At 59.1% G+C, this 48,914-nt stretch carries 42 protein-coding genes and 2 pseudogenes; 18 read left to right on the top strand and 26 right to left on the bottom strand.

Going from position 1 to position 48,914, the window contains the following annotated elements:
• Nucleotides 1–197 (bottom strand): glutathione S-transferase N-terminal domain-containing protein (locus ABYA88_RS05885; RefSeq protein ID WP_373186038.1); only part of this gene is annotated, 197 nt, incomplete at its 3' end.
• Between the two features lie 138 nt (nucleotides 198–335).
• Between ABYA88_RS05885 and ABYA88_RS05880 the strand changes: the two genes are divergently transcribed.
• Complete coding sequence (locus ABYA88_RS05880; protein ID WP_373186037.1) at nucleotides 336–758, top strand: hypothetical protein; 423 nt, start codon at nucleotides 336–338, stop codon at nucleotides 756–758.
• Nucleotides 759–829: 71 nt separating this feature from the next.
• Nucleotides 830–2,155, top strand: coding sequence for a Na+/H+ antiporter NhaC family protein (locus ABYA88_RS05875; protein WP_373186036.1), 1,326 nt, complete (start codon nucleotides 830–832; stop codon nucleotides 2,153–2,155).
• A gap of 297 nt (nucleotides 2,156–2,452) precedes the next feature.
• Here ABYA88_RS05875 and ABYA88_RS05870 read toward each other — a convergent pair whose 3' ends face one another.
• From ABYA88_RS05870 to ABYA88_RS05860, 3 genes are all read right to left on the bottom strand, one after another.
• The gene (locus tag ABYA88_RS05870; protein WP_373186035.1) at nucleotides 2,453–3,634 is read right to left on the bottom strand and encodes a GGDEF domain-containing protein; all 1,182 of its coding nucleotides are present in this window, start codon (nucleotides 3,632–3,634) and stop codon (nucleotides 2,453–2,455) included.
• 109 nt (nucleotides 3,635–3,743) lie between these two features.
• The gene (locus tag ABYA88_RS05865) at nucleotides 3,744–6,800 is read right to left on the bottom strand and encodes an efflux RND transporter permease subunit (RefSeq protein ID WP_373186034.1); all 3,057 of its coding nucleotides are present in this window, start codon (nucleotides 6,798–6,800) and stop codon (nucleotides 3,744–3,746) included.
• Nucleotides 6,797–7,861 (bottom strand): efflux RND transporter periplasmic adaptor subunit, encoded by a 1,065-nt coding sequence (locus tag ABYA88_RS05860; protein ID WP_373186033.1) that lies wholly within the window; start codon nucleotides 7,859–7,861, stop codon nucleotides 6,797–6,799. The genes ABYA88_RS05865 and ABYA88_RS05860 overlap by 4 nt, the downstream gene beginning before the upstream one ends.
• Nucleotides 7,862–8,016: 155 nt before the next feature.
• Between ABYA88_RS05860 and ABYA88_RS05855 the strand changes: the two genes are divergently transcribed.
• Nucleotides 8,017–8,658 (top strand): TetR/AcrR family transcriptional regulator, encoded by a 642-nt coding sequence (locus ABYA88_RS05855; protein WP_373186032.1) that lies wholly within the window; start codon nucleotides 8,017–8,019, stop codon nucleotides 8,656–8,658.
• An 8-nt stretch (nucleotides 8,659–8,666) separates the two neighbouring features.
• Here ABYA88_RS05855 and ABYA88_RS05850 read toward each other — a convergent pair whose 3' ends face one another.
• Complete coding sequence (locus ABYA88_RS05850; protein ID WP_373186031.1) at nucleotides 8,667–9,197, bottom strand: lipocalin family protein; 531 nt, start codon at nucleotides 9,195–9,197, stop codon at nucleotides 8,667–8,669.
• Between the two features lie 36 nt (nucleotides 9,198–9,233).
• Here ABYA88_RS05850 and ABYA88_RS05845 point away from each other — a divergent pair.
• A pseudogene (locus tag ABYA88_RS05845) lies at nucleotides 9,234–9,542 on the top strand (alpha/beta fold hydrolase); the annotation flags it as partial.
• A gap of 45 nt (nucleotides 9,543–9,587) precedes the next feature.
• On the opposite strand, the gene ABYA88_RS05840 reads toward ABYA88_RS05845, so the two are convergent.
• Nucleotides 9,588–9,719 carry a putative transporter small subunit gene (locus ABYA88_RS05840; protein WP_373186030.1) on the bottom strand — a complete coding sequence of 44 codons (132 nt, stop codon included), beginning with the start codon at nucleotides 9,717–9,719 and terminating at the stop codon, nucleotides 9,588–9,590.
• Between the two features lie 61 nt (nucleotides 9,720–9,780).
• Nucleotides 9,781–11,433, bottom strand: a complete 1,653-nt coding sequence (locus ABYA88_RS05835; protein WP_373186029.1) for a sodium:solute symporter family protein — start codon at nucleotides 11,431–11,433, stop codon at nucleotides 9,781–9,783.
• Between the two features lie 435 nt (nucleotides 11,434–11,868).
• Here ABYA88_RS05835 and ABYA88_RS05830 point away from each other — a divergent pair, with 435 nt between their 5' ends.
• Nucleotides 11,869–12,663, top strand: coding sequence for an SDR family NAD(P)-dependent oxidoreductase (locus tag ABYA88_RS05830; protein ID WP_373186028.1), 795 nt, complete (start codon nucleotides 11,869–11,871; stop codon nucleotides 12,661–12,663).
• A gap of 5 nt (nucleotides 12,664–12,668) precedes the next feature.
• Here the strand turns inward: ABYA88_RS05830 and corA are convergent, their stop codons facing one another.
• The 7 genes from corA to ABYA88_RS05795 form a co-directional block, all read right to left on the bottom strand.
• The gene (gene corA / locus ABYA88_RS05825; protein WP_373186027.1) at nucleotides 12,669–13,733 is read right to left on the bottom strand and encodes a magnesium/cobalt transporter CorA; all 1,065 of its coding nucleotides are present in this window, start codon (nucleotides 13,731–13,733) and stop codon (nucleotides 12,669–12,671) included.
• Nucleotides 13,734–14,114: 381 nt separating this feature from the next.
• On the bottom strand, nucleotides 14,115–15,563 hold the full coding sequence (gene cysG / locus ABYA88_RS05820) for a siroheme synthase CysG (RefSeq protein WP_373186026.1): 1,449 nt from the start codon (nucleotides 15,561–15,563) through the stop codon (nucleotides 14,115–14,117).
• Nucleotide 15,564: 1 nt separating this feature from the next.
• Nucleotides 15,565–16,848: a serine--tRNA ligase gene (gene serS, locus ABYA88_RS05815; RefSeq protein WP_373186025.1), complete on the bottom strand. Its 1,284-nt coding sequence runs from the start codon at nucleotides 16,846–16,848 to the stop codon at nucleotides 15,565–15,567.
• Nucleotides 16,849–16,887: 39 nt separating this feature from the next.
• The gene (gene crcB / locus ABYA88_RS05810) at nucleotides 16,888–17,259 is read right to left on the bottom strand and encodes a fluoride efflux transporter CrcB (RefSeq protein ID WP_373186024.1); all 372 of its coding nucleotides are present in this window, start codon (nucleotides 17,257–17,259) and stop codon (nucleotides 16,888–16,890) included.
• Between the two features lie 6 nt (nucleotides 17,260–17,265).
• Nucleotides 17,266–18,540: a replication-associated recombination protein A gene (locus tag ABYA88_RS05805; RefSeq protein WP_373186040.1), complete on the bottom strand. Its 1,275-nt coding sequence runs from the start codon at nucleotides 18,538–18,540 to the stop codon at nucleotides 17,266–17,268.
• Between the two features lie 49 nt (nucleotides 18,541–18,589).
• On the bottom strand, nucleotides 18,590–19,228 hold the full coding sequence (lolA, locus tag ABYA88_RS05800) for an outer membrane lipoprotein chaperone LolA (protein WP_373186023.1): 639 nt from the start codon (nucleotides 19,226–19,228) through the stop codon (nucleotides 18,590–18,592).
• Between the two features lie 39 nt (nucleotides 19,229–19,267).
• Complete coding sequence (locus ABYA88_RS05795; RefSeq protein WP_373186022.1) at nucleotides 19,268–21,691, bottom strand: DNA translocase FtsK; 2,424 nt, start codon at nucleotides 21,689–21,691, stop codon at nucleotides 19,268–19,270.
• 215 nt (nucleotides 21,692–21,906) lie between these two features.
• On the opposite strand from ABYA88_RS05795, the gene aat reads away from it, so the two are divergent.
• The 3 genes from aat (at nucleotide 21,907) to infA (ending at nucleotide 23,767) form a co-directional block, all read left to right on the top strand.
• On the top strand, nucleotides 21,907–22,602 hold the full coding sequence (gene aat, locus ABYA88_RS05790; protein ID WP_373186021.1) for a leucyl/phenylalanyl-tRNA--protein transferase: 696 nt from the start codon (nucleotides 21,907–21,909) through the stop codon (nucleotides 22,600–22,602).
• Nucleotides 22,603–22,665: 63 nt separating this feature from the next.
• A complete protein-coding gene (locus ABYA88_RS05785; RefSeq protein ID WP_373186020.1) occupies nucleotides 22,666–23,373 on the top strand; it encodes an arginyltransferase in 708 nt (235 codons plus the stop codon).
• Between the two features lie 175 nt (nucleotides 23,374–23,548).
• Complete coding sequence (gene infA / locus ABYA88_RS05780; protein ID WP_036989719.1) at nucleotides 23,549–23,767, top strand: translation initiation factor IF-1; 219 nt, start codon at nucleotides 23,549–23,551, stop codon at nucleotides 23,765–23,767.
• A gap of 213 nt (nucleotides 23,768–23,980) precedes the next feature.
• Here infA and ABYA88_RS05775 read toward each other — a convergent pair whose 3' ends face one another.
• On the bottom strand, nucleotides 23,981–25,189 hold the full coding sequence (locus ABYA88_RS05775) for an acyl-CoA dehydrogenase (RefSeq protein WP_373186019.1): 1,209 nt from the start codon (nucleotides 25,187–25,189) through the stop codon (nucleotides 23,981–23,983).
• Between the two features lie 188 nt (nucleotides 25,190–25,377).
• On the opposite strand from ABYA88_RS05775, the gene ABYA88_RS05770 reads away from it, so the two are divergent.
• The 7 genes from ABYA88_RS05770 to ABYA88_RS05740 all read left to right on the top strand — a co-directional run bounded on the left by ABYA88_RS05770 (nucleotide 25,378) and on the right by ABYA88_RS05740 (nucleotide 33,409).
• Nucleotides 25,378–26,322 (top strand): LysR family transcriptional regulator, encoded by a 945-nt coding sequence (locus ABYA88_RS05770; protein WP_373186018.1) that lies wholly within the window; start codon nucleotides 25,378–25,380, stop codon nucleotides 26,320–26,322.
• Nucleotides 26,323–26,456: 134 nt separating this feature from the next.
• Entirely contained in the window at nucleotides 26,457–26,858 is a 402-nt protein-coding gene (locus ABYA88_RS05765) for a MerR family DNA-binding transcriptional regulator (RefSeq protein WP_373186017.1), read from the top strand.
• A gap of 30 nt (nucleotides 26,859–26,888) precedes the next feature.
• Nucleotides 26,889–28,052, top strand: a complete 1,164-nt coding sequence (locus ABYA88_RS05760) for an isovaleryl-CoA dehydrogenase (protein WP_373186016.1) — start codon at nucleotides 26,889–26,891, stop codon at nucleotides 28,050–28,052.
• 12 nt (nucleotides 28,053–28,064) lie between these two features.
• Complete coding sequence (locus ABYA88_RS05755) at nucleotides 28,065–29,672, top strand: carboxyl transferase domain-containing protein (RefSeq protein WP_373186015.1); 1,608 nt, start codon at nucleotides 28,065–28,067, stop codon at nucleotides 29,670–29,672.
• Between the two features lie 62 nt (nucleotides 29,673–29,734).
• Entirely contained in the window at nucleotides 29,735–30,529 is a 795-nt protein-coding gene (locus tag ABYA88_RS05750; RefSeq protein ID WP_373186014.1) for a gamma-carboxygeranoyl-CoA hydratase, read from the top strand.
• Nucleotide 30,530: 1 nt separating this feature from the next.
• Complete coding sequence (locus tag ABYA88_RS05745; RefSeq protein ID WP_373186013.1) at nucleotides 30,531–32,510, top strand: acetyl-CoA carboxylase biotin carboxylase subunit; 1,980 nt, start codon at nucleotides 30,531–30,533, stop codon at nucleotides 32,508–32,510.
• Entirely contained in the window at nucleotides 32,507–33,409 is a 903-nt protein-coding gene (locus ABYA88_RS05740) for a hydroxymethylglutaryl-CoA lyase (RefSeq protein ID WP_373186012.1), read from the top strand. Before ABYA88_RS05745 ends, ABYA88_RS05740 begins: the two co-directional genes overlap by 4 nt.
• A 116-nt stretch (nucleotides 33,410–33,525) precedes the next feature.
• On the opposite strand, the gene ABYA88_RS05735 is transcribed toward ABYA88_RS05740, so the two are convergent.
• The 3 genes from ABYA88_RS05735 to ABYA88_RS05725 all read right to left on the bottom strand — a co-directional run bounded on the left by ABYA88_RS05735 (nucleotide 33,526) and on the right by ABYA88_RS05725 (nucleotide 36,702).
• The gene (locus ABYA88_RS05735; RefSeq protein WP_373186039.1) at nucleotides 33,526–34,986 is read right to left on the bottom strand and encodes a PLP-dependent aminotransferase family protein; all 1,461 of its coding nucleotides are present in this window, start codon (nucleotides 34,984–34,986) and stop codon (nucleotides 33,526–33,528) included.
• A gap of 149 nt (nucleotides 34,987–35,135) precedes the next feature.
• Nucleotides 35,136–36,011: a substrate-binding periplasmic protein gene (locus ABYA88_RS05730; RefSeq protein WP_373186011.1), complete on the bottom strand. Its 876-nt coding sequence runs from the start codon at nucleotides 36,009–36,011 to the stop codon at nucleotides 35,136–35,138.
• A 73-nt stretch (nucleotides 36,012–36,084) separates the two neighbouring features.
• Nucleotides 36,085–36,702, bottom strand: a complete 618-nt coding sequence (locus ABYA88_RS05725) for a tRNA-(ms[2]io[6]A)-hydroxylase (protein ID WP_373186010.1) — start codon at nucleotides 36,700–36,702, stop codon at nucleotides 36,085–36,087.
• Between the two features lie 166 nt (nucleotides 36,703–36,868).
• Here ABYA88_RS05725 and ABYA88_RS05720 point away from each other — a divergent pair, with 166 nt between their 5' ends.
• Nucleotides 36,869–37,729, top strand: coding sequence for a universal stress protein (locus ABYA88_RS05720; protein ID WP_373186009.1), 861 nt, complete (start codon nucleotides 36,869–36,871; stop codon nucleotides 37,727–37,729).
• A gap of 69 nt (nucleotides 37,730–37,798) precedes the next feature.
• On the opposite strand, the gene ABYA88_RS05715 is transcribed toward ABYA88_RS05720, so the two are convergent.
• Nucleotides 37,799–38,251, bottom strand: a complete 453-nt coding sequence (locus ABYA88_RS05715) for a DUF1289 domain-containing protein (RefSeq protein WP_373186008.1) — start codon at nucleotides 38,249–38,251, stop codon at nucleotides 37,799–37,801.
• 326 nt (nucleotides 38,252–38,577) lie between these two features.
• Here ABYA88_RS05715 and acnB point away from each other — a divergent pair, with 326 nt between their 5' ends.
• On the top strand, nucleotides 38,578–41,187 hold the full coding sequence (gene acnB, locus ABYA88_RS05710; protein WP_373186007.1) for a bifunctional aconitate hydratase 2/2-methylisocitrate dehydratase: 2,610 nt from the start codon (nucleotides 38,578–38,580) through the stop codon (nucleotides 41,185–41,187).
• Nucleotides 41,188–41,514: 327 nt separating this feature from the next.
• The gene (locus ABYA88_RS05705; protein WP_373186006.1) at nucleotides 41,515–42,396 is read left to right on the top strand and encodes a helix-turn-helix domain-containing protein; all 882 of its coding nucleotides are present in this window, start codon (nucleotides 41,515–41,517) and stop codon (nucleotides 42,394–42,396) included.
• Nucleotides 42,397–42,482: 86 nt separating this feature from the next.
• Here the strand turns inward: ABYA88_RS05705 and ABYA88_RS05700 are convergent, their stop codons facing one another.
• The 7 genes and pseudogenes from ABYA88_RS05700 to ABYA88_RS05670 all read right to left on the bottom strand — a co-directional run.
• Nucleotides 42,483–43,760: a pilus assembly protein TadG-related protein gene (locus ABYA88_RS05700; protein ID WP_373186005.1), complete on the bottom strand. Its 1,278-nt coding sequence runs from the start codon at nucleotides 43,758–43,760 to the stop codon at nucleotides 42,483–42,485.
• 2 nt (nucleotides 43,761–43,762) lie between these two features.
• Nucleotides 43,763–44,215: a TadE/TadG family type IV pilus assembly protein gene (locus ABYA88_RS05695; RefSeq protein ID WP_373186004.1), complete on the bottom strand. Its 453-nt coding sequence runs from the start codon at nucleotides 44,213–44,215 to the stop codon at nucleotides 43,763–43,765.
• A 37-nt stretch (nucleotides 44,216–44,252) separates the two neighbouring features.
• On the bottom strand, nucleotides 44,253–45,200 hold the full coding sequence (locus ABYA88_RS05690; RefSeq protein WP_373186003.1) for a tetratricopeptide repeat protein: 948 nt from the start codon (nucleotides 45,198–45,200) through the stop codon (nucleotides 44,253–44,255).
• Nucleotides 45,201–45,247: 47 nt separating this feature from the next.
• Nucleotides 45,248–46,219 (bottom strand): type II secretion system F family protein, encoded by a 972-nt coding sequence (locus ABYA88_RS05685; protein ID WP_373186002.1) that lies wholly within the window; start codon nucleotides 46,217–46,219, stop codon nucleotides 45,248–45,250.
• A 12-nt stretch (nucleotides 46,220–46,231) separates the two neighbouring features.
• Complete coding sequence (locus tag ABYA88_RS05680) at nucleotides 46,232–47,227, bottom strand: type II secretion system F family protein (protein WP_373186001.1); 996 nt, start codon at nucleotides 47,225–47,227, stop codon at nucleotides 46,232–46,234.
• Nucleotides 47,218–48,585: a CpaF family protein gene (locus tag ABYA88_RS05675; protein WP_373186000.1), complete on the bottom strand. Its 1,368-nt coding sequence runs from the start codon at nucleotides 48,583–48,585 to the stop codon at nucleotides 47,218–47,220. Before ABYA88_RS05675 ends, ABYA88_RS05680 begins: the two co-directional genes overlap by 10 nt.
• 55 nt (nucleotides 48,586–48,640) lie before the next feature.
• A pseudogene (locus tag ABYA88_RS05670) lies at nucleotides 48,641–48,914 on the bottom strand (hypothetical protein); the annotation flags it as partial.

The raw sequence follows: 48,914 nt of genomic DNA, 5'->3' as shown, positions 1-48,914 counted from the left end.
GACTCTGCCACCACCTGTTCGCCATCAGTAATCACTGGCGACTTGCCCAGCGGATGGACTTTCTTCAACTCAGGCGGTGCCAGGCTGGTTTCCGGGTCGCGCTCGTAGCGTTTGACTTCGTATTCCAGGCCCAACTCTTCGAGCAGCCAGAGGATACGTTGTGAGCGGGAGTTGGCCAGGTGGTGGACTGTAATCATGTGTTCATCTTCCTGATAAAGAGCGTGAAGAAAAATCAACTATGCCACGAACATCCGGTGAAAGTCTTTGTAGCAGGATTTCGCGCATCAGCTCACCAGTCATGGGAGAATTGCCGGCGAATCTCAGGAGAAAGCGCTATGACGACATCTCAAAACACCGCAAGCAAACGCATCCCCGGCTGGATCAAAACCCTGTTTCTGGTCCTGCTGCTAAGCGGCATCAGTTTTGCGGCCTGGCAGCAGCTGCCACGCGGCGGGATATCCACCGATCTCTCGGTAATCGGTACCGACAAGCCCACGTTGGTACTCACCCGTGACACCAACTATGTTGGCGGCGGCGAAGTGCTCGATTTTTTGCGCGCAGCCCAGGCCGAACATGGCGAACGGGTATATTTGCGCATAGCCCACCAGGGCCAGGAAGACGGCCGTGCTTTTGCCCAGGATAACGACTCCCGTGACGGTGATCTGGTGCTGCTTGATGCCGAAGGCGAAGTGATTGCCGGCCCGGTACTTCCGCAAACCTATGCCGACGTGGAAGCGCTTCTGGCACAAACCGAATAGCGAGACGGGCAGGCACTGGTCAAGTCGCGTAGAATGCCGCGCCTTGCCTGCACTCACGGAGAATAACTGAAATGACTGAACGCCTGGCCCCACGTGCCATAGCGCTGTTGCCGCTGTTGCTGTTCTTGCTGATCTTTCTAGGCAGCGGCATCTATTACACTGCGATCGGCACCGACTTCGCGTTCTATCAGATCAAGGCACCGGTCGCGATCCTGCCCGCGATCATCCTCGCTGTCTTGCTGGCTCGCGACACGCTGAACCGCACCCTCGAAGCCTTCGTTGCCGGTGTGGGCGACAGTAATATCATCACCATGGCGCTGGTGTTCCTGCTCGCGGGCGCCTTTGCCACCGTGACCGAAGCCATTGGCGGCGTGGCCGCAACGGTGAACATGGGCCTGAGCTTTATTCCGTCCGCATTTGTCCTGCCGGGCCTGTTCCTGATCGCCGCGTTTATCTCAACTGCCATGGGTACCTCCATGGGAACGATTGGCGCACTCGCACCAGTCGCTCTGGGTTTTGCCGAAGCCACTGGCCTATCCATACCCCTGGCGATGGGCGCAATCATCGGTGGCGCGATGGCCGGCGATAACCTATCAATCATCTCCGACACCACCATCGCCGCGACCCGCACCCAGGGCGTGTCCATGCGCGACAAGTTCAAGCTCAACCTGATGATTGCGATGCCCGCCATGGTGCTCACCATGGTGCTGCTGTTTATTCTCGGGGGCACCACCGTAGAGCCCGTTTTGGCCGACTATCAGTTGCTGCTGGTACTGCCTTACGTTGCCGTGCTGGTGCTCGCACTCAGCGGACTGAACGTACTCGCGGTACTCATGACCGGCATCGTGCTTTCCGGGCTGACCGGGCTGTTCATAGCCGAAGACTACAACGTCGCCACCTGGGGCGGGGACATCTACCGCGGATTTGAAGGCATGCTGGAGATCATGGTGCTGTCGATGTTCATCGGTGGTTTGTCAGCCATCATGAAGCGCGAGGGCGGCCTGGATTGGGTGCGCGAGCGCATTCAGCATATTGCCGGGGCCATCGGCAAGACCGGCAAGCGCACTGGCGAAGCAGCCATTGCCACGCTGGTCAGCATCACCAATCTGTTCGTTGCCAACAACACCGTCGCCATCATCATCAGCGGTAGCGTCGCCAGAGAGCTTGCGGAAGACTACGAAGTCGACCGTCGCCGCAGCGCAAGCCTGCTCGACATATTCTCCTGTGTTATCCAGGGCCTGATCCCCTATGGCGCCCAGATCCTGCTGGCCGGCTCCCTGGCATCGATCTCGCCGCTGGCACTGGTCGGCCAGGTTTATTACTGTTGGCTCCTTGCCGCCATGGCCATCGCCGCCATCATATTCGGCTTCCCAAAACCCAAGCCCGAAACAAATTGATCACTGGGGCCGGCCGAGTTCCACCTCGGCCAATACCCCAGAAAGCGCAGAAAGCGCAGAAAATTCGGCGTGGCTCTTACTACGCAGAAATGAACTGGATGGACGCGAACACAGCTCGACGATGGAACCACAATCCAGTCAGAGAAAATTATTATCCAAGTACACGCTTCCGCTGTGCGGTTCATCACGAGAAGTCTTTGTAAGCGAACCCTGATTCCAGCTAGGCGAGACCGTTGTGTTCGGAATAGAGCCTTGTAAGCGCGCAAAAGTGGCGCAAAAGCCAGGCTCCATTCGGAATTAAAACAGCCCTTCCACCCTCGCCATCCTCAGCCCACGGGACCAGCTTTGCACGCGATTACGGCCTTGCTCTTTTGCCTGGTAGAGCGCCTGGTCGGCCCGTTCCACCAGATCGAAGAGGTTATCTTGTTCGTCGTCTCTAAGCTCTGCCACACCGATGGAAACCGTTATCTTGACGCTCGTTTTCCCGGTAACTATTACCTTTTTCTCCAAACCGGTGCGAATCCGCTCTGCAATGCTTTGTGCTTCGGGGAGGCTAGTGTCGGGGAGCAGGACGAGAAACTCTTCACCGCCAAAGCGGCACACCAGATCGGGAACCCTCGAGTGATCATTGAGGTGCTCGGCGAAGGCCACCAGGACCTGATCACCTACCTTGTGTCCATGCTCATCGTTAATGGCTTTAAAACGGTCAAGGTCCATCAGCAGCAGCGTGACAGGCATTCCGCTACGACGGGCCATGCCAAGCGCCTTCAGAGCGCTTTCTTCCAGCGCCCTGCGGTTGAACAGGTCGGTCAACGGATCCCGGCTGGCCTGGTGCTTGAGCTCATTCTGCAGGCTGGCCGTCGTCAACACGACACACATCAGGGAAAACCCATAGATAAATGCGACTCCCTCCAGGTAATTGATCGCCTCCACACTCACAGCCATCTGGAAGTCGGTAGCATTGATATAGGCTTCGTCGGTGAGATACAGACCGAAGCGCCGCAGATACACCACTGCATGCATGCCCCAGATAAGTGCCCACACCCAGACAACGATGCGCTGCAATAGGGACACGCGCCATAGCTCGAAAATCGTCAGCACGCACACGACCACCACCACCGCGCTGTGAAACATGATGCTGAAGCGAAGGGATTCTTGGAGCACAAAAAAAACGATGGCCTGGATCATGAAGAGGCCCAGCATGGCTGGCACAAAGCCGTTCTGATCACGGTTTCGGTAGCAACGAGTTCCCCACCAGAGTACGAAATACGCCTGGGTGATGACCACAGCGCTGATCCACAGAGGAATCGGGGGGCTGGACACCTGCAACAGCAGGCCGACAATGAAAAAACTCAGGCCAGCAGCCCAGTAACGGATGGCGCGAACCTGGCGGTTGAGAATGCTTGCAGCCAGCAAACCCATGACCGACACAATGGAAGTTACTGCCAGAACCACGATCAACGTGTTGATATCAAACATCTGAGTCTTCCTGCAAGCTGCGCTTTTATTCTTTTATTGGCAGACAGGATAGTGCTGTCGAGAAAAAATGGCCACCATACCCGGCAACTCAGGGCACGGTGACCACCGGTCACTCGGGGCGGCGCACCCTGAACCACAACGAATAGAGCGCCGGAAGGAATAGCAGTGTAATCAGCGTCCCGACGAGTGTGCCGCCGATCAGCACGTAAGCCAGCGGGCCCCAGAACGCATCATAGGTAAGCGGTACGAAGGCAAAAACAGCCGCCAGAGCGGTCAGCAGCACCGGTCGCGTGCGCTGCACCGTTGCTTCTACTACCGAGCTGAACTGGTCCATACCCGCAGCCAGGTTGTCGTCTATCTGCTTGGTCAGAATCAGCGTGTTGCGCATCAGAATGCCGGCCAGACCGATCAGACCAAGCAAGGCGACAAAGCCGAATGGCTGATTGCCGATTAGCAGCGCCAGGGTCGCGCCAATCACGCCCAAAGGCGCAGTCGCCAGCACCATGAAGGTGCCGGAGAAGCTGCGCATCTGCAGCATGATCACGATCATCATCAGTGCCAGCATGATCGGCTGGACCTTGCGAATGGATTCCTGGCCCTTGGCCGACTGCTCCACCGAGCCACCGGTCTCCATGTGATAACCGCGCGGCAGTGACTCACGCAGCGGGGCGAGCTGTTCCCACAATGCCACGGTGACATCCGGCGGCTGGGCATCCCTTACATCGGCCTGCACTGTTATGAAGGGCTCGCGATTGTAGTACTTGAGCACTGGCTCCTCGCTGACGAATTCGATCAGTCCCGCCTGCTGCAGCGTGATAGTGCGACCATCTGCAGTGCGCAGTGGCAGGTCGGCAAAATTGTCCAGACCTTCCGGCGCGCCACGCACCATCAGCTGGACGCTACGGGTATTTTCACGCAGCACAGTGACCGGTTGGCCGCCCCACTGCACCTGCAGCTGCTCAGCCAGATCCAGTGGGGTCAATCCAATTGCCAGCAGACGCTCATTATCCAGACGCAGGCGTGCGGCCGGAACTCGGTCCCCCCAATCCAGATTGGCATTGATGATGGCTGGATGTTCGGCCATCAGGTCACGTACCTGGTTGGATACAGACCGCAGCAGATCCGGGTCAGGCCCCATTACCCGGAAGCTGACAGGCCATGCGACGGGCGGGCCAAACACCAGTTGATGCACCCTTACCCGAGCTTCCGGAAACTCGCCAGCGGCGACATGTTCACGCATGTCTTCGATTATCCGGTTACGACCGTCATCGTCCTCAGCGATGGCAATAACCTTGGCAAAGGCCGGGTTAGGCAATTCGGGATTGAGCGAGATAAAGAAACGTGGCGCGCCGGCGCCAACGTATGCCGCCAGCGAGCGCACGTCTTCGTGTTCAACCAGCAGGGCCTCTATACGCTGAGCCACTTCATCGGTAGCGGCGATACTGCTGCCTTCGGGCATGAATACTTCAATCAGCACTTCCGGACGGTCGGAGGATGGGAAAAACTGTTTCTGAACCGGCCCGCTCATACCCATGACTGACAGAATGAAAAGCCCGACTGTGGTCGCCACAATAGTCTTGCGATAGCGTACACAGCCTCCAATCAGGTTTCGAAAGTGCTGATAGCCTCGGGTCTGATAATGCTCGGAATGACTGTGGGACGGCTTGGTACTGGGCTTGAGCAGCATGACGCCAAGAAACGGAGTAAATACGACGGCAACCAGCCAGGATGCCAGCAACGCGAAGGCCAGCACCCAGAAAATGTTCCCGGTATATTCACCGACACCTGAGCGCGCAAAGCCGATCGGTACAAAGCCGATTGCGGTCACCAGTGTGCCGGACAGCATCGGGGCGGCAGTTGCCGTCCAGGCATGGGCTGCGGCCCGGGTTTTCTCCCAGCCCTCCTCCATTTTCACCAGCATCATTTCAATTGCGATGATTGCGTCGTCAACCAGCAGTCCCAACGCAATGATCAACGCGCCCAGGGTGATGCGGTCCAGATTCATGCCCCGGATCAACATCAACAGAAAAGTCAGGCCAAGCGTCAGCGGCACGGCAATACCTACTACCAGTCCCGGGCGCAAACCCAGACTGACGAAGCTGACCAGCATCACCACCAGCACAGCAATCAGGAACTTGACCTGGAACAACTCCACCGCCCGACTGATAGCCTCGCCCTGATTGGTTACCTGTCGCAGTTGCATACCCAGAGGCATCTGCGCGGACAGTTCTTCGTACCGGGCAGCCAGGCGGCCGCCAACCTCCAATCCATCCTCGCCCTTGTTGAGCACCACGCCAAGCATCAGCGCATCTTCACCAAAGGCGCGCACCATATAGCTAGGCGGGTCCTCGTAGCCACGTGTGACACTAGCCACATCGCCCAGACGGATCAGGCGATCACCCAGGCGCAGCGGCACATCTTTGATCGCACTCATATCCGCCAGATCGGCATCAACGCGCCAATACAGACGAGTACCTTCGGTCTCGATCAGGCCGGCCGGCATCAGCCGGTTGTAGGCGTCCAGCGCCTGCCCTATCTGCTGGGCGGTAATGCCCAGCTTTGCCATGCGGTAGGAATCCAGATCGACATACACTCGCTGCTGTTGCTCGCCTATCAGACGTACTTTCTGCACGCCCTCGATCCGGTTGAGGATATCCCTGAGCCGTTCCGCTTCCTGCACCAGATGGCGCTGCGGCAAACCCGGCGCGGTAAGGGCATAGAGCGAAAAATACACATCGGAAAAATCATCATTAACGAATGGCCCCTGCACACCGGGCGGCAGTACGCGCGCTTCGTCCTGCATGCGCTTGCGCACCTGATAAAACACCTCGGGCAGATTTTCCGAGGGTGTGTAATCCTGGAACGTCACCAGCATGTCAACCCGGCCTGGCCTGGCCGTGGTCTGGATCTTCTCGAACCACTCGACTTCCTGAATCCGCTTTTCCAGCGGGTCGGCAACCTGCTCGCGCATCTGTTCGGCGGTCGCGCCAGGCCAGGTAGCCGACACCACCATCGCCCGCACGGAAAACGCGGGATCTTCCGCGCGGCCCAGCGCCATAAAGGAGTAGATGCCTGCCACCGCAATCAGCAACAGGAAGAACAACGTGACCGAGCGCTCACGCACAGCAATCGCAGACAGGTTGAAACGTAGCGGATCCAGACTCATGGCAGTGTCTCGACCTTCTGTCCGGGCTCCAGCAAATGCGCACCTAGCGCGATTATCTGCGTGCCTGCAGCAAGCTCGCTATGCACGTAGGCGAGCTCGGTATCCATGCGCACCAGATCAACCGGCTGCCAGCTTACCTGGTCCTCCTCTATCACCCAGACGCCCATACCCTGGCCGCGGTCGATCAGAGCGCCCACGGGCAAACGCTGCACGGTGGCCATCTCTGCGTTGGAGCTCGTTGGCAGAATCAATGTGGCGCTGCTGCCCAGGGGCCAGGCGGCGGGATCATCTTCAATGCTGTAGCGCGCACGCCAGCTGCGCGACAGCGGATCTGCAGAGCCGGCTACCTCTCGCAGCGTCGCAGGCGCTTGGGCTTCACCTCCGTACAACTCGACCCTTGCCTGCTCGGGCAAGCCGGGACGCTTGCGTTCGGGCACGTATACCTCGATGTCACGCGGCCCATCATATGCGAGCGTAGCGACAGGCATGCCTGCGGTGACCACCTGCCCAACCTCACCACTCACTTCGAGCAGCACGCCATCAGCCGGCGCCCTGAGCTCCCCATATTCATTTGCGCTGCTGGCCTGGGCCAATGCGGCTTCAGCGGCCTTGGCCGACTGCCGCGCGGCGCGAGCCTGGGCGCGGGCATCCTCGTAGGCCTGCACTGGAACCAGGCCCTGCTTGCTCAACGAGGCAAGCCGGTCCCGATTCGCCTCGGCGTTTTCAGCCTGGGCGCGGGCCGCCGCGACGTTGGCTCGGGCTGCGGCCAATTGCTGTCGAATGTCCCTCGGATCGAGGCGCATCAGAACATCGCCGGCTTCCACCCGCTCCCCTGCCTGGGCCAGACGCTCGTTGATCTGACCGGATATCAGAAAGCTCAGAGCGGCATCGCGGCGCGAGTGAACCGTGCCGCTAAGCGTCCAGTGCTGCTCTTGGGCATTCTCGATCTGCGCAGTGCGCACTTTGACGATGGGAGTCACCTGATCGACGTCCTGCTCCGAACCGCAGCCGGCGACCAGGGTCAGGGTCAGAATCGAGAGCAATAACGCGCGCATAGCCATGTAACCTTCCAGGCAAATTTGTGTGCGCGTATAATTACAGAACGGATCCGTTCCGTAAATGCCTGTTCTGCGTTAATCTTGTGATGAATGTCGCTGGCAATTACGAGATTATATCTGCCGCGGTATCACCATGGTCCGTCTGGAGAAGTGATCAGATGAGTAATAAAGAAGCGCAGCCGGTCAGCCCCGGCCGGCCGGTTGACGTGGAGAAGCTTGATCGCATTCTCGACGCAGTGCTCGACAGTTTCGCCGACGGCGACATGCACTTCACTATTGAAGGCATCGCGCGCCGTGCCGGCGTTTCCAAGGGCACCATCTATCGTCGTTTCGACAATGCCGAAGCCCTGCTGCGTGCCGTGCTCGAGCGTCAGCATCTGGAATTGACCGGCATGGGTCCCGAGCCGGTGAACTCGATAGACGATCTGCGCGACCAGCTGATTGCGCTGGGCACCCAGTTGCTGGCTTTTCTCACCAGTGATCAGGGAGTGCGCATCATGCGTACGGTAATCACCCATGGCGCTCGCCACTGCGAGCACGGTGAGCTGATCTTTCGTGATGGCCCCCAGGCATTCGTCGCCCGCGCGGCGTCATGTCTGGAACGAGCCGCGGCACAGGGTCAGGTAGAGGTAGATGACCCGATGCACAGAGCTGAACAATTGATTGGCATGTGGAAAGGCAGCCTGGTCCACGGGCTTCTGATGAATGGCTGCCCCACTCCCGATGCTGACCAGCTTCGTTTCAGGGTCGAGTCGGCGGTCAACCTGCTACTGACCGCGCTGCGGGCGGAGCGCCATTAGAACGCCAATTACTCCGGCGGCTGATGCTCGACCCAGATCAGTTCGTCAGTATTGAACCCAAGCTCGTCGGAGCGCTCCACAAAGCGTTGCTTGAGCTGATCGCTGACCTCGGGCGTTCGGGCTAGCAGCCATAGGTAACCGGTATCTGGCCCCGAGACCCAGGAATAGCTGTAATCTTCCTTATCCAGTCCAAAGATGCCGTAAGCACCGTAGAAGGGCCCGAAGAAAGATACTTTCAGGTACCCGGTGTCTTCATCCTCGACAAAATACGCCTTGCCCTCGGCTTCTTGCCATTCGCCCTCTTCCGCCGAATAGCCGCGATTGATAACCCGGATACCGCCGTCATCGCGCAGGCTGTATTCCGCGGTGACCTGGCTCAGCCCCTCCTCGAACGAATGGTCAAGGCGCGCAATTTCATACCAGGTGCCCAGGTAGCGATCCGCCTCAAAACCGGACACTGGCTCGACATTCTCCGGTAATTTGACGCAACCACCCAGCAGTACGGCGAAAAAAACGGGCATGAGCTTTCGGATATTCATGGGTCACCTATGGTGTCTGTAGTTTTATTCCCATGGAGTCTAGCAATGTTCAGTGTTCTGACCGCCTCGAACATGGTATTTACCCAGCCGGTGGTCCATGAATTCGGAAAATTGCAGGTGCCCACCCTGCTGATCATCGGAGAGAAAGACAACACCGCCATCGGCAAGGCCCAGGCCCCAGAGGAACTGCTGAAGGAGCTCGGCCGTTACGACGTTCTGGGGGAGCAGGCGGCCGAGGCGATTCCGGATGCCACGCTAGTCGAGTTTCCGGACCTGGGCCACTCGCCTCAGATCCAGGCGCCCGAGTGCTTTCATGAAGCGCTGTTCAAGGGCCTGGCAAACGAGTCGCCACCTCCCTTCATCCGCAGAAGCGAGCTGGCCTGCGTCTTTTCAGACCAGTTCGGTTTTCTCGCGCCGCGCTTTTTGAATGTCTTTCCATGTAGCCACGCCGATCACTGCCAGAACAGCCAGTGATACCAGCGGCCAGATCAGTACATATAATCCCAGTATGAATGTTTGCATCTTGCTTTCCTTTAACTGGCCGATGCGTCAAAAACGCACCAGCATATGAACCGAATCCGATTCAGGCCTGGGCAACAGGCTTGGCCGGATCGTAATTGATCACTTTCTGATCGATCTGCGTGAAATCAAATTCGCTGGAACTGAGCAGGCTGATAACCACACAGACTATCGTGCTGACGCCGTACGCCATCAGCGATGCCAGCAGAACGGTATAGTCACGCAGGAAGCCGACGCAGAAGAAGGCCAGCGCGATAGCGGTTATCGCGGCGACAATCATGCCTACACGGCGACCGCCGAAGCCAAACGCCATCAGGCCCAGGACTACACCCCCGCCCACCGCTGCTAGCAGTTCGAACAACACCGCTATCACGCTGACCATGGGCAACAACTCAAAGCGAGCGATGCAGAACATCGCCAGGCCGGCGATCACCGCCGAGGTGAAAGCCGCATTGGTAACCCGGTTCCAGAAGCAACTGGCGATCACCGGAAACACGATGGCGCCCCAGAGTGCGCCGACAAATACCAGCATGATCAGAATGTCCATCGAGAAGCTGGCGAGAACCACACCGATCAGCGTAGCGACAATCATCGTCAGCCTGCCGATAAACAGCATTTTGGTGGGGTCTGGCTTGTTCTTGGCGATATTCTTGCCGTAAACATCGGCCATCACGATCGCCGACATCGCGGATAGATCCGAGTCCGCGGTCGAGGACAGCGAGCCGATTACCAGAATGAAGAACAGCCCGATAAACACCGGAGACAGGTACATCGAGACCATTTGCGGGATCAGATTGTTCATGTCGCCATCAATCGGCTCCATGCCTGTCATCAGCGCCATCAGACCGATCATGCCCAGCCCGATAACGATGGCACCGTAGCCGATCGTTGCGGTAATGAATGTAGGCTTGATGTGGTCTTCACGAACCGCGAACAGTCGCTGCGAGATGGTCTGGTTACCGATCGCGTAAGCCAGCACCGCCACAAAGAAGGGAGCGCCCTGGTTGAGGATCGCGTCCATCGAGAACAGATTGGCCTGTTCGGGCGTAAGCAGGCTCATGCCATCGGACAGCGTGCCCGGCCCACCGAGAGCAAAGAGCACCGCCGGAATAATCAGGATAGCCACCGCCATCATCGCCATCAATTGTGCAAAGTCGGTCAGCACCGATGCGCGAAAGCCCGACCACAAGGTATAGGACAGCACACCGACACCGGCGATGACTACACCGGCCTGGAACGACAGTGGGGACAGTACCGAGACCAGAGCGCCAGACGCGGTGAAGTTGACCATCAGGCTGATGATGCTGCCCAGAATATTCGAGGACGCGAGAATCAGCTGGCTGGAGGAGCCATGCCGGGCATGGATCAGCTCGCCCAATGTGTGGGCGTTAGGTGCAAGTTCACGGAAACGCCGGCCGAAGGGGTAGATGAACAGAATCATCAACGCACCCCACAACCCGTAGTGCAGTGGGCCGGAAATGCCGTAGGTATACCCGGATGTGGCCGCACCGTAGAACGAGGCAGCCCATATCCAGGTGGCGGTCATGCTGGCAGCGCCGAGACCGAAGCCGATCTGGTGGTTGGATACCATGAAGGCGTCGGTATTTTCCTTTTTCTTCTTGATCAGCAAGGTCAGCAGATAGGTGCCGCCGTAAAAGGCGACAAGCAGGAAAAGGACGGTCAGTGTCGAGAACTGATAGAAACTTTCTTCGTTCATTGAATACCCATAGGCTTTGCAGCCCGATCATCCTTCGTGACAGCCAGAATTCCATACGGAGCGGCAGCCACAGGACGTAAGCAAAAACAGAACATCTTTCTAGGTATGTCTGTAGCGAGATAAAGACCGCGGTTGGCGATCTGGTATTGCGAGATTTCGGCACATAAAGCGCCGGGTGAAGCGGCCAGGTCAACGTGCACAGTGATGCGCGAAAAAGCGCAGGAAAGGTCGACCCGATGGCGATCTACCCTACTCGCTAGCACCGGCCCCGTCCACGCCTGATTCCCCGGGGTGCGGCCTGCGCCGGTCCTGGTAATCTGCTGTGCCAATCGTTCGCGTGCATCGTTGCCCGCTTTCTGCGTGAATGCAGCGTCTAGACTGTGCAAAGTACAAACTATCCAACCAAGAAACTGCCCCATTCAAGGAGTGCACGCAATGCTGATTGATCTGTCCGGCAAAACCGCCATTATTACCGGCTCAACCGCAGGTATTGGCCTGGCAATCGCTCACGGCCTAGCCCACGCCGGGGCCAGCGTCGTGGTCAACGGTCGCACTGAAGATCGCGTGCATGGCGCTATAGAAGAGATTCGTGCTGCCTGCCCCGACGCCAACGTAAGAGGGGTGGCGGCCGATCTGGCTACCGCGGCGGGCTGCGAAAAGCTGGTCAATGCCGAGCCCCATGCCGACATCCTGGTGAATAACCTGGGCATCTTTGATGCGCTGGATTTCTTTGAAATCCCTGACGAGGAATGGCAGCGCTTCTTTGAAGTGAATGTGCTGTCTGGCGTGCGGGTTTCCCGAGCCTATGCCCCTGGCATGGTCGACAAAGGCTGGGGCCGCATCGTTTTTCTGTCTTCGGAATCCGGTATCAACATACCGCAGGAAATGATTCACTACGGCTTTACCAAGTCGGCCAATCTGTCCGTTTCCCGCGGCCTGGCCAAACGCCTCGGCGGTACCGGAGTAACAGTCAACGCCGTGCTGCCGGGACCTACCCTCTCCGAAGGCGTGATGGCGATGATCGAGCCGTCAGCAAAGAAAAACGGTATCAGTATCGATGATGCGGCTCGCGAGTTCGTCAAGGCCAAGCGGCCCTCCTCGATCATCCAGCGCGCCACCACAACCGAAGAGGTCGCCAACATGGTGGTTTATGTCTGCTCACAGCAGGCATCTGCCACAACCGGCGCAGCCTTGCGCGTCGAAGGTGGAATTGTCGATACCCTGACCTGACCTGATCAGAGCCAGCCACGCCGGCGGAACAGCAGCAGCAGTCCGCCGGCGACCAGGATCATGATCGCCAGCGCAGCGGGGTAGCCCCATCGCCAGGTGAGTTCCGGCATGTATTCGAAATTCATGCCGTACACCCCGGCTATGAACGTGAGCGGCATGAAGACCGTTGCGATAATGGTCAGCACCTTCATCACTGCATTCATCCGGTTATTGATGCTCGACAGGTACAGATCCAGCATGCTGACCAGCAGCTCGCGGATGGTATCGATGGTGTCAATCACATGGATGCTGTGGTCGTACACATCGCGCATGAATAACCGGGTTTCATCGCTGATCAGTGCATGCCCGTCGCGGGATAACTGGCCCAGAACCTCACGCAGCGGCCAGACGGCCTTGCGTAGCATGAGCATTTCCCGCTTGAAGTGGTGGATTCTCTGCAGGGTTCCCGGCTCCGGCTTGACCATCAGCTCGTCCTCCAGGGCCTCGATTTCGTCGCCCAGTTTCTCCAGCAGCTCGAAATAGTGATCGACCACCGCATCCAGAATCGCGTAAGCCAGATAGTCCGCCTGCATGAAGCGAATGCGCCGTCCACCGCGCAGCCGTCGACGCACGCCATCGAACACATCTCCAGGCAGCTCCTGCAGCGAGAACACATAGTCCTTGCCGAGCACCATGCTTACCTGTTCGGAATAGATCTGCTGGTGATTCTCGTCGAAGCGCAGCATACGCAGCACAATATAAAGATAGCCGTCGTAGGCTTCTATTTTCGGTCGCTGGTCAGTGTTGAGTATGTCCTCGAGCACCAGGGGATGCAGGCCAAACAGTTCACCCATCTCCCTGACAGTTTCCGGTTGGTGCACGCCGTCCATGTCCAGCCACTTGACGCCAGGTAGGCCGAGCAGACTCCTGCACTCGTCCGGCGTAACGTCCGCCTGGCTCTGAAGGTGTTCCTCGTCATACACCATCGCCGAGATGCTGCTCTCGAAACCCGCATGATCACCGATGTGCACCAGAGTACCAGGCGCTGCACCGAGCTTCTTACCGCGTTTGACAACGAGCCTTCGCGACATGATTTTGCCTTCGTATGGGTTAAGCAACAGCCGCACCTGGGTACGCGTCGGCGCGAAGCGGCCCGTTAATGGGACAGCGCATCGCTATTGCTGAATTCGCCCTGGGCCTGCCTGTGGGCAAACGCTGAAAAGTGACTCGGCGGCTTGTGGTGGTCCTCGTTTGTACCGACCATGCCTATAGCAACAGCTGTTTGCTGCGCCAGCAGATAGATGACCCAAAAAAAGACCAAGTATCAGCGTCAGTCTGACTTCTTTGAAATAACTGCCTCTGTCTACCTCAATCCTCTGCACACAATTTCCGTTTCATCCTTCCAGCCGAAGACATTGCTTGCATGCGGCGAGCCTTATCAAGGTGTCATCTCTCCTTCCTGATATTTTGGTCTACGTTGCGTCTTCATTTGTTTCCTGATTTGACGACAGCACGCCCCGGGTATCCTTTTCCACGGCGTCCGGCGCAAACCATTTCAGTTTTCCGTGCAAATTGACCACTTCCCCGACAATCAGCAGGGTTGGCGGGGTTATGCTTGTATTTGCCACCAGGCCCGGCATGGTGGACAGCGTGCCAATCAGTACTTTCTGATTGGCTGTGGTGCCCTGCTGTACCAATGCCATAGGCGTGTCCGCGCCGCGGCCATGATGGATGAGCTGTTGGCAAATCTCCGGCAGACCGACCAGCCCCATGTAGAACACCAGGGTCTGTCCCGGCGCGACCAGCCCCTGCCAAGCCAGATTGCTGGTGCCGTCCTTGAGGTGCCCGGTAACGAAGCGTACCGACTGGGCGTAGTCGCGATGGGTCAGTGGAATACCGGCGTAAGCCGAGCAACCATTGGCAGCGGTAATGCCCGGCACCACCTGAAATGGCACGCCGTGGGCCGCCAGCTCCTCGATCTCCTCCCCGCCCCGCCCGAAGATGAACGGATCGCCACCCTTCAGGCGCAATACGCGTTTGCCTTCGCCGGCCAGGCGCACCAGCAGCTGGTTTATCTGCTCCTGGGGTACCGCGTGCTCCGAGCGTGCCTTGCCCACGTAAATACGTTCGGCATCGCGCCGGCACAGATCGATGATCGCAGTGGGCACTAGCCGGTCATGCAGGACCACGTCAGCCTGCTGCATCAGTCGCAACGCGCGAAAGGTCAGCAGGTCAGGGTCACCGGGGCCGGCACCCACCAGATAGACCTCACCGCGATAGCTCTTGCCCGCCTGATCGGCCAGACGACTGGCCAGCAGGCTCTCTGCGGCGTCGTCCTGACCGGCAAAAATACGCTCGGCAACGTCGCCCTGAAACACATCCTCCCAGAACACACGGCGCTGATTGATCTGTGGGAAGGCTGCTTTCACCTGGCTGCGGAAACGCTTGGCCAGCTGCGCGAGCTTGCCATAGGTATGCGGAAACAGCGTTTCGATACGGGCCCGCGTGAGCCGCGCCAGTACCGGGGCATGGCTGCCGCTGGAGATTGCAATGATCAATGGAGAGCGATCGACGATGGCCGGAAAGATCACGGTGCACAGATCGGGCGCGTCCACGGCGTTGACCGGCAGAAACCGGGCCTGGGCGTCGGCCGATACCTGGGCATTGAGCGGCTCGTCGTCCGTTGCCGCAATGACCAGCTGCGTAGCGTTCATGTCGGTCGGTTGATAACCCCGCTCGATACATTCGCCGCCTCCGCCGAGCACCAGTTCGGCGAGCTGCGGTTCGATTTCCGGAGCTACGACGCGCAACACGGCACCTGCCTCGGTCAACAGGCGCGATTTGCGCAGCGCAATCTCACCGCCACCGACCACGAGTACCAGGCGACCCTGCAGGTTGTGGAAAAGCGGCAGATATTCCATATCAGCCGATCTGCCCGATACCAGGCATGTATGGCTCCAGCACTTCGGGTATGAGAATGCTGCCATCAGCCTGCTGATAGTTCTCGATGATCGCCACCAGGGTGCGACCTACGGCCAACCCGGAGCCATTGAGCGTGTGCACCAGTTCCGGCTTGCCGGTTTCCGGGTTGCGCCAGCGCGCCTGCATGCGTCGCGCCTGGAAATCACCACAGCTGGAGCAGGAGGATATTTCGCGGTACTTGCCCTGGCTGGGAATCCAGACTTCCAGATCAAAAGTACGGGTCGCGCCAAAGCCCATGTCGCCGGTACAGAGTGCAAGTACCCGGTAAGGCAGGTTCAGCAGCTTGAGAATATTCTCGGCGTGGCCGGTCAGCTCTTCCAGCGCGGCGGCGGAATCCTGCGGGCGGACGATCTGCACCATCTCGACCTTGTCGAACTGGTGCTGGCGGATCATCCCACGCGTATCACGCCCGGCGGAACCCGCTTCACTGCGGAAACACGGCGTGTGCGCAGTCATGCGCAGGGGCAGCTTGTCGGCGTCAATGATGCTCTGGCTGACGGTGTTGGTCAGCGTCACTTCCGCAGTGGGTATCAGATACAGGTCGCGCTGGTCCTCCCCGCGCGGAACGCGGAACAGGTCGTCCTCGAACTTGGGTAGCTGGCCGGTGCCCTGCAGCGCGTCGGCCTGCACCAGATACGGCGTGTAAAGCTCCTCATAGCCGTGCTCGTTGACATGCACATCGAGCATGAACTGGGCCAGCGCGCGGTGCAGTCGGGCGATCGGTCCGCGCATCAATGCAAAACGGGCACCGGACAACTTGGCGGCGGTCTCGAAATCCAGATAACCGTATTGCTCGCCCAGGGAGACATGATCACGCGGGTCGAAGTCGAACTCCGGCGGCGTACCCCACTGACGGACCTCGACATTGTCATCCTCGTCCGCGCCCACCGGTACCGATTCCTCGGGCAGATTGGGCATGGTCAGCAGCAAGGCATCGAGCTCGGCCTGGATTGCGTCCAGCTCCTGCTTGGCCTCGCTCAGCTCGGTACCCATGCGCTCGACATCCGCCAGTAGCGGCTGGATGTCTTCGCCCCGGGCCTTGGCCTGACCAATCGACTTGGACCGGCTGTTGCGCTCGGCCTGCAGGGTTTCGGTGCGGGTCTGGACTGTCTTGCGACGCGCCTCAAGCGCTTCCAGCTGAGCTACATCAAGCACGAAGCCGCGGGTAGCAAGACGTTCGGCGACCAGTTGCGGTTGGCTGCGGACCAGTTTCGGATCAAGCATGAGTCATCATCTTATGGTTGCGGGTGGCAGCCCGGCTGGCTAACGGACCAGCGACAGGCCGGCCCAGGTGGCGAATAGACAAACGCTCACGCTGAGCAGAATATATCCGAGAGCCATCAAGCTCTCGCCGTTCTCCATCAGGCGCAAGGCGTCGAGGGAGAACGTGGAAAATGTAGTAAAGGCGCCAAGAAAGCCAATAAACAGCCCCTGGCGCAGCACCGGCGAGAATTCCGGCCGGCTCAGCCACAGGCCATACAGTATACCTATGATCAGGCAACCAATCAGGTTGACGGTAAAAGTCGCCAGTGGAAAAGCCTTGGGCCAGGTGACCATTATCCACTGGGCAATACCGTAGCGGCACAGGGCGCCCAGCGAACCGCCGAGGGCTATTGCAAACAGACTGGCAACCATCAATCCCTATCTCCGTTTGGTCCCGCTGGCAGCATCCAGGCTACGCAGGTGTTCCAGTTTCTGTCCGATCTTCTGTTCCAGCCCGCGGTCAACTGGCTCGTAATAACGCCGGGGCTCAAGCTCCTCGGGAAAATAATCCTCCCCGGCGGCATAGGCTTGCGGCTCATTGTGGGCATAGCGGTAGCCTTCGCTGTAGCCCAGTTCCTTCATCAGCTTGGTCGGCGCATTGCGCAGGTGCAACGGCGGCTCATAGGACGGCTGACTGGCAACGTCCTTCATGGCTGCGTTGAAGGCCTTGTATACGGCGTTGCTTTTTGGCGCACAGGCGATATACACAACGGCCTGCGCCACCGCCAGCTCGCCTTCCGGACTGCCCAGACGCTCCTGCACATCCCAGGCGTTGAGGGCGAGAGTCAAAGCCCGCGGATCTGCATTGCCGATCTCTTCGCTAGCCATGCGTACCACGCGGCGCGCCAGAAACAGCGGATCAGCGCCGCCGTCGATCATCCGTGCGAACCAGTACAGGGAGGCATCTGGATCGGATCCGCGCACCGATTTGTGCAGTGCTGAAATCTGATCGTAGAAGGCCTCCCCCCCCTTGTCGAAACGGCGACGGGTATCGTTGAGCAGATCACCCACCAGCGCGGTATCGATGGTGCCGCCATCGTCAACCAGGTCGGCCGCAATCTCGACCAGATTCAGCAATCGTCTGGCATCGCCATCGGCTGCGCCAATGAGGATGCCCCTGGCCTCATCGCTAACCGACAACGCATGGCGGCCAAGGCCGCGCTCGACATCGCCCAGGGCGCGATCAAGCAGGGTCGACAGGGACGCTTCATCCAGCGACTTGAGCACATATACCCGTGCGCGGGATAACAGCGCGTTGTTGAGCTCGAATGACGGGTTTTCGGTGGTTGCGCCAATGAACAGCAGGGTTCCATCTTCAACGTAGGGCAGAAAGGCATCCTGCTGCGCCTTGTTGAAGCGATGGACCTCGTCGACGAACAGAATTGTCTGCCGTCCGTTCTGCGAAGCCTGCTGGCGGGCCATCTCCACCGCCTGACGGATATCCTTGACCCCGGCAAGCACGGCGGAAATGCTGACAAACTGTGCGTCAGCCAGGGTAGCCAGTAACCGTGCCAGAGTGGTCTTGCCCACGCCTGGCGGTCCCCAGAAGATCATCGAGTGCAGAGCGCCCTGTTCCAGGGCTACCCGCAGTGGCCGTCCAGGTCCGAGAAGGTGGGACTGGCCAGTATATTCGTCGAGTGTCGCCGGCCGCATGCGTGCGGCCAGCGGCTGGTGCGTTCCCCTATCGGGGAAGAGGCCTGCATCACTCACTGATGACATCGACTCCCGATGGAATGTCGAAAGTGAACTGCTCCTGCTGAACGCCTTGGTTGACGGTCACGTCATGGAACAGGATGTTGGTGCGCTGGCCGACTGCGTCGCTCAACTGCATGTCATTGATTTTACCGTCGAGAAAAGACAGTCGCAGACTATCAAACAGCGTGTCATTCACCCGCGGGGTCAGCAGGAACTCGGACACATTGCCGCTCTCGACGACAGTAATGTCGAAGTTTTCCTCCAACGTGCTGACATCCCCCGACAACAGCAGTGCAGGTGTATGTGTCAGGCGCTTGTCCATTTTCTGGATGGTTACCTGCTCCAGATCCGGATCGTACAACCAGATCTGTTCGCCATCGGAGACCAGCAACTGTTCTGCCGGCGGAACGGTGTGCCAGCGGAACATGCCGGGGCGCTTGAGCACCAGACTCCCGCTGGCCTCCTGCAGGTTGGCGCCATTGGAGCTCAGCGTCATCTGGGAGAAGCCTGCAGTCATGGTATTGGCGCGTGACAACAGAGTGTTCAGCCGCTCGGCAGCTGCGCCCTGTTCCTCGGCCAGTGCCGCAAAGGGCAAACCGATCAGGCAGAGCGTCGCCAAGCTGGAGCGAAAAAGGGTTTTGATCATGATCAGGGTTATTCTCCGCTGGAAATAGGTGTGGCCGCGTCAATCGCGTACCGGAGGAGGTGCGATCACCTCGCGCGAGCCGTTGGTGTTCATTGATGTTACCACTCCGGCCAGCTCCATGGTTTCAATCATTCTGGCGGCGCGGTTGTAGCCGACCTTGAGCTTGCGCTGTACAGCCGAGATCGAGGCGCGGCGGCTTTCCGTTACGAAGCGCACAGCCTCATCGTAAAGTGCATCTTCCTCGCTATCACCGCCACCCGCGCCGCCGGATGTGTCGAAGCTGCCAGTGCCGTCATCCGCGCCGTCGAGAATGTCCTGGATGTAATCCGGCTCGCCGCGCTGCTTCCATGCATCGACCAGCCGGTGCACCTCATCATCTGACACAAAGGCGCCGTGGACCCGCACCGGCAGGCTGGTGCCTGGCGGCATATAGAGCATGTCGCCGTGGCCAAGCAGTTGTTCTGCGCCGCCCTGGTCGAGGATCGTGCGCGAATCAATCTTGCTGGAGACCTGGAACGCCATACGGGTCGGGATATTGGCCTTGATCAGGCCGGTAATCACATCCACCGAGGGCCGCTGCGTGGCCAGAATCAGGTGGATACCGGCCGCGCGGGCTTTCTGGGCAATACGCGCGATGAGTTCCTCGACCTTCTTGCCAACAATCATCATCATGTCGGCAAATTCGTCGATCACCACAACAATAACCGGTAATGTCTGCAATTCAGGCGGGATATCTTCCATCGATTCGCGGCGGAACAGCGGATCGGTCAACGGCGTGCCGGCCTTCTGCGCATCCTTGATCTTGCGATTGTAGCCCGCCAGGTTACGCACGCCCATGGCAGCCATCAGCTTATAGCGCCGCTCCATCTCGGCGACACACCAGCGCAGTGCGTTGGCCGCTTCCTTCATATCGGTAACGACCGGCGCAAGCAGGTGCGGAATACCCTCGTAGATCGACAACTCGAGCATCTTCGGGTCGATCATGATCAGCCGGACCTCTTCCGGCGGCGCCTTGAACAGGATGCTCAGCAGCATCGCGTTGACGCCTACCGATTTGCCCGAGCCGGTGGTGCCGGCAACCAGCAGGTGCGGCATCTTCGCCAGGTCAGCCATGACCGGATGACCGCCAATGTCATGGCCCAGCGCCAGGGTAACCGGTGATGTGGCTTCGTCGAATTCGCGAGTCTGCAGCACCTCGGACAGGCGCACGATCTCGCGATCCTCGTTGGGTATCTCGATGCCTACGGTAGTCTTGCCAGGTATGACCTCAACCACCCGCACACTGATCACCGCCAGGGAGCGCGCCAGGTCCTTGGCCAGGTTGGAAATCTTGCTGACCTTGACGCCAGCCGCCGGCTGAATCTCGAACCGGGTAATCACCGGACCTGGCTGGACCTTCTCCACCTCGGCCTCGACACCAAAATCCTTTAGCTTGAGCTCCAGCAACCGGGACATCCCTTCCAGCGACTCGGCGGAAAAACCCTTGGTCTTTTTCAGGGCCGGATCAAGCAGGGAAATTGGCGGCAGCGAGCCCGGCTCAACGGTCTCGCTGAACAGTGTCGACTGCTTTTCCTTTTGCAACCGCTCGCTGGACTGCAACGGCTTGGTATCGGGCGGTACGATCTCCGGCGGCTGACGACCATCGCGGGAAGCCTGATGCTTGGCCAGTGATTCCTGGCGCCGGGCTCTGGAGGCTTCAGCCTCACGTTGTTCTGCGGCGCTGAATACCGGCTCGCTGCGCGCAGCCGGCGCTTTTGCCGGACGGTTTGGCAGTTCGCGCTCGACCGCCGCAGATGCCCGGCGCGCTCGCCAGCCATGCCAGCCTCGTTTTAGCAGGTCAAGCAGGTCTAGGGTGATCTTTCCGGTCAGCTCCATCACGCGGAACCAGGACAGGTTGGTAAAGACCGTCAGGCCAAAAAGGAACAGGGTGAGGAACAGCAGTGTGCTGCCCTGCATATTCAGGATCGGCTGGGCCTGCTGAGCCAGTAATTCCCCGAGAACACCGCCTCCGCCGCCGCCATCAATACTCGGGAAACTCTCCGGCGCGCTGCCGTGCAGTGCAGCCAGCGCGGTGCCAGCGAGCAACGTCAGCACAAAGCCAATCAGCCGCCAGGAAAACAGCCAGCCATTCCAGATAAACGGTAGGTGCCGGCGGCGGAACATCTGCCAGACCTTCACCGCCACGATGATAGGGAACAGGTAGGCGAGATAGCCCAGGGTCAGCAGCAGCACATCGGCGATCCAGGCGCCCATGCTGCCGCCGGCGTTGTTTACCTCGCCGGCGCCACCACTGCGTGTCCAGCCGGGATCGGCGGTGTCGTAGCTCAGCAGCGCCATGCTCAGATACAGGCACAGGGCGATCATCGCTAGCAGCGCGCCCTCGCGAAGGCGCAGTGTCAGCTGTTCACGCCATACGGGCGGGGCCTTGCGGGCTTTGGTATCCTTCAAAACGCTGGCTTCCATCGTTGATCAGCCGAATATTGTACGATGCCCGGCCGGAGAATTCATAACTGGCTAGACGCACGGCAGCCGAGTTTCGGGAACAAGTATAAGCTTTAAGTCTCTGAAGTGATCTGTAGTGGATCACACAATGAAACTATATTCATGAATCACAATAACTTATATCAGCATCTTGATAAACTGTTTAAACATTCAAGTTCTGGCGGAGGTGTCGCTCAATGCCCCAGCTGACATGGCTGCGCCCCGACAGCCTGGCGTTTCCCGACCACGATCGGGCACTGGCCGAGCCAGAGGGCCTGCTCGCGGCGGGCGGAGACCTGTCGCCCGAGCGGCTGATACGCGCCTACAGTGAGGGCATTTTCCCCTGGTACCAGGACGGCCAGCCGCTACTGTGGTGGTCGCCTGACCCGCGCACCGTGCTGCGCCCGGGCAACCTCCATGTATCGCGCAGCATGCAGAAATTCATGCGCAAGGCAAAGCTCGAAATCACCCTGGACCGCAGCTTTGCAGAGGTGATCAGCGCCTGCTCGCAGCCTCGCGATTATACCGACAGCACCTGGATTACCGACGAGATGCAACTGGCCTACTGTCACCTGCATCGCCTGGGCTTCGCCCACTCCGTCGAAGTGTGGGAGGACGGCAATCTGGTCGGCGGGCTTTACGGCGTGGCCATGGGCAAGGTATTTTTCGGCGAGTCGATGTTCAGCCGCCGCAGCAATACCTCCAAGGCAGCGTTCGTCTTCCTCGTCAGGCAGCTTGAACGATGGGGCTACGAACTGATCGATTGCCAGATGCCGACCGAACACCTGTTCAGTCTGGGCGCCGAATCGATCAGACGCGCGGACTTCGTACGACAATTGCGCCAGCTCTGCCCCGCGCCCAACATCGATCTCTGGCGCGGTGATGAGTTGTAGCCTGCCAGGCAGCACTTATACTGGTACGAGTGCCGTATCGAACATTCTGACGAGCAACCGTCCATGACCAACCTCGCTCACCTGAAATTCTATGCAACCCATCCGCATGCCTGCAGCTACCTGGAGGATCAGCGCGCCACCACCCTGTTCCTCGACCCGCAGCAGCCCATTGACGTGGAAACCTACAGTCACCTTTCCGAGCTGGGCTTCCGGCGCAGCGGCGATCACCTGTACCGCCCGCACTGTCAGGCGTGCAGCGCCTGCATCGCCTCGCGAGTACCTGCGGCAGACTTCAACCCGAGCCGCCAGCAGAAACGCATCATCAAGCGTAACGCCGACCTGCAGGTAACTGCGCAGCCACCCAGGGTGACCGATGAAATCTATCAGCTCTATGCGCACTATATCGAATCGCGCCACGCTGACGGCGACATGTGCCCGCCCAGCCGCGAGCAGTTCAGCTCCTTTCTGGTGCGGGACTGGCCATTCAGCTTGTTTTATGAATTTCGGCTTGAAGATGAACTGGTGGCCGTCGCAGTGACGGACCATATGCGCAACGGGCTTTCCGCGGTCTACACCTTCTTCCACCCCGGATATCCGCAGCGCAGTCTGGGACGCTTCGCGATTCTCTGGCAGATCGAGGAGGCCCGTGGCAAGGAGCTCGAAGCGGTTTATCTCGGCTACTGGATCAAAAACTGCCGGAAGATGAGCTACAAGACCGAGTACCGTCCGCTCGAGATGCTGGTGAACCAGCGCTGGGTCCGGATCAATTAGCGCTTGATCCTCTGCAGCATTTTGCCGCCAAAAGTGGTCTATTATCTGCCGATTCGCTAAAAACCGGCGATCCAACTTGGCTGTTGTGCGGTTTTCAGGCACAATTGCTCACCTTTTTTGCGAGCACTGATCAAGTGCGTCGCTGATATTCCGTAATTTGAGAGGCCTTTGCTTAATGGCGAAAGAAGACAGTATTGAAATGGAAGGCACCATTGTTGACACCCTGCCGAACACCATGTTTCGCGTTGAACTGGAAAACGGTCACGTTGTTACTGCCCACATTTCAGGCAAGATGCGCAAGAACTACATCCGCATCCTGACCGGCGACAAGGTACGCGTCGAGTTGACGCCCTACGATCTGACCAAAGGTCGCATCACCTACCGCGCTCGTTAATCCGGGACGCTGTTCCCGGCAGTTAGTTCCGGCCAACCCGGCCAACGCCTATGCCACACGTGATATGCGCACCCGCTAACGCGGGTGGGCGTCGACGCGTGTCTGATAACAACCGTCCCGGCCCGGCAATCATCGCCCTGCTGCGTTAACGATCAATAAAAAAACCGCTCACCAGGAGCGGTTTTTTTGTTTCATGCAGAGTGCAGCAAAAGTTTAACGCTGCATGTACTTGCCCAGCTCGATCTTGCCGATCGCAGCGCGGTGTACTTCGTCCGGACCGTCGGCCAGCCGCAGGGTACGCTGCATCGCATACATGTGAGCCAGCGGAGTATCTTCCGACACACCTGCACCACCGTGCATCTGAATCGCACGATCAATCACCCGCAGCGCAACGTTCGGTGCAGCCACCTTGATCTGGGCAATTTCGCTCTTGGCGATCTTGTTACCCACGGTATCCATCATGTAGGCGGCGTTCAGGGTCAGCAGACGAGCCTGGTTGATCTCGATGCGGGACTCGGCAATCAGGTCAACGTTGCCACCCAGCTGAGCCAGACGCTTGCCGAATGCTTCGCGCTCGACAGAACGGCGGCACATCAGTTCCAGCGCACGCTCGGCAGCGCCGATGGAACGCATGCAGTGGTGAATACGGCCTGGCCCGAGACGGCCCTGAGCGATTTCGAAACCGCGACCTTCACCCAGCAGTACGTTCTCATAGGGAACGCGGACGTTATCGAGCACCACTTCAGCATGGCCGTGCGGCGCATCGTCGTAACCGAATACCGGCAGCGGACGAATCACTTCCAGGCCAGGGGAATCCATCGGCACCAGAATCATCGAGTGCTGCTGATGACGCGGCGCATCGGGATTGGTCAGGCCCATGAAGATCATGATCTTGCAACGCGGATCGCAGGCACCGGAGGTCCACCACTTGCGACCGTTGATAACCCACTCGTCGCCTTCACGACGGGCATTGGCCTGCATGTTGGTGGCGTCGGAGGACGCGACACCGGGCTCGGTCATGCCGAAGCAGGAACGGATCTCGCCAGCCAGCAGCGGCTTGACCCAGCGCTCCTTCTGCTCTTCATTACCGTAGCGTACGATGGTTTCCATGTTGCCGGTGTCCGGCGCGCTGCAGTTGAATGCCTCGGAAGCCAGACCGGAACGGCCCATCAGCTCGGCCAGAGGTGCGTATTCGAGGTTGGTCAGGCCAGCGCCCAATTCTGATTCGGGCAGGAACAGGTTCCACAGGCCGGCCTTGCGGGCCTTGACCTTGAGCTCCTCGACGATAGCGGTGGGCTGCCAGCGATCACCTTCATTCACCTGCTGGTGAAAGATGTGCTCGGCCGGGAATACGTGCTCCTGCATGAATGCGTCAACGCGTTCGCGCAGATCTTTAACCTTGGGGGAGTATCCGAAATCCATAGTTGCGTGCCTTTTCTGGTAACGATGTGTTAGCGACACCAACGATGCTAGATGACGCGAATCGATTTATCTAACCTATTTTCCGCGTGTATTAACATTCATAAGCAATATATACTTCGCTTATGATGCATCGGTGATGTCTCGCCTTGAGTCACTCCGTCCCAAGCCCTACGAAGGATGATGTTGCGATGAACCTCAGTAAAGTCGACTTGAACCTGTTCATTGTGTTCGACGCTATATATACCGAAGCCAATCTGACCCGTGCCGGTCAGATCGTGGGTATCACCCAGCCCGCAGTCAGCAATGCCCTCGCCCGCCTGCGGGAAACCTTCAATGACCCACTGTTCGTGCGTACGGCACAGGGCATGGTGCCCACGCCGATGGCCCAGAACATCATTACGCCGGTCCGTCATGCGTTGCAACTGCTGCGCGTCTCCGTACAGGAAAGCCGCAGTTTCAACCCTGATGAAGCCACCAAGACCTATCGTATAAGCATGACCGACCTTTCAGAAGCGGTGATCCTGCCAAATCTGGCCGCGCGCATCCGGCGCCTGGCGGTCAACATAAATGTCGACAGCTTCCTCACCAAGCGCCGCGAAACCACCAAGGAACTGGCCGCCGGTCGGCTCGATTTCGCCATCGACGCACCGCTGAATACCGACACCCAGGTGCGTCACGTCAAGCTGTTCGAAGACCGTTATGTCTGTGTGATGCGCAAGGATCACCCGCTTGCCAGCAAAAGCAAGATCACCCTGGATGACTACCTGGCGCAATCGCACATCCATATTTCCAGCCGCCGTAACGGGCTTGGGCATGTGGATCTGGCCCTCGGCAAGATCGGCATCCAGCGACGCGTGGTATTACGCTCACAACATTATCAGATGGCGCCGCTGGTACTGGACTCGACCGACATGGTCATGACCGTACCCGAGCGGTTTGCCCGCCGGCACAACCTGCACTACTTTGACTTGCCGATCGATGACGTCCCACCCATCGAAACCCATCTGTTCTGGCACGAAAGCACCGATCAGGATCCAGCCAACCGCTGGATGCGCGAGCAGATCATCGAGCTGTCCCAGCAGCTGGAGCGCAAGATGAACAAGGAACGCGACGCCGCCATCGCCGCGACCTGAGTTTGATACAGGCTCTGGTGCTTGTGCCCCGGGGCCTTTTCATTCCTCTACCTGACCGTCCTCGCAGTAACCTTCCATTGACAGTATCCGTCAACGGCTTTACGTTAACGTAAAGGTCAAAGCGAAGGTTCATCATGTACTCCCCCACCTACTCCATATCCGACCTGGCCCGCGAGCTGGATATCACCACCCGCGCAATCCGTTTCTACGAGGAGCAAGGGCTGCTCAGCCCCGAGCGCCGGGGCCAGGAGCGCATTTATTCGGCCCGTGACAAGGTCAGCCTCAAGCTTATCCTGCGCGGCAAACGCATTGGCTTCTCCCTCGCCGAGTGCGGGGAGCTGATCAGCCTGTATGACCCCATGGGCGGCAATCAGAAGCAGCTCAACACCATGCTCGGCAAGATTGCCGAGCGCCGGGCCCAGCTGGAGCAGCAGATGCTCGATATCCAGCAGATGCAGATCGAACTGGATACCGCCGAAGAACGCTGCCATGCGGCACTGACCCGAACGCTGTCCGGACGCCCGATCGGCGCCTGATCATCTATTACAAGAACAAAAGGTGATTTCATGCACTACACCTCCCTGAATTTTGCCCTCGGCGAAACCATCGACATGCTGCGCGAGCAGGTGCACAACTTCTGCCAGGCTGAACTGGCCCCCCGTGCCGCTGCTATCGACAGCGACAACCAGTTCCCCAACGAGCTGTGGCAGCGCTTTGGTGATCTCGGCCTGCTCGGCGTTACCGTCCCGGAGGAAGACGGTGGCGCGGGGCTTGGCTACCTGGCCCATGTGGTCGCCATCGAAGAGATCAGTCGCGCCTCGGCATCAGTTGGCTTGTCCTACGGCGCGCACTCGAATCTCTGCGTCAATCAGATCAACCGCAACGGCAGTGCCGAGCAGAAAGCACGCTTCCTGCCCAGGCTGATCAGCGGCGAGCATATCGGCGCGTTGGCAATGAGTGAGCCCAATGCAGGTTCCGATGTGGTCAGCATGAAGCTGCGCGCCGAAAAGCGGGGTGATCATTACGTGCTTAATGGCACCAAGATGTGGATCACCAACGGCCCCGACGCCCACGTGTATGTGATCTATGCCAAGACCGAACCGGAAAAGGGCCCGCACGGCATTACCGCATTTCTGGTCGAGCGCGACTGGAAGGGATTCTCGCGCGGGCCGAAGCTCGACAAGTTGGGCATGCGCGGGTCCAACACCTGCGAACTGATATTCGATAATGTGGAAGTGCCAGTCGAGAATATTCTTGGCGGCCTGAATCTGGGCGTGAAGGTCCTGATGAGCGGCCTGGACTATGAGCGTGTTGTCCTGGCCGGCGGCCCGGTGGGCATCATGCAGGCGTGCCTGGATGAGGTGGTGCCCTACATCCATGATCGCAAGCAGTTCGGTCAGAGCATTGGTGAATTCCAGCTGATCCAGGGCAAGGTCGCTGACATGTACACCCAGCTCAATGCCAGTCGTGCCTATCTGTATGCCGTGGCTCAGGCCTGCGATCGCGGCGAAGCGACCCGCAAGGATGCCGCGGGCGTGATCCTCTACACCGCCGAACGCGCCACCCAGATGGCGCTCGATGTGATTCAGATCCTTGGTGGCAACGGCTATATCAACGACTACCCCGCCGGCCGCCTGCTGCGCGATGCCAAACTGTACGAGATCGGTGCAGGTACCAGCGAAATCCGCCGCATGCTGATCGGGCGAGAGCTGTTTAATGAAACGCGATAAAGAAGGCTTGCAATGAGTATTCTGAATTCCCGGATACATTCCGGCTCTCCCGACTTCGCCACCAACAGCGACGCCATGCGTCGACTGGTGGAGGGGCTTCAGCAACTGCTGTCGAGAATCAGCCAGGGCGGTGGCCAGAAGGCGCAGGAGCGGCATCTGTCACGCGGCAAATTGCTGCCCCGTCAGCGCATCGATGCGCTGCTTGATCCAGGATCCGCGTTTCTGGAAATCGGCCAGCTGACAGCCCACGAGGTCTATAGCGAGGATGTTCCGGCGGCCGGTCTGATCGCAGGTATCGGGCGCGTCGAGGGCGTGGAATGCATGATCGTCGCCAACGATGCGACGGTGAAAGGCGGCTCCTATTACCCTCTAACGGTCAAAAAACACCTGCGCGCCCAGACCATTGCCGAGCAGAATCGGCTGCCCTGTATCTATCTGGTCGACTCCGGTGGCGCCAACCTCCCGCGCCAGGACGAGGTCTTTCCGGATCGCGAGCATTTCGGCCGGATCTTCTATAACCAGGCCAACATGAGCGCCAAGGGAATCCCGCAGATCGCTGTGGTCATGGGCTCCTGCACCGCCGGCGGCGCCTATGTGCCGGCCATGGCTGATGAGGCCATCATGGTGCGGGAACAGGCCACCATCTTTCTGGCCGGTCCGCCGCTGGTCAAGGCGGCTACAGGCGAGGTGGTCAGCGCCGAGGATCTGGGCGGCGCCGACGTGCACTGCAAAAGCTCGGGGGTGGCTGACCATTACGCCGAGGATGACGAGCACGCCCTGGCGATCGCTCGACGCTGTATCGCCAACCTGAACTGGCGCAAAGCGGGCGAATTGCAGTGCAAGCCGGCGTTACCGCCCCGCTACCCTGCAACTGATCTGTACGGCATCGTCCCGGCTGATGCCAAGCAGCCCTACGATGTGCGCGAGGTGATTGCCCGGCTGGTGGACGATTCGGTGTTCGATGAGTTCAAGGCGCTGTACGGCAGCTCCCTGGTCTGCGGCTTCGCTCACCTGCATGGCTATCCGGTGGCGATCATCGCCAATAATGGCGTGCTGTTCAGTGAGTCGGCGCAGAAAGGCGCGCATTTTATCGAGCTCGCCTGTCAACGCGGGATACCTCTGGTGTTCCTGCAGAACATCACCGGCTTTATGGTCGGGCAGAAATACGAGGCGGGCGGCATCGCCAAACACGGCGCCAAGCTGGTCACCGCTGTGGCCTGTGCACGCGTGCCAAAGTTCACCGTGATCATCGGTGGCAGTTTCGGTGCCGGCAACTACGGTATGTGCGGCCGAGCCTATGAGCCTCGCCTGCTGTGGATGTGGCCCAACGCGCGTATCTCGGTCATGGGCGGCGAACAGGCTGCCGGCGTGCTGGTGCAGGTCAAGCATGAACAGGCCGAGCGCAGCGGCGACACTTTTACCGCCGAACAGGAACAGGCACTGCGGCAACCCATCCTCGACCAGTATGAACACCAGGGCCATCCCTACTATTCCAGTGCGCGGCTCTGGGACGATGGCGTGATTGACCCGGCCCAGACCCGCGACGTGCTCGGACTGGCGATTTCTGCCGCCCTGAATGCGCCGATCGAACCGACCCGGTTCGGCGTATTTCGGATGTAGCCGGCGCTGCCGGCTGGGCGTTCACTTCATTTTGCGAACAGTTCCATCTCACAGAGAGTCACATGACCGACTTCAACACCCTGCAACTCGAATACAACGACAACGGCTTTGCCACCCTCTGGCTCAACCGTCCCGAGAAAAACAACGCGTTCAACGCCGAGATGATCCGCGAGCTGCTGCTGGCCTTTGACGAGATCGAGACGCGCGCGGATCTGCGTTTTCTGTTGCTGCGCAGTCGCGGCAAGCATTTCTCCGCCGGGGCCGATCTGAGCTGGATGCAGGAGAGCGCAAAGCTCGACTATAACGCCAACCTGAATGACGCCCGCGAACTGGCCCAGGTCATGGCCAGCCTCTATCAGCTCAAGCTACCTACCCTCGCAGTGGTCCAGGGCGCGGCTTTTGGTGGGGCTCTCGGCCTGATCAGTTGCTGTGATATGGCAATTGGCGCCGAAGACAGCCTGTTCAGCCTTTCCGAGGTCCGTATCGGCATCCTGCCGGCGGTAATCAGCCCCTACGTGGTCAAGGCCATTGGCGAGCGCGCCGCGCGTCGTTATGCACTGACCGCCGAGCGTTTCGATGGCAATGAAGCTCAGCGCCTGGGGCTGCTGGCTGCCTGCTACCCGGCCGACGAACTCGATCGGGCGCTGGGCGACTGGACCACAAATCTGCTCCTCAACAGTCCTGCCGCAATGCGTGCCACCAAGGCGCTCATGCATGAAGTTAAACACGGCGAGCTGACACCGGCACTGCGCCGCTACACCGAAGCCTCTATTGCGCGCGTGCGGGTGAGTCCTGAAGGCCAGGAAGGCCTCACCGCCTTTCTCGACAAGCGCAAGCCCTCCTGGCAGGAGCAATGACATGACCCAGGTGCGTACGGTGTCCACATCTCCGATTTCCTGCCTGCTGATCGCCAACCGTGGCGAGATCGCCTGTCGCATCATGCGCACCGCCAGAGCAATGGGCATCCGGACCGTGGCCGTCCACAGCGAGATAGACCGCAATGCGCGGCATGTGCTCGAAGCCGACATGGCGATCAACCTGGGCGGCGCCAAACCGGCAGACAGCTATCTGCGCGCCGATCTGGTTCTGGCTGCAGCCAGGCAGAGCGGTGCCCAGGCAATCCATCCGGGTTATGGCTTCCTGTCCGAGAACGCCGAATTTGCCCGCGCCTGTGAAGAGCAAAATCTGATCTTCATCGGCCCACCCGCGAGCGCTATCGACGCCATGGGGAGCAAATCCGCTGCCAAGGCGTTGATGGAAGCGGCGGGCGTGCCGCTGGTACCGGGCTATCACGGCAACAGCCAGGAACTGGAGACTTTCCGCGCCGAAGCCGACAGTATTGGCTATCCGGTTCTGCTCAAGGCCGTAGCCGGTGGGGGTGGCAAAGGCATGAAGGTGGTCGAGTGCGAAGCCCACCTGGCCGAAGCGCTGGAATCGGCGCAACGGGAAGCCAGAGCCGCCTTCGGCGACAGTCGCATGCTGGTAGAGCGTTACCTGGCGCGGCCGCGGCACATCGAGATCCAGGTGTTTGCTGACCAGCATGGTCAATGCATCCACCTGAACGAGCGCGATTGCTCCATTCAGCGTCGCCACCAGAAAGTGATCGAGGAAGCTCCCGCTCCGGGCCTGTCTGCTTCGTTGCGCCAGGCGATGGGTGACGCTGCAGTGCAGGCCGCTCAGGCGATCGATTATGTTGGCGCCGGCACTGTGGAGTTTCTGCTCGACGAGCAGGAGCGTTTCTATTTTATGGAGATGAATACCCGCCTGCAGGTCGAGCATCCGGTTACCGAGGCCATCACGGGCCAGGATCTGGTGGCATGGCAGCTGCGGGTCGCCCAGGGCCAGCCGCTGCCTCTGCAGCAAGATGAGGTTCCACTGCACGGCCACGCGATTGAAGCACGGTTGTATGCCGAGGACCCCTTGCAGGATTTTCTGCCGGCCAGTGGTACGTTGCAGCTGTATCGCGAGCCACAACTCGGCCGGGGCAGGCGGCTGGATGGCGGAGTCAGCGAGGGCGATGAAGTCTCGCCCTTCTACGACCCGATGCTGGCCAAGGTTGTCGCCTGGGGTGATACCCGGGAAGCAGCGCGGCTAAACCTGCAGGCGATGCTGCGCGAAACCGTAATCGCCGGCGTGCAGACCAATCTGGCCTTCCTCAGCCGGGTCATCGACCATCCGGCCTTCGTCGATGCCGAGCTGGATACCGGGTTCATTCCGCGCCATGCCGCGGTCCTGCTTCCCGAAAAAGCCGAGCTCGGTGACGAATTCTGGCAATTGGCCGGTGTTGCCTGGTTACTCTGCAGCCCCCCTGCAGTGCGCCCGGACGATCCACAGTCACCCTGGGCTACCCTGCCCTGCGGCTGGCGCAGCGTGCTGCCCACCAGCAATCGTCTGCACCTGCAATGCGGTAGCGCGGAGCGTCAGTTGGAGCAACTGGACACGTCAGGCAGCCACTTCGACCCAGTCGCCGGGCAGCTGAGCGTCACCCGCGACGGCGTTCTGCGCCGTTACCCGGTGATCAGTCGCGGTCAATTCCTGTTTCTGCTGTGGCAGGCGAATTGGGAACGCATCGAGAAGGTGGACCCGATCAGCCGTGTGGCCCAGGCGCAGCAACATGCCGGCGGGTTGCAGGCCCCGATGAATGGCAGCATCGTGCGCCTGCTGGTCAATACGGGAGATCAGGTGCAGGCCGGGGCCGCGCTGCTGGTGGTCGAAGCCATGAAAATGGAACACAGTATCCGCGCCCCCCACGCCGGGACTGTCACCGCTATACTCTGTGCCGAGGGTGACCTGGTCAGCGAGGGCGCCCTGCTGGTTGAACTGGAGGAGAATGCATGAAGATGCCGCAATCGGTACGCCTGGTTGATGTAGGCCCGCGCGATGGTCTGCAGAATGAATCACAACCAATCGCCGTCGCCGACAAGGTCCGACTGGTCGACGACCTGAGCGCAGCCGGGCTCAAACATATTGAAGTCGGCAGCTTTGTCTCGCCCAGGTGGGTGCCGCAGATGGCGGGGTCAGCCGAGGTGTTCGCGGCAATCAGGCAACAGCCGGGCGTGAGCTATTCTGCGCTGACACCCAATTTGAAGGGTCTTGAGGCCGCTCTCGAGGCCGGGGCACGTGAAGTCGCCGTGTTTGCCGCGGCGTCCGAGGCGTTCTCCCAGCGCAATATCAATTGCTCGATCGGCGAGAGCATCGATCGGTTTACTCCTGTACTGACCGCCGCGCGGGAAGCCGGGGTCAAAGTGCGTGGCTATATCTCCTGTGTACTGGGTTGCCCCTACCAGGGTGAAGTGCCTGTCGATCAGGTGGTCAGCGTTGCACGCGAACTGCATGCCCTGGGCTGCTACGAGGTTTCTCTCGGCGATACCATCGGCACCGGCACGCCCGGAGCGACCCGCACCTTGATCGAGCGCGTCGCCGAGCACGTACCGCGCGGGCAACTGGCCGGACATTTTCATGACACCTATGGGCAAGCACTGGCGAATATCTATGCAAGCCTGCTGGAGGGTGTAAGCGTGTTCGACAGCTCTGTCGCAGGCCTGGGTGGCTGCCCCTATGCCAAGGGCGCCACCGGCAATGTCGCTACAGAAGATGTGCTCTATATGCTGAACGGACTGGGCATCGAGACCGGCATCGATATCGACCGGCTGGTGGATGCCGGCGCGCGGATCAGTCAGGTGCTTGGCAGGGAGAATGGATCCAGGGTAGCAAAAGCTATTCTGGCGGCCAGGTAGTCGGGATCGGGTTCTGTTTTCGCGCCGGGGCCGGCGCTCCCACTAATATCGTTTCACGCCGCATCGTCCCGACCGGCAGGACCGGCGGGAAGGGTCCAGCGAACACCAAACCCTACTTAAGCTACCGCCTCGCCAACACCCTCTACTACCCTGTTTTTACTCAATAATCCCTTCGCCAGAACTCCCAATGTCATCACTGCTCTTTCGGTTTCCATGTTCCACGGCACACCGCAATTTAGCCGCAAACAATGGGTGAACTGCTCCGAATGGCTGAATACCGCGCCGGGCGCGATACTGATGTTGTGTTCCAGCGCCTGTTCGAACAGGCGCTGGGCATCGATCCCGCCTGGCAGGCTGATCCACAGGATGAAGCCACCAGCGGGCCGCGTGATCTGCGTTCCTTCCGGAAAATACTGCTGCACTGCCAACTGGAAGCTGCTCAGGTTCTTGCGGTACTCCTGTCGCAGGTAGCGCAGATGACGGTCGTAACCGCCATTTTCCAGGTACGCAGCCACTGACATCTGGCTGACGCTACAGGCTGAGAGCGTGGTGAATGTCTGCAGCTTTTCTATCTCGCCCTGGTGCCGCCCGGCAATCACCCAGCCGGTGCGCACACCCGGAGAAATGGTCTTGGAAAAACTCGAGCAGTACATCACGGTATCCGAGCAATCAAACGCCTTGAGCGCCTTGGATCGACCGGGCTCGAACATCAGCTCACCGTAGATATCGTCCTCAATAATTGGCAATCCGCGCTGAGCCATCATCGCCACGAGCTTGCGTTGACGATCCTCCGGCATGGTGGCGCCCATCGGGTTGCCGGCCCGGGCGGTCAATACCAGCGCCTTGATCGGCCATTTTTCCGCGGCCTTCTCCAACGACTCGAGACTCAACCCGGTATCCGGGTCGGTAGGAATCTCGATCACTTTCAGGCCCAGCAGATCACACAGCTGCACCAGACCGTAATAACTTGGCGATTCGGTAGCGATCAGGTCGCCGGGGCTGGTCACGATACGCAAGCAGAGCTGCATTGCCTCGACGCAGCCGTTGGTAACCACGATCTGAGAGGGATCGACAATGGCACCGGCGTCACGCATGCGAATGGCGATCTGTCTGCGCAGCGGCTCGAAGCCGGGGCTGAAAATATAGCTGTAGGCCTTCTGACTGTGAAAGCGGGTCACCTTGCTCATCTGCTGATGCAGTGCGCGCAACGGAAGGTACTGGCTGGAAGGCACTGCCGCACCCAGGGGAATTACCCCTTCACGCCTGGACTGATGCAGGATTTCGCTGATGATTCCGCTGCGAGTGACGGCGTAAGGTTGCTCGACACGTGATATAGGTGGCGTAGAAGCGGTCAGTGCGGGCGTGTTGTGCACGAAGTAGCCCGACTGAGGGCGTGCGCGGATCAGGCCCTGGTCTTCCAGCGTGGCATAGGCATGCAGCACAGTGGCGTGGCTGACGCCCTTTTGCGTGCTGAGCTTGCGCACAGACGGGACCCGCTCGCCAGGCTGGTAAAAACCCTTGCGAATGTCATCGGCCAACTGCCGGGCAATCTGTTGGTATAAAAGGCTGCTCATCACGGTCTCCTGCATGCCTTTCTACCCTAACCCAGCAGCAAATCGGCCAGCGCCATACAGTTAGGCGGAAATTCACCACAACAGCATAGCAGTGCCGACAACTGTGCGGGAGCAGTGCCCGAAGAAACGAACTGTTGCGCTATTCGTTACTGCTATTCATTGATCACCGGGCCCGGGACCGCACCGGAGGTAACCAGTTGCTGCGCCCATACCTCGCGGTACTTCTCCAGCAGCTGTTGCGGGACATCAGTGCGGGACAGGTCCATCATCGCCTGCGCCAGAGCGGCGCGCAGATCCGGCGAGTTGCAGGCCGAATTGTGCGACAAGGTGAGATAAAGCTGCTCGTTCATCAGTGAGCCGTCGAGCATATCGATCTGCTCGACAATGCCCTGCTGCTGAGCCATGGCAAGGCCCTGGTAACGCTCGTAAATGACGTAATCGGCGCGGCCGCGCAGCAGTTTCTGAAAGGATTGCTCGATCGAGGGTACCGGTTCGATTTTCAGGTATTGCTCTGCGAAGCGATCAAAGCCGGTGCCGAAGCTGTTGTTCAGTACTGTAGTGCCAATCTTGCCGCGCAGGTCTTCCCAGCCGCCGTAGGGGAAAATATTGTCGGACCGGACAAAGATCACGCTAGGCACTTCGGCATAGGCCGGATAAATGTAGTCCATGTGTGCGAGCCGCTGACGGGTAAGAAAAGCCCCAGCCAGCATATCCACCCGACCGCTACGGACTTCCTCCTGAGCACGTGACCAGGGGCCGACGTTGAGCATGTCGAGCTGGATGTTGCTCTGTGCCAGTGCCTTTTCCAACAGCTCGGCACCAGCGCCGATCAACCGCTCTTCATTTTCCGGATCAACCCAGAGAATCGGTGGATACTGCGGATTCCCGGTCGCCACTATGCGCTCGCAGACCGGTGCGGCGCTCACCGTGAGAGACGCCATCAGCGTCGTTCCGAGCAAAACGGCCAGCGTTGCAGCTCTGCGCGCATCTCTGGCCGCATCAATTAATCGTGCCGTTACCAGTTCCATTGCCTCTCCTTGAGGTTTGCCCGGCCAAAGTGTATGCCACGTCCAGTATAGCCACATCTCGGGGGTAAATTTCTCAGGCTTCTTCGCCAGAGGTGACGGCACCGCTGTGAAAGCGGAACTCGGGATCGTCTTCGCGCATGGCCTGGGCCTCTACGCAGGCGAAATCGGCTATTCGGCCCTCGATTGGAGCATCGGCATATTGGCGTGCCAGTGCAAGATAATCGCGATAGTGACGGGCTTCGGATTTGAGCAGCGAACGATAGAAATCGCCCAGTTCTTCGTCCAGATAAGGTGCCAGGCAGGCAAAGCGTTCGCAGGAGCGGGCCTCGATGAAAGCACCGATAATCAACGTATCCACAAGGCGTCCGGGTTCGGTCGTGCGCACATGCTGGCGCAGCCGCTGGGCATAATGGCTGGCCGAGAGCCCACGATAGACAATGCCGCGACTCTGCATCAGGGCGGTGACCTGCTCGAAGTGGCGCAGTTCCTCACGGGCCAGACGGGACATCTTCTGCAGCAGGTCCGGTTTATCGACATAGCGGAACATCAGGTTCAACGCCGTCGACGCCGCTTTTTTCTCGCAGTTGGCGTGGTCTATCAGCAGCTCGGCAGGATGCGCCAGGGCCTGATCCACCCACGCTCGCGAGGTGCGCGACGGCAAAAAATCGATGAGTTCTTGGGGCAGTGTCATTGGGCTTCACAATTGCAGTTAATGTAGCGGAATCAGTATATTATCCACGACTCTTGATGTGCGTGCACTCCATGGTTTTGATCCAAATCAACAGCGCCGATAGAAAAACAGGCTACATTGGTAGTAGATAAAAACTACTTTAACCAAAAAAACAGGGAGAAAGGCCATGCAAGCGATCAAACGGATCCTGGTTGTTATCGATCCGACACAAACCGAGCAGTTGGCGCTGAACCGCGCCAAGCTGATCGCGGGTGTTATCGAGTCGGATTTGCACCTGCTCGTATGCGAAAACCGCCAGGATCATAAACCGATGCTGGAGAAGCTCTGCGCCGATCTCAAGGCGGAAGGTATCAACGCCGACTCCAGTCAGGCCTGGCACAGCAACCTCACCGATACCGTCGTACACGTGGCAGCTTCCGAAGGCTGCGGTCTGGTAGTCAAGCAACACCTGCCCGACAGCCCGCTGAAAAAGGCGCTGCTCACCCCGGACGACTGGAAATTGCTGCGCTACTGCCCTGCCCCGATACTGCTAGTCAAGACCACCGATTCCTGGATGAACGGCAGCGTCCTGGCGGCGGTCGATGTCGGTAATCATGACGACCAGCATCACGTACTCCACGACACCATCGTCAGCCACGCTGCCGATATAGTGGATATGATCAACGGCAACCTGCACCTGGTCAGCGCGCACCCTGCTCCGATGATGTCAGCATCGGATCCGGTGTATCAGCTGCGCGAGAACATTGCTGCGCGGTATCGCGACGAATCCGAGCGTTACATCAGCGAGCACCAGCTGGACGACGGCCATGTGCATATTGATGAAGGCCCTGCCGACACCTTGATTCCCAGCGTTGCCAAGCAGATAGGCGCGAAAGTGACCGTTATCGGCACTGTCGGTCGCAAGGGTATTGCCGGCGCTTTGATCGGTAACACTGCAGAGGTCATCCTCGATCAGCTCGAAAGCGACATCCTGGTGCTCAAGCCCCAGGACACCATGGCGCACCTGGAAGATCTGCTGGAGAAGTGATTTGGCAGCCTGAGGCTGGCTGGAAGCCTGAAACGGGAAGAACCCCGTTTCGGCTTCCAGCTCTAGCATCTAACTCCCAGTCTGGCGCTGGTGTCTTTGATAATAGGCTTCGGAAAGACTGAAATAGTCCCTGTCGATTTCTTCGCGTAGCTGTTTAACGGTCCGCTGCGCATATTCCGGCCTGGCGCGCATTCCGCAATCTTCGAACGCTGGCGCATCGGCGCGGCTCAGCAGGCGCCAGATCTGGAATGCCAGGGGCTGGTCTTCTATATATGGCAACTGCCTTGCGGCCATCGCCTGGCGCAACTGCAGTGCAGACACCACTTCCACTCTTGCCATGACTATTTGGCTAAGCAATTGCTCGAGACGGCTCCACACGGCCACCTTCTGGCTGTGCGGGTAGCGGTTCCAGTCGATGATCTCATGGCTGAAGCGTTTGCATCCACGGCATACCAGATCGCCATACACTGTGGAGCAAAGCCCGACGCAAGGCGTTCTGGTGGTATACGGGGTATCTGTCATCGGCGACTCCACTTCGGCATTCCATGGTAAACCACCCGCGCCGGCGACCCCAGCCCCGAACGCAGCTGCTTGCTCCCTCTTCTGATACGAAGGTCATAGAGCCCTCAAGCTTAACTTTGCCGGGCGGTTACTGTAGAATCGGCCCGCCGTTAGGGCTGCGTGACCCGTTACCAGCTTGCCCGCCAGTAGCAACAGGCCTTGCCTGCTCCCCAGCCCTAAGTCCGGCATGCAGGGGAAGCACTGAATAACTCCCTTTTCGCAAGATGCTTATTCAGTGCTTCCCTGGTCCGTGAGGATGACCGTTCCGCCACAAGCAGAACAGACTGATGAGGGTAATAACTGTGCTTGAAGCCTATCGCAAACATGTAGAAGACCGCGCAGCCCAGGGCATCGTGCCCCAGCCGCTGAATGCCGAACAAACCGCAGGTCTGGTTGACCTGCTGAAAAACCCACCGGCTGGCGAAGAAGAGTTTCTGCTCGATCTGCTGACCAACCGCGTACCTCCCGGCGTTGATGAAGCCGCCTACGTCAAGGCCGGCTTCCTGGCTGCCGTGGCCAAGGGCGAAGTCACCTCCCCGTTGCTGACCAAACTGCGCGCCGTCGAGTTACTCGGCACCATGCAGGGCGGTTACAACATCGTCACCCTGGTAGAACTGCTCGACAGCGACGAGCTGGCCGCTGCAGCTGCCAAGGAACTCAAGCACACGCTGCTGATGTTCGATGCTTTCCACGACGTTGCTGACCGCGCCAAGAAGGGCAACGCCCACGCCAAGGAAGTCATGCAGTCCTGGGCCGATGGCGAGTGGTTCACCAACCGCCCTGCAGTGCCCGAGAAGATCAGCCTGAGCGTCTTCAAGGTACCTGGCGAAACCAATACCGACGACCTGTCCCCGGCTCCCGATGCCTGGTCACGTCCCGACATTCCGCTGCACGCCCTGGCGATGCTGAAGATGGCGCGTGACGGTATCGTACCGGACGAGCAAGGTGCCATCGGTCCGCTGAAGATGATCGAAGAAGTTAAAGCCAAGGGCTTCCCGGTTGCCTACGTCGGCGACGTGGTGGGTACCGGTTCTTCGCGTAAATCAGCTACCAACTCGGTACTCTGGTTCTTTGGTGACGACGTTCCCTACGTGCCGAACAAGCGTGCAGGTGGTTTCTGCTTCGGCAACAAGATCGCCCCAATCTTCTATAACACCATGGAAGATGCCGGCGCTCTGCCGATCGAGTTTGATGTCAACGACATGAACACCGGCGACGTGATCGACGTTTACGTGTATGACGGCAAGGTCTGCAAGCACGGTACCGATGAAGTCATCACCACCTTCGAATTGAAGACCCAGGTGCTGCTCGACGAAGTACGCGCTGGCGGTCGTATTCCGCTGATCATTGGTCGCGGCCTGACCGACAAGGCTCGCGCCGAGATGGGCCTGCCTGCTGCCGACCTGTTCCGCCTACCCGATGTACCGGCTGCCAGCACCAAGGGTTTCACCCTGGCGCAGAAGATGGTCGGCAAGGCTTGCAACGTCGAGGGTGTACGCCCCGGCACTTACTGCGAGCCGAAGATGACTACCGTGGGTTCCCAGGACACTACTGGCCCGATGACCCGCGACGAGCTGAAGGATCTGGCTTGCCTGGGCTTTTCCGCCGATCTGGTCATGCAGTCCTTCTGTCACACCGCGGCTTACCCCAAGCCCATCGACGTGACCACGCACCACACGCTGCCTGACTTCATCCACAACCGTGGTGGTGTTGCCCTGCGTCCTGGCGACGGCATCATCCACAGCTGGCTGAACCGCATGCTGCTGCCCGACACCGTCGGTACCGGTGGCGATTCCCACACCCGCTTCCCCATGGGCATTTCCTTCCCGGCCGGTTCCGGTCTGGTTGCCTTTGCCGCTGCCACAGGTGTCATGCCGCTGGACATGCCGGAATCGGTTCTGGTGCGCTTCAAGGGTGAGATGCAGCCCGGTATCACCCTGCGTGATCTGGTCCATGCTATCCCCTACTACGCGATCCAGGAAGGCCACCTGACTGTCGAGAAGAAGGGCAAGAAGAACATCTTCTCCGGCCGTATTCTCGAGATCGAAGGTCTGGATCACCTGACTGCCGAGCAGGCATTCGAGCTGTCCGACGCTTCCGCCGAGCGTTCCGCTGCCGGTTGTACCATCAACCTGAGCGAAGAGTCGGTCGCCGAGTACCTGAAGTCGAACATCGTTCTGCTGCGCTGGATGATTGCCAACGGTTATCAGGATCCGCGTACCCTGGAGCGTCGCGCCCAGGCCATGGAAGCATGGCTGGCTGATCCCAAGTTGATGAAAGCCGATCCGGATGCGGAGTACGCTGCGATCATCGAGATCGATCTGGCCGACGTGAAAGAGCCGGTTCTCTGTGCTCCGAATGATCCGGACGATGCCCGTCTGCTGTCCCAGGTAGCCGGTCAGAAGATCGACGAAGTGTTCATCGGTTCTTGCATGACCAACATCGGTCACTTCCGTGCGGCCGGCAAGCTGCTCGAGAAGAACAAGGGCGCCCTGCCGACCCGCTTGTGGCTGGCTCCGCCAACCAAGATGGATCAGTTCCAGCTCACCGAAGAAGGCTACTACGGCATATACGGCAAGGCTGGCGCGCGCATGGAAATGCCCGGCTGCTCCCTGTGCATGGGTAACCAGGCACGTGTTGCTGCCAAGTCCACTGTGGTTTCCACCTCCACGCGGAACTTCCCGAACCGCCTGGGCGATGGCGCTGACGTGTTCCTGGCTTCCGCTGAGCTTGCTTCGGTGGCCTCCATTCTGGGTCGCCTGCCGAGCGTTGAGGAGTACATGGGTTATGCGGCTGAGCTCAACAGCATGTCCGCCGATATCTATCGTTACATGAACTTCAACGAAATCGAGTCGTACCAGAAAGCCGCAGCGTCCATTCCGGTCACTGAGCTGTAAGCAGTAAGAAAGTTCAAACTCGTCCTGTGAACCGCCCGCATTTGATGGTCGGTTAGTACAGGACGGGTCCAAGGCCTGAGTTCTTTACGTTTAAGGACTCAGGCCTTTTAGTTTCTGCTTAACCCGATCGTGATAGTAGAAGTGGATTTAGCTCTTCAGTTTTTTTATGAGTGCGTTCGCACTTTCTATAAGGGCTGCAGCACTGCAGTGAGTGGCCCTTCCCTACATCAAGGTAAAAAATAAAGAATCGGCGCACAGATACGTGCTTGTACTATGCTGAAGACAGGATTAATCACACCGCGGCAGTGTAAGCACGGAGTGGCATTCATGATCGTTCATAATTACCTGCTTATAGTATTGCGAACGCTGCAGGAACCTGTCGAGGATGGATACTATGATGCCCTGAGACGGCAGGGATACCACCTCGAGATCGTTGCTCCCGGACAGGATCCGACCCCATTGATGCAAGCCAGGCCGCCCATCGCCGTCTGCTTCCAACACGACTACCCAGACCTCAACGGTCTCGCCAGCGTGCGCGATACCAAGCAGACATTCCCCTCAATTCCTCTGATAATGATCACTCAGGCTCATTCCGAATCCTTGGCGGTATGGGCTTTTCGCGCCAAGGTATGGGACTATTTCGTCCAACCCCTCGACATGACGCGCTTCCTTGAAGTGATAGCCAAGCTCTACAGAATGCGCTTGCAGGTAAAAGACAATACTCTTCAGCGCGCTGCTTTCGAAATCAAGAATCATATCCCGCAGGAAGCGCGCCTGAACTGCTCGGGGCCCGGCCACGAGCAGGCGCGCCTGCAGCGCATCATCTCCTTCATCGAACAGAATCTTCACAGCAAGCTCAGTCAGCGCATGGTCGCAGAGCACTGTGGGTTAAGCCAATGTCAGTTCAGTCGCTTCTTCAAACGGTTGACTGGCATTACCTTCCAGGAATACCTGCCGCACCGGCGTATCAGCGAGGCGATGCGGCTGTTGGCCAATCCCCATGTCTCCATTACCGACGTCTGCTTTACAGTAGGCTTTCGCGACCACTCTTACTTCACGCGCACCTTTCAGCGCTATGTCGGCAAGAGCCCCTCCCGTTACAGACGGGAGGCTACCGAGTTGGCAACCGCACGGGCGAAGGCTGAATTTTCCACTCCACCGACAGCACTGTCTGAGCTTTCTCCTTTACTGAAATTGCCCACTTCCTGAGAGTAAGCGCCCAAGCCGCGCAGGAAAGGCCCTACAGTCAACAGCAACGCCGGCGGGACCAGGCCTTCCGGCGTTTGGCCTGCAGGTCAGTCCACCAGTACCGGGATATCGGCCAGGATGCCGAAGTTTTCCCCGCCGGTCTGCCCCTTGGGCTCGTGGTAACTGCAGGAGGGCAGGAAATAGATGCTCTTCTGACGCCAGCCGCTATCCTGGGGCGAGCTACTCCACTTCGCCAAGCTCCCGCCGGAGTCACGGATATTCATGGCCGCCACAAAATCGTCCCAGCGCATCACGCCATCGGGATCAGAGTTGCTCCAGATACCGGGAGAGGTGCCATCACTATCCTGAGGTGGGACCTCCATTTGCCTCGGTGCATCATCATCGATCTTGTTAGCATTATCGACAATCCATGCAATGTTGAGATTCACTGCTCCGACCAGTGAATTGCTCGGCGCAATACCGTCTTGGCAATCAACCACCGGCAGCGTCAGGCTCCAAAGTCGCTCCTTGCCGGTTTCTTGTACCCAGCAGTCATAGAGTGCTTTAAAAGCTGCCTGGACCTGGCCATTATTGGTTGAGATGTCCTCACCGAAGTGCATCTCGTCGGGGTTGCCATCACCACAGATCAAAGCCTGCAATTCCTTGGCACTGGTTGCACCGCTATCATCGTGTTTGAAATTCGTCCAGCCTCCTGTCTGATCACCTTCAGGAATGAAGCGCCCCACATTACATGAATAGGTATCACCATCAACGACTGCCTCACGACATATTGCGATTGGCTGATCCACATCTTCTGGCCTTAGCTTGCCGGCAAAACCGATATAGGCCACTGAGCGGGTCGATGCCTCATAGCCATCGAAACCCAGCACACTACCGAAGAAGGCCTCCACAGGTGTCTGCTCACGCGCCGTGACTACTTCTACGGCATTGATAAACGGGTCATAAGGGTCATAGGTATCAAGCTCGGCCGTCGACTTCGCAAACAGGTCTACCGGATCCAGTGAATCGTCAGGGGTAAAGGTCCGAGAAGCAAAGCTCCAGTGTCCTCGTCGCGCACTGATGACTTCGACTGTCTCATTCTGGCTGTTATTCGCTTCGGCCGCATCGGTAGCTATCTGATTTGCTCCAGGGTTCACCGAGCTGCCATCGCTTGTGTACAGAAAGCGCGCACCTGCCAGCGCCCCACTATCGGCGGCATTGTGCAATTCGTTTCTGGCGACAAAAAGGTTTCCAACATCCACAGCTAGCGCCGCGAAAGCCATCAACATGAATAATGCTAGTGTCACCAGAACGATAGATACGCCGCTTTGCCGTTTCAAAGAGCCGCAGCGACAACTCTTATGGCGTGGTTGCTTGATATTCATGGCTACTCCGCCCGCATGGTGGTCGTGGAGGAGAGTTCCAGAACGCCTCCCAGGGTACCTATGAAACCTGGCAGCACCAGGAACTGGTATGGATAGTCAACCGTAACGATGACATCGCTGCCTGGCGGCATATTCAAATCGGAGCGCTGAATACTGATGTTCATCTGTGCCGGGCCACCGAGCGAGATCAGATACTGTTCGGCGTAGTCGCGGATCGCCTGTTTGATGGCGGTGTCTTCTACCGCCAGATCCCGGGGATTGGGCTTGTAGAGGATCCCTTCCCTGGCGCCTTCCCGACTGGCATTGGTAAGCGCGGCCTTGTCGAAGAGCGCTACGCTGAACTCAATCATGCCGAACAGCAAAATGAACAGCAGCGTTGCTGAAATGGCAAACTCGACGGTCTCACTGCCGTGTTGCCTGCGTAGAGACCTATCGCGAAACCTGTTCTTCTTCATGATCTATTCCTCCACGACACCCCAATGCCACTGGTTATTAATTCGAGCGGCGGACATCTCTACTGTTGCTGCGCCGCATCAGTCCGTCCAGATTCTGAACATTCTGATTGGCCGTGACGTAGTAGGCCGGCGAGAGTCGCATTGCCTCCTCGAAGAAACCCATAGCGTCTTTGTAGCGGCCTTCCAGCATTGAGATATAGCCGATGTCGTTATACGCCTTGGCCCGATCACCGTTACGAGCCACGGCCTCAATCGCGGTTTCGAAATCACCCGCTCGGGCGTAGACCAGACCAAGATTGCGCCAAGCCAGTTCATAGTCGGGGTTGATGCCCACCGCACGCCGCAACGCCGAGCGAGCCGCTTCCCAGTCGCCAGCCAGATATCGCGAGTAGCCCAGGTTGTTGAGTACCAGCGGGGTGTCGGGGCTCACCTCCAACGCCTTCTCGTAATGGGTCTGCGCCAGCGAATAGTCGCTGCGCATGTCGGCAATCACCCCCATGGCGTTATAGGCTTGCCAAGGCGCGCTGCCATGTGAAAGTAGTGGTTGCAAATGCTGTTCGGCGGCGTCAAAGGCCTGTTGTTCCAGCAAGGCAATTCCCAGCGCGGTGCGGGCGCCCACATGACTGTCGTCGACCTCCAGCGCCCAGAGATAGGCTTTCTCAGCCAGGTCATGGTTACCCCGGCCGTGATGGATAATTCCTATACGGTAAAGCGGATCCGCCTTGGCTGTCTTCTCCATGCGCAACCCTCGCAGGTACTCGAAGAGCGCCCGGTCAGGGTCTCTAGCGCTTAGCGCTGCGGCTCCGTTGCGATAAGCCTCCTCAGGCGAAGCCACAGGGAAAGCGGTGCTGTACTCCAACGAGGAGCCACCGCTGCCCAGCGCCGCGTAAGGATCCGAGCTGGCCTGCTGGTTAGTCGTCGCACAGCCACCCAGCGTCAGGGCCATTACGAAACAGACAACCGGTTTCTTGAACGTAAACTTCATTTAACTCTCCCTTGGTGCTATCTAGGGCTCAGTGGAGTCGTCCGCGATCAGCGGCCGCCCAGCGCCGCCATGGCGCCTAACAAAGGTGGCCCCAAGGCCACCACGAAGAAACTGGGGAAGACGCAAAAGATCAGCGGAAAGAGCATCTTGGTGCTGACCATGGCAGCCTTTTCCTCCGCCTCCTGGGTGCGCTTGTCACGCAGTTCTGCGGCATAGAGACGCAGCGTCATGGCGATGCTGGTGCCGAAGCGCATGCTCTGCAGCAGGGTAGTCACCAGTCCACGAATATCATCAACACCGGTGCGTTCCTCCAAGTCGCGCAGCGCCGCCTTGCTGTCCATGCCGGCGCGGGACTGCAACCCGAACATGTGCAATTCGTTTGCCAGCTCCGGATGGCTGATCTCCAGGTCGCGGGCAACGCGCTGAATGGCCGCCGCCAGTCCCAGCCCCGCCTCGCTGCAGACCACTAGCAGGTCGAGGGCATCGGGCAAACCACGCCTAAGCAGCCGGGTACGCCGTTTGATCGTCTTCTCCAGCCAGTAACGCGGTAACAGATAGCCCATTATCGACGAGCAGATCATCAGCATCACGCTGACCAACGGATCCAGTCTCACGAAAGGGACCACCAGCAGCAGCACCAGGAGCGGTGGCACTACCAAGAGCAACAGGCGAAGACCGAAGAACAGATTGATCGCTCCCGGAGATCGCTTACCCGCTCGGCGCAACTCCTGAGCGATGCGACCGTGCGCTTCCTCCTCGCTGGGTACCAGACGTTCGCCCATGGGCCCCAGCCATTCCCAAGTCCCAGATTGCGCATTTTTCGCGCCACTGCCGCCGCTCGGCTCCAGATTGCGCAACCGCCGACGTAAGGGATCAGAGAGTCCCATCACCACGAACATGACGGCAATCAGCAAGGCAAATATCGCAAGCCCGAGCAAGCAGGCGAAGAGAAGCTGCATTGCCTCGGCGTTGTTCTGCAGGTCGCCAAGAGGCCGAAACCACTGGATAAGGCTTTCCATTACATGCTCTCCTCAAACCTCGATGCGCACGATCTTGCGCATCCACAAGATACCGATAACGATCATCACGAAAGCCCCCACTATCAGCTGGCGCCCGATCGGGTTCTGGGTCAGCATGGGGATGAAGTTCGGCGACACCAGCATAAGCACACCCGCCAGCACGAAAGGCAGTAGCGAAAGGATCCAGGCTGCCATACGCCCTTGAGCGGAAAGCGTTTTGACGTTGCGACGAAAGCGAAAGCGATCGCGTACCACTGCGGCCAGACCGCCGAGCAGCTCGGCCAGGTTGCCGCCGGTCTCCTTCTGGATCAGCACCGACGAGATGAAGATCATCACCGTCACGCTCTGCACGCGCCGCAGCAGGCCCAACATGGCGCTTCGCACGTCTCCGCCGTAGTTGATTTCCATAAAGGTGGTGCGAAACTCTCCGGCAAGGGGCTCGGCCATCTCTTCGGCCACCAGGTGCATGGCATCACTGAAGGGATGCCCGGCAGACAGAGCACGGGCCATGGTGATCAGCGCATCGGGCAGCTGCTCTTCAAAGCGAGCCAACCGCTGGCTGCGCAACCGCACCAGGCGCATAAACGGCAGCGCCGCCACGGCCAGGCAGAGTAATACGGCAATCGGCAGCGGCAGAAAAAGGAAACCGATCACCCCAGCCACGGCACTGAGCACAAGCGCTATCAGGACCACCCTATAGGCAGGCGTCTCCTGCCCTGCCTGCTCTACCAGCTGCTCCACGCGCTCCATCCCCGGCAGCGATTGCAGCGCCCGCTCCAGGGAAGAAAGTTCGCGCAGATACTTACGTCGTACCAAGGAAATCTCGCCCTGCTGTCCCTCCCGAGCGATCGCCCGCAGGCGTTTTTTGAGGCGCTTCTGCGCCTGGCGGTTCTCGCCGAAGGCCGGCACCAAAAAGCCCTGCATCAGCAGGAAAACGGCGATGAAAACCATACCGATAACGATCACCCGATCGGAAAGCTCGATGCCCAGCAAGCTGCTCAGATCCATGGCCGCTGGCCTCCCCCGGTGTTTTGGAAGATCTCCAGTCCCGGGTCGAGCCCGCGGCGCTTGAGATGATCATGGAAGCCTGGCACAACGCCGGTAGCCAGGTAGCAGCCCACTACCCCACCCTCGGTATCCACGCCTTCACGCTCGAAGCGGAATATCTCCGACATGGTAATGATCTCGCCCTCCTGGCCGTTGACCTCCTGCACGCTGACCAGGCGACGCACGCCATCCTCCTGACGTTCAATCTGCACTACCACGTCAATGGCCGATGCGATCTGCGAGCGCAGCGCCTGGGGCGGCAGCTGGAAGCCGCTCATGGCCACCATGTTCTCGATACGCGTCAGAGCATCGCGCGGGGTATTGGCGTGGACGGTAGTGAGCGAGCCGTCATGGCCGGTATTCATCGCCTGCAGCATATCGAAGGCTTCGCCGCCGCGCACCTCGCCGACCACTATGCGGTCAGGGCGCATGCGCAGGCTGTTCCGCACCAGATCGCGCTGGCTTATCTCGCCCTTGCCCTCGATGTTGGGCGGACGCGTCTCCAGGCGGACCACGTGGGGCTGCTGGAGCTGCAGTTCTGCCGAGTCCTCGATGGTGACAATACGCTCATTGAGGGGTATGAAGCTCGAGAGTACATTGAGAAGCGTCGTCTTGCCGGCACCGGTGCCGCCAGAAATGAGCACGTTGAGCCGTGCCTTGACGACCTTCTCCATTAACTGGGCAATATCCGGAGAGAGGCTGCCGTGAGTGATCAAGCTTTCAACACCCAGGCGCTCCACAGCGAAGCGGCGAATGGAGAGCATTGGGCCGTCGATAGCCAGGGGCGGAACCACCGCATTAACCCGCGAGCCGTCCCTGAGTCGCGCATCGACCATGGGCGAGGACTCGTCGATACGCCGGCCGACACCGGAGACGATGCGATCGATGATGCTGAGCAAATGAGCATCGCTATCGAAACGCAGCGCCGTCTGCTCCAGTTTGCCTTGGCGCTCAACGTAAATGGGCGCGGTGCCATTGACCAGGATGTCCGAAATCGACTTGTCAGCGAGCAGCGTCTCCAGCGGACCCAGGCCTAACACCTCATCCTGCAGTTCGGTGACGATACGCTGGCGCACCCCGGCGTTGAATGGTAGCGTCTCTTTGCTCATCAGCGACTCGCATATCTGCTGCACCTGCAGGCGAGCCTCGCGCTCAGCCAGATTGCTCAGCAGGGTAAGATCCATCACCTTGACCAGCTTGCGAAAGAGCTGCTGCTTGTATTCCTGCTCTTCCTGCGACAGACGCCCGGCACCGCGGCTGGCCCAGCTGGCGCGCAGGTCGCCCTCAGTTTGCGGTGTCTTGCGTTCGTGCAGATTCATGGCTGTTCTCCTGATGGACGGTTCGAGTCATTCCGGTTATTCGCGTTGGGCTTGTTTAGTGTCTCCCCGGCAAGGCCCAGCCCAGAAACGAGCGCTTCCTGACGGGCCCAGCCGCCCGCGACGGGGCCTCCAGTTCCTCGGCAAGTGCCTTGAACTGGCGTGTCAGCAGAGCCTTGGGGGCAAGGTCGCGCAGTGGGCGTCCTTCGTTGATGCTTTGATTGGCAAGCTTGAAATCATTGGGTAGTGTGCGCAGCGTCAGCCCCGGCAGCGCATCGCCGATCACAGCAAGACCAATATCGTTTTTCTGCTCAAAGCGGTTGACTACCACG

Source organism: Halopseudomonas sp. (genome assembly GCF_041579695.1).
GTDB lineage: Bacteria > Pseudomonadota > Gammaproteobacteria > Pseudomonadales > Pseudomonadaceae > Halopseudomonas.
Note: the sequence above shows the minus strand (reverse complement) of the source record. Positions and strands in the feature narration are given on the sequence as shown.

Coding starts and splice junctions, on each gene's coding strand:
- ABYA88_RS05880 (WP_373186037.1), top strand. CDS start 336: ATGACGACATCTCAAAACACCGCAAGCAAACGCATCCCCGGCTGGATC.
- ABYA88_RS05875 (WP_373186036.1), top strand. CDS start 830: ATGACTGAACGCCTGGCCCCACGTGCCATAGCGCTGTTGCCGCTGTTG.
- ABYA88_RS05870 (WP_373186035.1), bottom strand. CDS start 3,634: ATGTTTGATATCAACACGTTGATCGTGGTTCTGGCAGTAACTTCCATT.
- ABYA88_RS05865 (WP_373186034.1), bottom strand. CDS start 6,800: ATGAGTCTGGATCCGCTACGTTTCAACCTGTCTGCGATTGCTGTGCGT.
- ABYA88_RS05860 (WP_373186033.1), bottom strand. CDS start 7,861: ATGGCTATGCGCGCGTTATTGCTCTCGATTCTGACCCTGACCCTGGTC.
- ABYA88_RS05855 (WP_373186032.1), top strand. CDS start 8,017: ATGAGTAATAAAGAAGCGCAGCCGGTCAGCCCCGGCCGGCCGGTTGAC.
- ABYA88_RS05850 (WP_373186031.1), bottom strand. CDS start 9,197: ATGAATATCCGAAAGCTCATGCCCGTTTTTTTCGCCGTACTGCTGGGT.
- ABYA88_RS05840 (WP_373186030.1), bottom strand. CDS start 9,719: ATGCAAACATTCATACTGGGATTATATGTACTGATCTGGCCGCTGGTA.
- ABYA88_RS05835 (WP_373186029.1), bottom strand. CDS start 11,433: ATGAACGAAGAAAGTTTCTATCAGTTCTCGACACTGACCGTCCTTTTC.
- ABYA88_RS05830 (WP_373186028.1), top strand. CDS start 11,869: ATGCTGATTGATCTGTCCGGCAAAACCGCCATTATTACCGGCTCAACC.
- corA (WP_373186027.1), bottom strand. CDS start 13,733: ATGTCGCGAAGGCTCGTTGTCAAACGCGGTAAGAAGCTCGGTGCAGCG.
- cysG (WP_373186026.1), bottom strand. CDS start 15,563: ATGGAATATCTGCCGCTTTTCCACAACCTGCAGGGTCGCCTGGTACTC.
- serS (WP_373186025.1), bottom strand. CDS start 16,848: ATGCTTGATCCGAAACTGGTCCGCAGCCAACCGCAACTGGTCGCCGAA.
- crcB (WP_373186024.1), bottom strand. CDS start 17,259: ATGGTTGCCAGTCTGTTTGCAATAGCCCTCGGCGGTTCGCTGGGCGCC.
- ABYA88_RS05805 (WP_373186040.1), bottom strand. CDS start 18,540: ATGCGGCCGGCGACACTCGACGAATATACTGGCCAGTCCCACCTTCTC.
- lolA (WP_373186023.1), bottom strand. CDS start 19,228: ATGATCAAAACCCTTTTTCGCTCCAGCTTGGCGACGCTCTGCCTGATC.
- ABYA88_RS05795 (WP_373186022.1), bottom strand. CDS start 21,691: ATGGAAGCCAGCGTTTTGAAGGATACCAAAGCCCGCAAGGCCCCGCCC.
- aat (WP_373186021.1), top strand. CDS start 21,907: ATGCCCCAGCTGACATGGCTGCGCCCCGACAGCCTGGCGTTTCCCGAC.
- ABYA88_RS05785 (WP_373186020.1), top strand. CDS start 22,666: ATGACCAACCTCGCTCACCTGAAATTCTATGCAACCCATCCGCATGCC.
- infA (WP_036989719.1), top strand. CDS start 23,549: ATGGCGAAAGAAGACAGTATTGAAATGGAAGGCACCATTGTTGACACC.
- ABYA88_RS05775 (WP_373186019.1), bottom strand. CDS start 25,189: ATGGATTTCGGATACTCCCCCAAGGTTAAAGATCTGCGCGAACGCGTT.
- ABYA88_RS05770 (WP_373186018.1), top strand. CDS start 25,378: ATGAACCTCAGTAAAGTCGACTTGAACCTGTTCATTGTGTTCGACGCT.
- ABYA88_RS05765 (WP_373186017.1), top strand. CDS start 26,457: ATGTACTCCCCCACCTACTCCATATCCGACCTGGCCCGCGAGCTGGAT.
- ABYA88_RS05760 (WP_373186016.1), top strand. CDS start 26,889: ATGCACTACACCTCCCTGAATTTTGCCCTCGGCGAAACCATCGACATG.
- ABYA88_RS05755 (WP_373186015.1), top strand. CDS start 28,065: ATGAGTATTCTGAATTCCCGGATACATTCCGGCTCTCCCGACTTCGCC.
- ABYA88_RS05750 (WP_373186014.1), top strand. CDS start 29,735: ATGACCGACTTCAACACCCTGCAACTCGAATACAACGACAACGGCTTT.
- ABYA88_RS05745 (WP_373186013.1), top strand. CDS start 30,531: ATGACCCAGGTGCGTACGGTGTCCACATCTCCGATTTCCTGCCTGCTG.
- ABYA88_RS05740 (WP_373186012.1), top strand. CDS start 32,507: ATGAAGATGCCGCAATCGGTACGCCTGGTTGATGTAGGCCCGCGCGAT.
- ABYA88_RS05730 (WP_373186011.1), bottom strand. CDS start 36,011: ATGGAACTGGTAACGGCACGATTAATTGATGCGGCCAGAGATGCGCGC.
- ABYA88_RS05725 (WP_373186010.1), bottom strand. CDS start 36,702: ATGACACTGCCCCAAGAACTCATCGATTTTTTGCCGTCGCGCACCTCG.
- ABYA88_RS05720 (WP_373186009.1), top strand. CDS start 36,869: ATGCAAGCGATCAAACGGATCCTGGTTGTTATCGATCCGACACAAACC.
- ABYA88_RS05715 (WP_373186008.1), bottom strand. CDS start 38,251: ATGACAGATACCCCGTATACCACCAGAACGCCTTGCGTCGGGCTTTGC.
- acnB (WP_373186007.1), top strand. CDS start 38,578: ATGAGGGTAATAACTGTGCTTGAAGCCTATCGCAAACATGTAGAAGAC.
- ABYA88_RS05705 (WP_373186006.1), top strand. CDS start 41,515: ATGATCGTTCATAATTACCTGCTTATAGTATTGCGAACGCTGCAGGAA.
- ABYA88_RS05700 (WP_373186005.1), bottom strand. CDS start 43,760: ATGAATATCAAGCAACCACGCCATAAGAGTTGTCGCTGCGGCTCTTTG.
- ABYA88_RS05695 (WP_373186004.1), bottom strand. CDS start 44,215: ATGAAGAAGAACAGGTTTCGCGATAGGTCTCTACGCAGGCAACACGGC.
- ABYA88_RS05690 (WP_373186003.1), bottom strand. CDS start 45,200: ATGAAGTTTACGTTCAAGAAACCGGTTGTCTGTTTCGTAATGGCCCTG.
- ABYA88_RS05685 (WP_373186002.1), bottom strand. CDS start 46,219: ATGGAAAGCCTTATCCAGTGGTTTCGGCCTCTTGGCGACCTGCAGAAC.
- ABYA88_RS05680 (WP_373186001.1), bottom strand. CDS start 47,227: ATGGATCTGAGCAGCTTGCTGGGCATCGAGCTTTCCGATCGGGTGATC.
- ABYA88_RS05675 (WP_373186000.1), bottom strand. CDS start 48,585: ATGAATCTGCACGAACGCAAGACACCGCAAACTGAGGGCGACCTGCGC.